Raw genomic sequence first — 55,386 nt, forward strand, 5'->3', positions numbered from 1 at the left:
GGTGCGGACGCGGCGGCAGGCAACTTGCCCGTCGCCCGCACCCATGCGGAACAGTCCGGGCTTGAGATCGACTATCGCCACACGACGGCAGAGGCGCTGGCCGAAGCCGGCGAGCAGTTCGATGTGGTGCTCAACATGGAAGTGGTCGAGCACGTGGCCGATCCGCTCGGTTATCTGACGGCGACGCAGCAGCTTTTGCGGCCGGGCGGATTGACGATCTGTTCGACCATCAACCGCAATCCGAAATCCTATGCCATGGCCATCATCGGGGCCGAGGTGGTCATGCGCTGGCTGCCACGCGGAACCCATGAATGGTCCAAGTTCATCACCCCGGACGAGCTATTCGATCTTCTGCGTCGGGCGGGCCTCGAACCGGTGGACCGCAAAGGGTTCGTGTTCAACCCCGTCACGTGGCGTTGGTCGATTTCGGATCGGGACTTGAGCGTGAACTACGTAACCGCCAGCGTGAAACGGGGCTGACCGAACGCTATTCCTCTTCCAGCCTGATCCGCAGATCGCGCAGGACGGGGAGAGTGGCGCGTACGCGGTCCGGCCCAAGCTCGCCCACCACTCGGCTGATCAGCGGCCCGATGGCCGAAATGGCCTGATCCCGGGCCTGGCGCCCGGCTGGGCTGATCGCGACCATCTTGCGCCGGGCATCGTCCCAGTCGGGGCGGATATGGATGTAGCCGGCCCATTCCAGCTTGGCCAAGGTGTTGGTCATTGCGCCTCGGGTGACGTGGAATGTGCTGGCCAGTTGGGCCGGTGTGCGTTCGTCCCCGACAAAGACCAGGTGGTTCAGCACCGAGAAATGCGAAATCTCCATGCCCTTGGGCAGCACCCGGCTGAGCCGGTTTCGCAGCAATTGATCGGCGGTCAGGATCTCGCTGAACAGCGCGACCGCCAGGGCATTGTTGTCGTCTGGCATTTGTCCGGTCTGGATCAGGGGCCGTCGAAAGGACGGACGTGAGTCAACGAGGGCACCCGACGGCGCGCCTCTGTCACAGAATTATCATCCAAATCGAAAAAGTGAATGCCGGGTTCCTTCCCTGCGTCGATCAGCACCTCGCCCCAAGGCGCGACGACAAGGCTGTGCCCGTGGCTGCGGCGCGTTTTTCCGCGCGTTTTCGGGTGTGTTCCGGTCTGTGCCGGTGCGATGACCCAACAACCGTTTTCGATGGCTCGGGCGCGCAGCAAGGATTCCCAGTGCGCCTCACCCGTAACCGGAGAAAACGCCGCCGGTACCGTAAGGATGCGCGCGCCGGCCTGTGCCAGAGCCGAGTAGAGATGCGGGAACCGAACATCGTAGCAGACGGTCATCCCCACCTTGCCGAAATCCGTCTCGGCGATCACGGCGCGCGTACCGGGCCGGTAATTGGCGGATTCGCGGAAGGTCTCGGTCTCGGTCACCTGCACGTCGAACATGTGAATCTTGTCATAGCGCGCAACGATCCCGCCCTGCGGGTCAATCATGAACGAGCGATTGGCAAACCGCCCATCCGCGTCGTGCGTCTTGAGTCCGAGCGAGCCGATCAGTAGCCACACGCCCAGCTTCGCCGCCTCGTCGCGCAGACCCGCAAGCGTCATGTCATCTTCTTCGTGCCGCAGAACTTCGCGCTGCCGGGTCGTGCTGGTCGAGACGCAATTGGTGACTTCCGGCGTCAGGACAAACCCCGCGCCCCGTGCGGCGGCATCGCGCATCATCTCGCGCACCATGTCCAGGTTTTCTGCCGGATCATCCGACGCGGTGATCTGCAGGAGTGCGGATTTCATCACGCCGCCAGCATCGGGTCGAGCTTGCCCGCGCGCTCCAGATCGTAAAGGTCGTCGCATCCGCCGACATGCGTGCCGCCGATGAAGATCTGCGGCACCGTGCGGCGCCCGTTGGCGCGCTGGATCATTTCACCTTTTCGGCCGGGATCGGCCCAAACGTCGATCTCGGTGAACGAGACGCCTTTCTGCGTCAGCAACCGCTTGGCGGCGTGACAGAAGCCGCACAGCGGCGAAGTGTAGATTTCGACCGGTTGCATTCCCATTTCCCGAATGTTTCGCGCAATCTAGGAGGATTTAGGCATCCTTGGCAACGCGCGCCAGTACCAGAACGGAAATATGGCTTGCGCCTGCGTCATTGCAGGCCCTGGCGCAGGCAGCGAGAGTTGCGCCCGAGGTCATGACATCGTCCACCAGCAAGACCCTCCGACCGGACACCCGGTGTCTGCGCCCCGGATGCAAAGAAATCGCGTCCGACAGGGTGTCCGCCCGCTCAGCGGCGGTTTTGCCGTCAAGAATCGGCGTGCGGCGAACGCGCCGCAGCAGATCGGGGCAAACCGCAAGGCCGGTTTCCTCTGCCAGATGCCGGGCCAACAGCGCCGACTGGTTGTAGCGGCGCTTCGCCAGCCGCATCCAGTGCAGCGGAACCGGTGCGATCAGCATGTCGCGCCGGAACAGATCCCGACCCGCCCGCGCCATCCAAAGGGCCGCCGGACGGGCCAGTTCGGGCCGGTCGCCATGTTTCAGGGCCAGAATCAGCCGCCGCGCTCGCCCCTGATAGAGCAAGGCGGCGCGCCCCTCGTGCCACGGTCGTGGCGTACTGAGGCAGTCGTCGCACTCGATCCGATGGCCGTCCATATCTCCGGGCAGGGGGACGCCACAGCTTTCGCAGATGGTTCCGCCAATGAATGGCGTTTCGCGCCAGCACCCGCCGCAGAGGCCGAAATCGGAAGTCACGAGGTCGCCGCAACTCAGGCATCGGGGCGGGTAGATGAGTTCGATGGCGGTTTGAATCCGGCTCCACATGCGTTAACTGCGCCTCATGAAGATGCCTGCATCCGATGCACCAACCCTGTTCGACCGTGCGGCCCTTGCCGCCCATCGCACCCGCGCCCGCGACGATGCGCTGTTTCTGCATCGCGCGGCCGTGGACGAGGTTCAGGATCGTCTGGCGATGGTTAACAGAACGTTTCAGTTTCCGGCCGTGATTTCGCCATTTCCCGCGATCTGGCGCGGCGCCATGCCAGGTTCAAAACTCCTGGCGGATGACGAGGTGCTGCAGCTCGCGCCCGAGTCCTGCGATCTCGTGATTCATGCGATGGCGCTGCACTGGGCCAACGATCCGGTCGGGCAGCTCATCCAGTGCCGGCGCGCGTTGAGGCCGGACGGTCTCTTTCTGGCGGTATGTCTGGGTGGCGAGACCCTGACCGAACTGCGCGCGGTGTTGGGACAGGCGGAAGTTGAGACGACCGGCGGTCTCAGTCCCCGGATCGCGCCGATGGGCGAGATACGCGACGTTGGGGCCTTGCTGCAACGGGCGGGGTTTGCCCTTCCGGTCGCGGACAATGTGGCGCTCACGGTCGAGTACCGCGACATCTGGCATCTGATGCGGGATCTGCGGGCGATGGGCGAGACCAATGCTTTGTGCCACCGCCTGAAACGCCTCTCCCGTCGTGCCGTGTTTGACCGGGCGGCCGAGCTCTATGCAGAAAGTTTCGCAACGCCCGACGGCCGGCTTCAGGCAACATTCGATCTGATCTGCCTGACGGGTTGGGCTCCGGACGAAAGCCAGCCCAAACCGTTGCGGCCCGGATCGGCCCAGGCCAGTCTGGCGCAGGCGCTGGGCACCACCGAGAACAAACTGTCCGATTGACGGACCGGTTTTTCCCTTTATTTCAGGGCGGAACGAACAAAGCAGGAAGCCCGAAATGTTTGACGCCACCCGCCCAGATCACGCACCGGCCGATCATCCCAAGGTCAAGATGGGCCGAGTCGGCGTTCTGCTGGCCAATCTCGGAACGCCGGATGACCATACGTATTGGCCGATGCGGCGGTATCTGAATGAGTTTCTGTCGGACAAGCGGGTCATCGACTACCCCGCCTGGAAATGGCAGCCGATCCTGCAGACGATCATCCTGACGAAACGCCCCTTCACTTCCGGTGCGGCCTACAGGTCGATCTGGAACAACGACAAGGGCGAAAGCCCGCTGATGACCATCACCAAGGATCAAACGGCAAAACTGCGCGAGGCCATGCAGGCGCAACACGGAGATCGGGTGCTGGTCGATTTCTGCATGCGCTACGGAAACCCTTCGACCCGGTCCAAGGTCCGCGAGATGGTTGCGGCCGGATGCGACCGAATTCTGTTCTTCCCGCTTTATCCGCAATATGCCGGCGCCACCACGGCCACCGCCAACGATCAGTTCTTTCGCGCGCTGATGGACGAAGTCTGGCAACCGGCGGTTCGCACCGTTCCCGCCTATTTCGGAGAATCGGCCTATATCGACGCTCTGGCCCAGTCGATCGAACGCGCCTATGCGGCGATGCCGCAGGAACCGGATATTCTGGTCTGCTCATATCACGGTATGCCGGAACGGTATCTGCAACAGGGCGACCCTTATCATTGCCAGTGCGTCAAGACCACGCGCCTGCTGCGGGAACGGCTGGGATGGTCGTCGGATCGACTGGTTTCGACATTCCAATCCCGCTTCGGACCCGAGGAATGGCTGAAGCCCTACACAGTGGATCACGTGGCCGAGCTGGCGCGGCAGGGCAAGAAGAACATTGCCGTGGTGGCCCCCGCCTTTTCGGCCGATTGCATCGAGACGCTGGAAGAAATCAACGAAGAGATTCGGGAGAGTTTTGAGGAAGCGGGCGGAGAGTCCTTCACCTACATACCCTGCCTGAACGACGACGATGCGCATATCGCCGCGCTGGGAAAGGTGATAACGGACAACCTTAAGGGCTGGTTGCCTGAGTGAGCACACGCAAAAAAGGCGGTGGAAACCACCGCCTTTTTCAATGAACTTGCGTCCGATTAGGAAGCTGCAACAGCAACGCCGACCAGAACCAGCAGGATCAGGGGCAGCAGGATGCCGCTCGAAGTGCCCTGAGTCTCTTCGACAACGACCGGTGCTTCAACAACCGGCTCTTCCAGGTTGCCGGCAGATGCGGTCGAAGCAGCAGCAGTCAGAGCAGCAGCAAGAACGAGTTTTTTCATCTTAACCTCCAGAATTCGCGCGATTCGCAAAAGCCGAACCGCGCACCCAAGACTTACCTCGTGGCTTTTTCTAAGCAGCAATACAGAGCGATTGCAAATGCTAGTTGCGCCCCGGACAGGTTAGCACCTTGGGATGTCGTCAAATTAGCAACACCTGTGTCCCGACCTTCGACATCGCGAATAATTCAGCGATATGCTCGTTGTAGAGACCGATACAGCCATTCGACGAGCGGCGTCCGATCTTGCGCGTGTCGTGGGTTCCGTGAATGCGATAATACTTCCAGCTCAGATACAGAGCATGGGATCCCAGCGGGTTGTCCGGACCGGGCGGAATGTAGTCCGGCCATTCCGGATTGCGCTTTTTCATGGACGGAGTCGGCGACCAGCTTGGACCTTCGACCTTGCGCACGACGCTGGTACGGCCACGCCGGGTCAGTTCCTCGGTCAGCGGCACCGAGGACGGATAGAGTTTGTAGACCGTCTGGTCCTCGGACCAGTAGTGCAGCGCGCGCGAGATCGTATCGACCAGGATCGCGCCGTTTCGCGTGTTGGAAAAGTATGGCTGCCAGTTGAGGGCGCGGAAGCCGGAAATATTGCGGCGCACCGGCGGTTCCGGGTCAGGTGCCGGGCGAAGCGGATCGCCCGGAATGTACTGCGCGATCGCCGGCGTGGCCAGAACGGAAGCCGCCCCGGTCAGGAATCCGCGGCGTGACGTCGAACGAATGCCTTTCTTGGTCATAAGCAGGAACCTTTTCGAGTGCTGCGCTTGGAATCCCCGGCAGTTTATTGCCAGAAAGCCTCAGTCGCAAATCAAACCGGCAGTTTCCGGCCCGGATGGCGGTTTGGGTGTTTGCCCTGTTGCGACGACCGCGCTATTTGCGGTGGGGATTGAAGGAACCCGGGATAACCATGGCGCGAATACTTTCCTTATTGCTGGTGTGTGTCGTCGCGCTGGCCGCGTGTACGACGCCCAACGACACCCAAAGGCTGGGCGCGGACGGCAGACCTTTGCCGAAGCCCTACAAGATTCGCGGGAGTTCGGACACGATCCAGTTCCGCATGTTGGATTCGGTGAATGCGCTGCGGCAGGCATCGGGGCTTCAGCCGGTTCAATTGAACGCCAAGCTGAACGCCGCCGCGGAAACGCACGCCAGGGACATGGCACGCCAGAACCGACCGTGGCATTTCGGATCCGACGGCTCTTCGCCGCTGGATCGCGTGGCCCGCGTTGGATACACGGGGGTCTTTCTGGGCGAAGCGATTTCGGAAACCTACGAAACCGAGCTGGAAACGCTTGCCGCCTGGATGGAGGCGCCGGGACCGCGCTCGGTCATCATGAACCCCGAAGCCACGCAGATGGGTTTTGCCTGGCATCAGGAAACCGGCGGCAAGTTGTGGTGGACGCTTGAAATGGGTACCGGCGGCTGACCGAAAAGGCGGCAGCAAAAGGCCGCCTGAACCCCGGACCTCGAATGGCCTCAGATGGGCTCAGGCGGCCTGTACCGGATGCGCTTCAGTGAGAATCGCATATAGCTTGACCGGGTCCGGGTTGGCGCGCAGCTTGGTGCAGACCGAGGTGTCGCGCAGTGTGCGTGACACCAGGGCAAGCGCCTTGAGGTGTTCGACCCCGGCTTCTTCGGGGGCAAACAGCGATAACGCCAGATCAACCGGCTGACGGTCCACGGCGCCGAACTCGATCGGTTTCTCCAGCATGACGAAAACGCCGGCGACCTTGTCCAGCCCGGAGAGCCGTGCATGAGGAAGGGCGACGCCGTGACCGACGCCGGTCGGACCCAGGCTTTCCCGTTCCAGAAGAGACTCGACAACGGTCTGGGCGTCCAGCCCAAGCGCCGAAGCCGCAACGTCGCCGATCTCCTGAAACAATCGCTTCTTGCTCGAGGCTGCCGACAGAACCCGGACCGCCTTGGGGTCGAGGATGCTCGAAAGCTCCATTGATTATGCTCCATGAGGCCGCTTCGGTCTTTGCCGGAGCACCTCCTCTTCTTGCCTACTACGGGTCGATCCAGCCGATATTGCCGTCGTCGCGACGGTATACGACATTCAACCCGTTCTTGTTTTCGTTCCGGAACACCAGCACCGGGGCGCCCGCGAGTTCCATCTGCATAACGGCCTCACCCACGCTCAGCGACGGGATCTTGGTTTCCATTTCGGCCACGATGATCGGTTGCAGCGTTTCAGGTTCGTCCACCGCCTCCGATTCGTCCGAGGCGAGGATATAGGACGACGCCCCAAAGAGTTCAACCGGCTCGGACCGGTCACGGTGATGGTCCTTTAGGCGGCGCTTGTATCGTCGCAGCTGTGTTTCCATCTTGTCGCAACAGGCGTCGAAAGCCGCGTAGATTTCCGTGGCATGCGCCTTGGCCTGCGCCGTCAGTCCAGTGGAAAGATGGACGGTGGCCTCGCACACATATTCATGCGCTGAACGGGAAAAGACGACATTGGCGTCGGTCGGTCTTTGGGCGTATTTGCCCACGACCTCACCCAACTCGGTCTGCACGTGGGTCTGCAGAGCTTCGCCGATGTCGATCTGTTTTCCGCTGATTTGGTAACGCATGTGATCTCCTTCACAATTCGCACCCGGTTCTGGCGCCGCGTCGCGGCGCGCCGTTGTTCTTATGGGGTGGGGGGTCGCGACACGTCTCGTAACAGTTCACCGCCGGGCTCCGTGACAATGAGCCGTCGAGATCCAGACTGGAACCGCAGAAGTGCCATGAGACAATTGAGGCAAGAGACTCGGGCGGAGTCAATGAAAACAGCCGTGTATATACGCGATTTTGCTTGCCCCCGAGGGCACCATCCGAAGCATCCTCAGGAAATCCGGAAGTTTTCGCCCAGATACACGCGACGAACATTCTCGTTCTCCACCACCTCGTCCGGCGTGCCGGACATCAGCACCTGGCCATCGTGCAGAATATACGCCCGATCCACGATTTCGAGCGTTTCACGCACGTTGTGATCGGTGATCAGCACGCCGATGCCGCGTTTCTTGAGGTCGGCGACCAGATGGCGGATGTCCCCGACGCTGATCGGGTCCACGCCCGCGAACGGTTCATCCAACAGTAAGTATTTCGGATCTGCGGCAAGGCACCTTGCGATTTCGACCCGCCGCCGTTCGCCCCCCGACAGCGCCAGCGCTGGAGCCCGTCGCAGATGCTCGATGGAGAAATCCGACAGAAGTTCTTCCAGCCGTTCCTTGCGCTTGTGGGCATGGTTCACGGTAATGTCGAGCACGGCGGCGATGTTGTCCTCGACGCTCATTCCGCGAAAGATCGACATTTCCTGCGGGAGATAGCCGATCCCCATGCGCGCCCGCCGGTACATGGGCAATGTGGTCGCGTTCTTGCCGTCGATCATGACGGACCCGGCCTCGGGAAAAACCAGTCCTGCCACGGCATAGAACGTCGTCGTCTTGCCCGAGCCGTTGGGCCCAAGCAGCGCCACCACCTCGGACCGATTCAAGGACATCGAAACATCCCGGATCACGGTCTTCTTCCGATAGGACTTGCGCAGCTTTTCGATCCTGAGACCGGAGCTGCCTTCGGCGATGGATAGTTGCGGCCGGTTCATCAGTTGTCTTCCGTGCGAAAGATTGTTTTCACGCGCCCAACCATGGTTGCCGTGCCGGTCGTCAGATTCGCGGTCATCTCGTCACCGCTGATCGTGCTTGGCCCCTGGGTCAGCAATACGTTGCCCTTCATGACCACGACGCCCGAGTCCACGGTGTACTCGGCCCAATCGCCTTCGGCCGCATCGGGGCCGCTGACCAGAACGACATTCTCGGTCGCTTCCATCCGTTGGATCGCCGATTTCTCCTCGTTGTAGATGACAAGAACCCGCTCGGCCGATAGCCGCATCTCGCCCTGAACGACGATCACGTTTCCCAGGAACTCGGCCGAGCCGTCCTCCTGATCGACATTCAGGGTTTCGGCTGTCACTTCAACCGGCAGCGACGGGTCGGTCTTGATCGCCCCGAATGCAACCTGGGTTTCCTGCGCGACTACGGGAAGCGCGCCGAGCATCAAGGTCAAGCAAATCGGGACTACACGACAATCAAACACAGTTTATCTTTCTGCTTTCTTAGGCTCATATATCAACTTCACGCCATCTGTAAAAACAATATGAACCGGGCCATCCCCGTTTTCGGCGCCAAAGGTCATGCGGCCGGCCGTAAAGCTGCCGATGGGTCCGGTTCCCCGGACAATTCCGGGCGTGTCGCCCCGGATTTCATCAAGCGCCGTATTGAGCAGATCGGTCGTAAGCCGCAGCCCGTCCGTCGTGGTCATGACGACATCGCCAACGAAGGTGGCAATGCTCTTGTCCGGGCGGATGGTGCCGGCATTGGCCACCATCGTCAGGGTCTGGCCGTTCTTGAGCCGCATCGTTCCGTGAAGCTCGGTCGCATCCGACGCCGTGTCCGGGCTGCCCGGACGTGCCCGGCTGGCCTGAACGCGGATCTCCTCTCCTTTCTGCGTGGTGCCGGAATAGACCGGCTGCGTCACCACCTGACCTTGCAGACGCTCTTCGATCTCGCGCTCGGAGAATGGCGTCGTTACGTTTTTTTCGATGCTGCGCGACAGCAGAAAGACGGTGGACAGCAACACGATGGCCGCGAGCGGAAGCAGAACCTTGAAGAACTGCACCATGCGGGAATAGCCATCCACACCGGATCCCCTATCCCAACCCGACGCGCAGGCAGTCGTGAATATGCAGCAGACCGAGCGGCGTACTCGGCCCGTCCGCGCCGACGACGAACAGCGAAGTGATCTTGCGCTGGTTCATGATCGCGACGGCTTCCTCGGCCAAGGCGTCCGGCACGATGGTCGTGGGGTTGGGTGTCATGACCTGCCGGGCGTCGTTGTCCAGCAATCCCTTCATGTGGCGGCGCAAGTCGCCATCCGTGATGATGCCGGCCAACTCTCCGCTTTCGTCGGTCACACCGGCGACACCGAACCCTTTCTGACTGATTTCGATCAAGGTTTCGCTCATCGGCGTGTCAAGCGAGACCAACGGCAATTCGTTGCCGCTGTGCATCAGGTCGCCAACCTTGCTCAGCCGCGCGCCAAGCTTGCCGCCGGGATGAAACTCACGGAAATTCTCGGGCCGGAAATCGCGGTACTTCATCAGGGCGATGGCCAGCGCGTCCCCCATGGCGAGCGTCAGCGTGGTCGAGATCGACGGCACCATGCCGAAGCCGCAGGCTTCGCCCAAGGACGGAATCAGCAAATGCACGTCCGCCTGCTTCATCAAGGTGCTCTCGGGCTTGCTGGACAGACCGATCAGCGGGATGCCGAACCGTCGGGTGAACGCCAGCAGGTTGGCCAGTTCGGGCGCTTCGCCGGAATTCGAGATTGCCAGAACCACATCGCCTTCCGACAGCATCCCAAGATCGCCGTGGCTGGCCTCGGCCGGGTGCACGAAATAGGCCGGCGTACCCGTGCTTGCCAGGGTCGCCGCGATCTTGTGTCCGATGTGCCCGGACTTGCCGATGCCGCTGACGATGATGCGTCCTTTGGCATTGAGGATCAGTTGCGCGGCTTCGACGAACTGCGCGTCGAAACTGTCCACCAGCGCGTCAAGCGCCCTGGCCTCGTCGGTGACGACCTGGCGCGCGGTTCTGAGAAAGGAGTCGGCGTCGTTCATGAGTGCGCAAAGATGTCCGTTTCGGGCCACCCGGCCAGATCCAGCCGGGCACGCATGGGAAGAAAGTCGAAACAGGCCTGCGCCATCTCGGTCCGCCCTTCCCGCGCAAGGCGCTTGTCCAGCTCCTCCCGGAGTTGGTGGAGATACAGAACGTCCGAGGCCGCATAGTCCAGCTGCGCCTCGGACAGGGTTTCCGCGCCCCAGTCACTCATTTGCTGCTGCTTCGAGATGTCTATCCCGATCAGCTCCTGACACAGGTTCTTGAGGCCGTGCTTGTCCGTGTAGGTGCGAACCAACCGGCTTGCGATCTTGGTGCAATAGACCGGCGCGGCCAGGGCGCCGAAGCTGTGAAAGAGGGCGGCAATGTCGAAGCGGCCGAAATGAAAGAGCTTCAGAACCTTAGGGTTTTCCAGCATGGCGCAAAGGTTCGGGGCAGCGGTCTGACCTTTCTCGATCTGAACGATGTGGCTGTCTCCGTCGCCGCCCGACATCTGTACCACGCAGAGGCGGTCGCGATGGGGATTGAGGCCCATCGTCTCACAGTCGATGGCCACGACCGGCCCCAGGTTCAGCCCATCGGGCAGATCGCGTCTGTACAGGTGATTTGCCACGGAAATGTCCTTTGTGCCGTATCGGTCCCGAGATAGGCGGTTTGCCGGGCAAACTCAACTCCGGCGGCAATTCCCCACCACTACGGGTGAGAAGGCCCGATTTTCAGGCCGTGTCGATGCCGCAAGGCCGATTTCGGGTTTCGCGCATCTTTCGGGGCCGTTAGGCATGGACAAAGGAAACCGGCGTCCGGATGTCAGATATGTTCGACGTTCTGAAGAACCGCGTATATCGCCATCTTTTTGCGGCACAGATCGTGGCGCTGACCGGCACAGGGTTGGCGACCGTGGCTCTGGGCCTGCTGGCGTATGAACTGGCCGGCGCCGCCGCCGGAATGGTGTTGGGCACGGCACTGACCATCAAGATGGTGGCCTATGTCATCGTCGCGCCCGTTGCCGCCGCATTCGCCCAGCGCGTGGACCGCCGACGAATGCTCGTCGCGCTGGATCTGGTCCGTGCTGCGGTGGCCGTCTGTCTGCCCTTCGTGACCGAGGTCTGGCAAGTATACCTGCTGATCTTCATGCTCCAATCCGCTTCGGCCGGGTTCACACCGGCCTTTCAAGCCACGATTCCCGATGTTTTGACGGAAGAGCGCGACTATACCCGCGCGCTGTCCCTGTCACGGTTGGCATTTGATCTGGAAAGCCTGCTCAGTCCGATGCTCGCAGCGTTGCTCTTGACGGTGATGAGCTTCGACAACCTGTTCTGGGGCACCGGGATCGGCTTTGTCGCCTCGGCCGTGCTGGTTGTTTCGGTGGTCCTGCCCTCGCCCAAACCCGCTGCGAAACGCGGCGTGTACGATCGGACGACGCGCGGACTCCGGATCTATCTGAAAACGCCACGCCTTCGCGGGTTGCTGGCCCTGAACTGGGTGGTGGCGGCGCTGGGTTCGATGGTCATCGTGAATACGGTGGTGATCGTTCGATCCGGTCTGAACCTGCCCGAACACACCGTAGCCCTGGTACTGGCGGGATTCGGTGGCGGGTCGATGCTGGCCGCCTTGGCCTTGCCGCGAGTGTTGGACCGGATCGAAGATCGAAGCGTCATGCTTGCCGGTGCGATCCTCGGAACCTTTGCGATGGGTCTGGTGGCGCTGTGGACCGCGATGGCCCCCCTGACACTTCCTGTGTTGGTCCTGTTCTGGGCGCTGGTCGGGGTCGGCTATTCGACGACGCTGACACCTTCGGGCCGGTTGTTGGCCCGATCGGCGCATCCCGAAGACCGGCCGGCCGTCTTTGCGGCGCAGTTCACTTTGTCTCACGCGTGCTGGCTTGTTTTCTATCCCCTGGCCGGATGGCTGATGACGGCCCTTGGCGTCACTGTGGCAACCGCGACGCTCACGACTCTGTCGGTTGCCGGCCTCGTGGCTGCCGGGTCGCTTTGGCCACGAAACAGCATGGCCCCGGTTCTCCATACGCATCCGGATCTGCCGCCGGATCATCCGCACCTGGCCAGCGGCGTGCCGCACAGCCATGCCATCATCATCGACGACTTGCACCCAAAGTATCCTGAACGGCCTTGAGCCCATCAGGCCATGTCCCTTAAACCGTTCTGGGGACACCCATCGGAGATCTCATGGACCAACTGGACCGCCGCATCATCGCCGCCCTGCAGCACAATGCGCGGGACTCGACCACCAAGATCGCGGCCAGGCTGGGCGTGGCCCGTACCACCGTTCACGAGCGCATCGCACGGATGGAAGAGCGCGGCGTCATTGCCGGTTACTCGGTCGTGCTGCGACAGCCGCAGGATGAAAGCAAGGTCCAGGTCGTCGTCCTTCTCGAGGTTCAGCAGAAAGAAACGACGCGGATCATCAAGCGCCTGGAGGCTTATCCCGAGGTCAAGCTTTGCCTGTCGATCAATGGTGAGTTCGACCTGCTGCTGTCGGCCGAAGCGCCCCGGATCGAAGATCTCGACATATTGGTGGACGAACTGGCCGAAATCCCCGGTGTCTTGCGCACCAATACCAGTGTCGTTTTCGGGCGGCGTATCGACCGAACCTGACTATTTGTCGGAAAATCCGTCGATTTGACGAAACAGGAACTCATTCCGTCAGTCTGCACCCTACAGTCCGAACGGCGTACAGGTCACATTTTCCGACAAAAATGGAGATGTGCCATGCGCTGGAATATTTGCGTCGTTGGGGCCGGAAAGATCGGCCAGATGGTCGCGGCCTTGCTCAAGTCCTCGCCCAGTTACAGTGTCACGGTGGCGGACCAGGACCTGGGTGCGCTGGCGGTTCTGAACCGGATGGGCGTCGCCACCAAGCAGATCGACGCGAAGGACGAAACCGGACTGAAGCAGGGGCTGAAAGGTTTCAACGCCGTGATCTCGGCGGCTCCGTTCTTTCTGACCCCTGCCATCGCCAAGGCCGCCAAGGCAGCGGGCGCGCACTATTTTGACCTGACCGAGGATGTGGCGGCGACCGATGCCGTCCGCAAACTGGCCAAGGACAGCAAGACCGCCTTCATGCCGCAATGCGGTCTGGCGCCGGGTTTCGTCGGCATCGCCGGTGCGGCCCTGGCCGCGGAATTCGACGAACTCGACAGTCTGCACATGCGCGTGGGTGCGCTGCCGCTCTATCCGACCAATGCGCTGAAATACAACCTGACCTGGTCCACCGACGGGCTGATCAACGAATACTGCAATCCATGCGACGCCATTGTGAACGGCCAGCGGGTCAAGACCGCTCCGCTGGAGGATTACGAGATCCTCGGTCATGACGGGGTGGAGTACGAGTGTTTCAACACGTCCGGCGGGCTGGGAACGCTGCCTGAAACCTTGGAAGGCAAGGCGCGGGCCGTTTCCTATCGGTCGATCCGCTATCCGGGCCATCGCGACATTCTGAAACTGTTGCTGAGCGACCTGGGGCTGGAACGCCGCCGTGATCTGCTGAAGGAGATCTTCGAGGCCGCCTTGCCGCGCACCGATCAGGACGTGGTCCTGGTCTATTGCACCGCCAAGGGCCGGATAGACGGGCAACTGCGTGAAAAGAGCCTGATCAACAAATCCTTCAGCCGGGTGATCGACGGGCAGGTCTGGAGCGCGATTCAGGTCACGACGGCCGCCGGCGTTCTGGGCGTCGTGGACCTGATGCGGGCCGGAGCTTTGCCGCAGGAGGGTTTCGTCCGGCAGGAGCAGGTGAAGCTCACCGATTTTCTCGAAACCGAATTTGGCCGCCTTTACAGGGCGGGGGACGTAACCGAACAGAACAAGGCAGCCTGAGACATGAAAGACATCGCCATGACCGCAGAAACCACCCTTTCGCAACTGGGCTTCACCGCTGCCGAACTGACCGGCGGCACGCTCAAGGTGCACTCGCCGATCGACGGCAGAGTCCTTGGCGAAGTACACGAGACTCCCTTGGGCGAAATGGACGCGATCCTTGCCAAGGCCAGGTCCGCCTTCAAACTGTGGCGCACCGTGCCCGCGCCGCGTCGCGGCGAACTGATCCGCCTGCTGGGCGAAGAACTGCGCGCCGCCAAGGACGATCTGGGGGCGTTGGTCAGTTGGGAGGCGGGCAAGATCACGTCCGAGGGGCTGGGTGAAGTGCAGGAGATGATCGACATCTGCGACTTCGCGGTGGGGTTGTCGCGCCAGCTTTACGGCCTGACCATCGCCAGTGAGCGGCCCGGCCATCGGATGATGGAAACCTGGCATCCGGCGGGGCCGGTCGGGGTCATTTCGGCCTTCAACTTTCCCGTTGCCGTCTGGTCGTGGAACGCGGCGCTGGCCATCGTGTGCGGCGACCCGGTGATCTGGAAACCATCCGAAAAGACGCCGCTGACCGCGATGGCGTGCCAGAAGATCTTTGACAGGGCCGTCGCCCGGTTCGGCGATGCGCCGGACGGGTTGTTGCAACTCCTGATCGGCGGCGCCGATCTCGGCAAGGCGCTTGTGGCAAGCGAGGATGTTCCGATCGTCTCGGCGACAGGTTCGACCCGCATGGGGCGGGCGGTCGCTCCGGTCGTGGCCCAGCGGTTCGGAAGATGCATTCTGGAACTGGGCGGCAACAACGCGATGATCGTCGGCCCCACGGCCGACCTGGAAATGGCAGTGCGCGCCATCGTTTTCTCGGCCGTCGGCACGGCCGGACAACGATGCACGACGCTGCGCCGGCTGATCGTGCACAAATCGATCAAGGACGATCTGGTCGCGCGGCTGAAAAAAGCCTATGCGGGCCTGCCGATCGGTGATCCTCTGGCCGAGGGTACGCTGGTCGGGCCGCTGATCGACGAGGCTTCGGCTTCGGCGATGGTCGCAGCCCTGGAAGCGGCCAGGTCCGATGGCGGCATCGTCTTTGGCGGCGCGCGCGTGAACAAGGGCGTTCCCGAGGGCGGTGTCTATGTCGAGCCTGCCATCGTCGAAATGCCAAGCCAGACGGAGACTGTGCGGACCGAGACCTTTGCGCCGATCCTTTACGTGCTTGGTTACGACACGTTCGATGAAGCGCTGGAGATCCAGAACGACGTACCGCAGGGCCTGAGTTCCTGCGTGTTCACGCTGAACATGCGCGAAGCGGAACAGTTCATGTCGGCGGCCGGTTCGGATTGCGGTATCGCCAACGTCAACATCGGTCCTTCGGGCGCCGAGATCGGCGGGGCGTTCGGCGGCGAAAAGGAAACCGGAGGCGGGCGCGAAAGCGGATCGGATGCCTGGAAGGGCTATATGCGCCGTCAGACCAACACGGTGAACTACTCTGCCGAACTGCCGTTGGCGCAAGGCGTCAAGTTCGACATCTGAGCGGAACGCACAACTGGACAGGCCCGCCACCGAACTTTGGGCGGGCCTTGTTTCGCTTCGGGCGGCGGGCGATAACGCATTGTAAACAGGTGTAAGGCTAGGTTCCGGGAAAACGAGGATAATCCCGGACCGGCAGAATGCCCCAAATTACTGGACACCGGTGCGCGCTTTCGGCGCGGATGGCGGCCGCCTTGCTGATCTGGCTGGCGCCCGTTGCCCATGCCTCCGGCGCTGACCGTTTCGCGCAGACCTGCGATGCCGCCGCGGCCAAGGCCGCCCGCGCCGAAGGCGTGCCGCTCAACGTCTTGCGCGCGGTCACGCGGGTCGAAACCGGGCGAAAACTCAACGGGCGATTCTCGCCTTGGCCCTGGACCGTGAATGTCGAGGGCAAAGGATACTGGTTTTCCAGCGAAGCCGAGGCGAGGGCACATGTCACCCAGGTTCTCGGGGCAGGGACGCGCAGCTTCGATGTCGGTTGCTTCCAGATCAACTATCGCTGGCACGGCCATGGCTTCCGCTCGGTCGAAGCAATGTTCGATCCGGAGGAAAACGCGGCCTATGCGGCGCGCTTTCTGCGCGATCTCCATGCCGAACTGGGATCGTGGCGCGCTGCGGCCGGCGCGTATCATTCGCGCACGCCTACCTTGGCCAAAGCGTATTCCAAGCGGTTCGAGACAGTCCTGGCCAGGCTCGAGGGCGAGCCGGAGACGCGACTGGCCGAGGCTCCCGCCGATCCGCTCCGCCGCACCCCCCAGCCCCTGTTTGGCGGTGCCGGATCACAGAGCGGCGCGGCACTGGGATCGCTGTTCCCTGCCTCGGGCAACCGCTCGGCCTTCATCGCCTTCAACTAGGGGAGAACAATGCTGCGCATCGACGCCCGCACGCTGTTTTCTCCGACGGTTCTGCTGGCCCTTGCCCTGATGGCGATCATCGTCATGATGATCCTGCCCATGCCGGCCTGGGTGCTCGATATCGGCCTGGCCGCATCCTTTGCGCTGGCGATCCTGATCTTCACCCTGACGCTCTTCATCGAGCGGCCGCTCGATTTCTCGTCCTTCCCGACGATCCTGTTGGCCTCGCTGATGCTGAGGCTTTCGCTCAACGTCTCTTCGACCAAGCTGATCATCGGGCAGGGACATACCGGGCCAAACGCGGCCGGTGACGTGATCCAGGGCTTTGCCCAGTTCATCATGAGCGGCAGCATCTTTCTGGGCCTCGTGGTCTTCGGTGTGCTGTTGATCGTGAACTTCATGGTCATCACCAAGGGCGCCGCCCGCATGGCAGAGGTGGGCGCGCGGTTCGCTCTGGACGGAATGCCCGGCAAGCAGTTGGCCATCGACAGCGACATGTCGGCGGGGGCCATCGATCACCAGCAGGCCAAGGAGCGGCGCGAGCGTGAACAGCAGGAGACAACGTTCTTCGGTTCCCTCGACGGGGCATCGAAATTCGTCAAGGGCGACGCGATCGCGGGCTTGCTGATCACCCTTCTCAACCTGGTGATGGGCCTGATCATGGGGGTTGCGGTCCACGGGATGCCGCTCGCAGCTGCGTTCGAGACCTATGCCATCCTGACCGTCGGCGACGGGCTGGTGTCGCAGATCCCTGCGGTGATCATCTCGATTGCGTCGGCCCTGCTTCTGGCCCGCGGCGGCACCCAGGGCGCCACGGACAACGCACTGTTTTCGCAACTCGGGCGTCACCCTTCGGCGCTTGCGACGGTGGCCGTTCTGATGGTGCTGTTTGCTCTGGTGCCCGGGCTGCCGTTCCTGCCTTTCATACTGGGTGCGGGGGCGCTCGGTTTTGCGGCCTATTCCATTCGCCAACGGCGAAAGGCGGAAACCCTGACGGCCGAACAGGCCGCGGAAGACCACGCGCCCGCCGCGCAGTCCATCGGCGACGTTCTCGATCTCGATGACGTTCATCTGGAATTTGCGCCGGATCTGGTTGGCATGGTTCTGGATCCGGGAACCGGTCTGGATGCACGGATCGCCAACATGCGCACGCATGTCGCCTCGGTTTACGGTCTGATCCTGCCCGAGATCCGGCTCACCGATCAGAACGAGTTGCCGACCGGCACCTATGTCATCCGCGTGCATGGCGTCGAACAGGCGCGCGGAGAGCTCAACCCCGATCTGGTGCTGGCGCTTGTGCAGGACCAGTCGATGCACTTGCCCGACGGCAAGGATGTGACCGAACCCGTATACGGTGCCCCCGCACGTTGGATTCTGCCAAAGGATCGCGAGACGGCCGCGCTGTCCGGCGCCACCATCGTGACCCCGCCGGAGATTCTGGCTACCCACCTTCTGGAGATCATCAAACAGAATTTCTCGCGGCTCCTGACCTTGAAATCCCTGCGCAGGCTGCTGTCGGAAATGACCCGGTTGAGCGATCCGGTTCGTGCCGAGGCCAACCGCAAGCTGCTGGACGAACTGATCCCCGAAAAGGTTCCGATTGACACGCTGCACGCGGTATTGCGCCTGTTGCTGGATGAGCGGGTATCGATCCGGAACATGCCCTTGATCCTTGAAAGCATCGCCGAGGCACGTCTGACGACGACCCAGCCAGAAGCGATTTGCGAACAGGTGCGCCAGCGCTTGGGATTCCAGTTGGTCGCGGACATGAAACGCGAGGACGGAACGATACCGTTGGTCCAACTTGCCCCGGAATGGGAGGACACGTTCGCCACCTACCAGACCGACGCAAACAGCGGAGGGCTCGACGTTGCTCTCCCGCCCGAGCTTTTCAAGAAGCTTGCGGAAGGCGTTGCCGAAAGAATGGCGACCTTGGCGGAACAGGGGCTGTACCCCGCGTTGGTGACATCGAGCCAGCGACGCAGGTTTCTGCGGATGATCACGCATGCGCGCGGTGTGTCCAACCCGGTATTGTCCTTCGAAGAAATAGGGCTGAACGCGCGGCCGTCACTGGTCGGGATGGTGGCGGCATGATCGCAATTCCGCCGGGGCTGTTGGGGGAAGCGGGCGGGGCGCTTTGGGCGGCTTTCCTGGTCTTCTTACGCGTCACAGCGGTAGTTTCGATGATGCCGGCCTTTGGCGAGCGCACGATCCCGGCGCGTGTCAAGTTGGCCGTCGCGATGGCCTTCACGCTGATCGTCGTTCCGGCTGTCGCCGAAACGCCCCCGCCGGCCGGCTCCATCGCGTTCGCAGCATTGATCCTCACCGAGATTCTGACCGGCCTGGCGATGGGCATCGGGTTGCGGTTGTTGGTGTTGGCGCTGCAGACCGCCGGTTCCATTGCGGCTCAGGCGACTTCCCTCTCGCAGATTCTCGGAGTGGTTGCGGCCGAGCCCGTACCTGCGATGGGGTATTTTCTGGTAATCGCGGGGTTGGCGCTGGCGACAATCCTCGGGCTGCATGTGCGTGCGGCAGAGTTCCTGATCGGTACCTACAGCTTGCTTCCGATCGGGTCGTTGCCGGCGGCCCCGGACCTGTCCGAATGGGGTGTGCGGCAGGTGTCTCGGACTTTTGCGCTGGCCTTCGCACTGGCCGCGCCCTTCGTGATCGCGTCCCTGATCTACAACCTGGCGCTGGGTGTGATCAACCGCGCGATGCCGCAACTGATGGTGGCTTTCGTCGGTGCGCCGGCGCTCACCTTCGGCGGGCTTTTTCTTCTGTTTCTCAGCGCGTCGCTAATCGTCACCGTCTGGTCCGATGCGCTTCTTGGATTTCTGTCAAACCCGCTTGGGGAAGACCGGTGAGCCAGCCTGACGACGATACCGAAAAGTCCTTTGATCCGACTCCGCAAAAGCTGCAGAAAGCGCGCGAGAAAGGCGAGGTTCCGAAATCCACGGATCTTTCGGTGGTGGCTAGCTATGTCGGTTTGCTGCTGGCGGCACTGGTGTTCGGCCAGGTGGCGCTGGAACGGCTTGGAACGCTTTTTGTCGGGCTGATCGAGCAATCCTGGCGCTTGTCGGCATCGCCCTTGCGCGCCGCCGGGTCAACCCCGCTTTCGGGTCTGGTCGGTCAGGTTGGGCTTGCGGTGATGTTGCTGTTTTTCCTTCCGGCGGCGGCCGTGTTGCTCAGCATCCTGGCTCAGCGGGCCTTCGTGGTCACGCCGTCCAAGCTGCAACCAAAGTTGTCCCGGATCTCCATTCTCTCCAATGCGCGCAACAAGTTCGGCCGCAACGGTCTTTTCGAGTTCGCCAAAAGTTTCGTCAAGCTGCTGCTGTATTCGATCTGCCTGACGGTTTTCCTGCGTGCCAACCAGGGCGACATCATCATGGCAAGCGCCGCCCCGGCGCGGCAGTCGATCGCGTTGATGATGGAGTTGCTGACGCGGTTCCTGTTCCTGGCGGTTCTCGTCGCCTTGGCAATCGGTGCGATCGACTACTTGTGGCAGCATGCCGAGCACATCCGCAAGAACCGCATGTCGCGCAAGGAAATCCAGGACGAAATGAAAGAAGCCGAGGGCGACCCGCACATGAAGCAACAGCGCCGTCAGCGCGGCCAGGACATCGCGATGAACCGGATGCTGGCGGACGTACCCACGGCGGATGTCGTCATCGTCAACCCGACGCACTTTGCCGTTGCACTAAAATGGTCGCGCGCACCCGGGTCCGCGCCGGTATGCGTCGCGAAGGGAGTCGATGAAATGGCGGCAACCATCCGTGCCGCGGCGCAGGGTGCGGGTGTTCCGATACACTCCGACCCTCCCACCGCGCGGGCCCTGCACGCTTCGGTCGAGATCGGACAAGAGATCGCCGAGGCGCATTATCGCCCGGTCGCGGCAGCGATCCGGTTTGCCGAGGCCATGCGCAAGAAAGCCAAGGGAAGAAGCTGGTGACGCTGCCCAAACTCAAGGAGATTCACGCGTTGAGCGAGGCCCTGTACCTGGCCGAGCAGAAGAAGATCCGCCCGCTTCTGGATGCCGAGGCCCGCCTTTTGCGGCAGCTTGCTCAGCTTGACGCGCACAACGCAGATGCCAGGGTGCAATCGGCGAAACTCGACGAATACCGAATCGCCGGTGCGGATATTGCTTGGTATGCTTGGGAATCGCGAACCCGCCGCTCGCTGAACACGGAGCTGGCACGTCTGCGCGCGCAGAGGTTGCATGCGACCGATCAGTTGCGCCGCGCGTTCGGGCGTCGCGAGGCGGTCGCGGAGCTGTACGGCAAACAGCGATCCGAAACGGTGAACAAGCGCCGTTCGGCCGAGCTTGAACGTCTGAACCAACTCACGGCGATAATGACCCGTATGGATTGAATTCCGATTGTCGGGATGGTTCGACCGGTGTCGCTCAGGTGTCCTGACGGGCAATGTTCATGATCAGAACGCCGGAAACGTCGTCCCCGAAGTCGCGCCGGGCAACCTCCAACAAGGCGTCCTTCAGGATCGACAGATTGGCGGACTGGGTAAACGTGCCGTCGAACCCTCCCATGTTGGCATGGTCGAATAGCACCTGCAGGAACGCGTCGCGCAGCTTGGGTTCCAGCGCATAAAACCTTTCACCGATGCCGGGTTTGGTCTCGAGCCCGAGCGACAACGTCACCAGGGCCGAAATCCTGTCGCGCTCAACCACCGGCACCACGAACTGTTTGGAGAGTTTGAGATACTCGGTACCCGCGGATCTGTCCTCAGGCAAATTGCCTGCTTTTTTTGGCGTGTCCGGCTCGGTGCCATTCTTGCTCCTGCCCGTCCCGGAGTCGACGGGTTCCGGGCCGGCTTGCTCTGCCGATACAGGGTTTTTCGGTGTCGGAGCCAGGACCAGACCGGCCCCGACCCCTGCGCCGAGGCCGATCACCAGGCCGATCAGGGGCAGAAGTTTGCGCATCATCGTTTCACCTCAGAACGGAAGCACGGCGTCCAGGATCTGCTGCCCATAGCGGGGCTGTTGCACGTCGGTGATCTGGCCGCGCCCGCCATATGAGACCCGGGCCGAAGCGATCTTGTCATACGTGATCTCGTTCTGGCGCGAGATGTCTTCAGGCCGGACAAAGCCCGAGACCAGCAATTCCCGCATCTCGAAGTTCACGCGCAGTTCCTGCGAACCCGAAATCGACAGAACGCCGTTGGGCAACACATCGACCACCGTGGCGGCGACCCTCAGGGTCAGCTTCTCCTTGCGCTTCACCGAACCCTTGCCCTTGGTCGCGCTGCTGGAGTCGATCGAAACGGCCTCGTCGAGCGATGCGCCAGTCGGCAGCCTGTCCGCCGCTCTCTGCGGCAACCCAAACAGATGCGGAACGCCGAGGCTTTCCGAACCGGTGCGCGACCGTGCCGTGTCATTCGATATCTCGGCCTTTTCGTCGAGTTCGATTACGACCGTCAGGATGTCGCCCTTTTTCATGGCGCGCTGGTCGCCCAGCAACGAGCTTTGCCCGCCGCTCCACAGAGAGGACCGATCCACCTGACGCTGCGGTTGGCTGTGGGTCGGCAATCCGGGCCACAGCATGGCGACGTGTTCATCGGAATCGGTGTTCGGCGTGAAACTTGGCGGTTTTCCCAGGTGATCCAGCCGCCCGCATCCGGCGGCCGAGAGGACAAGCATTAGGGACAGCGTCTTCAGTCGTTTCATTCATCTTACCTCGATGCTGCCGTCAGAACGGATCAGTCCGTTGACGGTGGTTCGCGACGACAGGTTCATGACCCGGACGGTCTCGCCCGCGGCTCCGCGTCCCAGCGCGCGGCCCTCGGTAGTGATAGAAAGTGGGCCCCGGTCAAACACCAGCGTGACCAGGTCGTTCCGGTTCACGATCGCCGGCGGCCCGACATCCGAAGGACGAATGGGCCGGCCGGGATAGAGCGCGACGAGGGCCTCCAGCCCGACGACATCCTCCGGATTCGCGAAGGCTCCGGTGGTGATGTCGGGCGTCGTCGTCACGTCGCCGAATGCGATGATCTCCTTGGCGCGGATCGTGCGCGCCGGTACAACCGTGTCGGCCAGCGCGGTTGCTGCAAACAAGAGCGCCGAGAGCGTGCAAAGCAGTCGCATCACCGCACCTGAGTCGTTGCGGCCATCATCTGATCGACGGCGGAAATCACCTTGGCGTTCATTTCATACCCGCGTTGTGCCTCGATCAATTCCGTGACTTCGCGCACGGCATCGACCGAACTGTCTTCGAGATAGCCTTGCCGCAGGGTTCCCAGACCATCCTCACCCGGAGTTCCGATCGTCGGCGGGCCCGAGGCTTCGGTTTCCCTGAACAGGTTGCCGCCAATGGCCTCGAGCCCCTTTGCATTCGTGAAGCTGGCCAGGGTCAATTCGCCCAACAGCTGCGCCTCGGCGGAATCGTCGAAATAGGCATAGACCTGACCTGACGCGTTGATCGAGATCGAGCGGGCGTCGTTCGGGATCGTGATCTCAGGTGAAACGGCCAACCCGTCGGATGTGACGATCAGACCTTCCGCCGACCGCTTGAGACTGCCGTCGCGTGTGTAGGCGGGTTGTCCGCTGGGCAGGGTCACTTCAAGAAAGCCCCGGCCTTCGATGGCCAGGTCCAGATCGCTTCCGGTTTCCGACAGGGTTCCCTGGGCAAGTTCGACAGTGATCGCCGATGGACGGACCCCGAGGCCCAGCTGGATGCCCGTCGGCAGAACCGTTCCGTCCGCCGCGTTCACGGTGCCGGCGCGGGCGACCTGTTGATAGTGAAGATCGGCAAACTCGGCCCGCCGGGCGTTGTAGCCGGTCGTGTTCATGTTGGCGAGGTTGTTCGAGATCGTTTCAACCCTCAATTGCTGGGCGGTCATGCCGGTCGCGGCAATTTGCAAGGCGCGCATCGGGAACTCCTTTCGGTGGTTTAGCGCATCAGAGCCTTGATCGTGCCACGGACGCGTTGGTCCTCGGCCTCGAGAAAGCTCTGGCCCAGTTCGTAGGCGCGCTGGATTTCGACAAGACGGCTCACCTGCTCGATGGCGTTGACGTTTGAACCCTCCAGGAAGCCGTGCAGGACGACGGGGTTGTCGACCGGATCGACATCGCCGGCGACACGGAACGTCACGCCTCCCTCGCGGATGAGATCCATGGGGTTCGCCGGTCGATACACGCCGATCTGTCCAAGAAGCTGACCCTGAACGCTCAGGGTGCCGTCTGCTCCGGCGTCAACCTTGGCTGCGTCCGGCGGTATGAAGATCGGTGAGCCGTTGATGTCCAGAACCCGATGGCCGTCCATGGACACCAGATCGCCATTCGCGTCCGGGGCGAAGCTGCCGGCGCGGGTCAGGCGAATGCCGGACGGGGTTTCAAGCAGGAAAAAGCCATCGCCTTCAATCGCGAAGTCAAAGGCTCCGCCGGTCTTTTCCAGCACACCTTGCCGCAGCGCGGTATCGCGAACCTGGGCCCGGGCCATCGAGACAGAAGGCCCGTCGCCGCCGGCTTGTATGAACTCGGAAAAGACCACCCCTTGCTGCCGGTATCCGGTGGTGTTGGCATTCGCGATGTTGTTTGCGACGATGCGGACCTCGTTCAGCAGGCCGGACTGGCGGGACAGGGCGATGTAGGACGATTGCATCACGGGCCTCCGACGATCAATGAAACGAGCGTGGTCTGAAAGAAAGTGACCAGCGTCTGGGTCATGAACCCCATCGAGATCCAGAACACGGCGACGATCGCCAGGAGCTTGGGCACAAAGGTCAGCGTCATCTCCTGGATGGACGTCAGCGCCTGGAACAGGCCGATCACCAGCCCGGTCGCCAGCGCAACGGTCAGGATCGGGACCGAAGTAACGACCGCGATCCAGAGGGCCTGGCGGACGACATCAAAGAACTGTCCTTGGCTCAGCATCGGTCAGACCGGCATCCGCAGGATTTCCTGATAGGCTTCGACCACCTTGTTGCGCACGGTGACGGCGGTTTCGACCGCCAGTTCGGTCTGGGCCAGGGCCTGAACCAACGTGTGCGGGTCAGCCTGACCGACCATCGCCGATCGCGAAACCCGCTCGCTTTTTTGGAGGGTTGCGGCAAAGTCGCGGACTGCGCCGCGCAATTTCTGGGTCGTTCCATCGAGGTTGGGTTCAGCCTGCGTGGCAGGGCGGGCCGAGGCATAGTTCTGCGCCGCCTGGAGGGTGCGGATATCCATTCCGTTCGTCCTTCTACTTGCGGAGGAGGTCCATCAGGCTCGCCGACATCTGGCGGGTCTGTTCGAACATCTTGAGATTTGCTTCATAGCTGCGTTGGGCTTCGCGGGCGTCGGCGATCTCGACCATGAGATCCACGTTCGAGCCGCGATAGTGGCCGGTCGCATCGGCCAGAGGATGCCCCGGATCGTAGATCCTGGCAGGCTCGCGTCGATCCAGTCGGACTCGACCGGCGCGCACCAGGTCGCCGTCGGCCGAACCGACCGTTTCAAATGGAACGGTCTTGCGGCGATAGCCGGGCGTGTCCGCATTGGAAATGTTTTCGGACACGTGACGGAGGCGCGTCGCTTGCGCACGCAGCGCGCTGGCGGATGCGGCAAGGGATTTCGAGAATTCGCTCATCCTGCGCCCCTTCAGACCTTGCCGAGGCTGGCGCGCAGCACGTTGAGCGAGGATCGGTAGATTGCCACGGCGCGATCATGCTGCCGTTTGACTTCGACCGCCCGCAGCATCTCTTCCTCGATCGAAACGCCGTTGCCGTTTGGATCCGTAGGGGTGCGCAGCGTGTATTCAGCCCAACCGTTTCGTTCGGTATGCGCTGCGTTCAAATGGGTCTCGCGCGTGGCCTTCATGCTCGCCGACGCATCGGAGACCTGCACCGCATCGGCAAAACGCTCGATGTCGCGGGGACGGTATCCGGGCGTGTCGGCATTCGCCATGTTGCGCGCGACGATTGCCTGCCGCTGTCCAGCGTGGGTTGCCATGGCGTGCGCCAGTTTGAAGACATTCAAGTCCGAGAACATCGGGGCTTCTCCCTCGATCGATTTCAATCTTGGCTTAACCCCGATTCCTTTAGAAACGGTTTCGGAACACAATGGGAACAACAGCGATGCTTGCACCGGACCCAAGGCAGCTGACCGCGGAACTCGAAACGCTTTCCTGCGCGCGCCATGTCGGCCGCGTGACCTGTGTGACGGGCGGCGTGATCGACGTGGACGGCCTGTCGCATGTCGCGCGCATCGGGGACAGGCTGACGCTTCAGCGGTCCGCCGGACCATCCTTGCCCGGCGAAGTCCTGTATGTCGGGAACGAGGCGGTCCACATGCTGGCAGACGCCGCACCTGAAGGCGTGAGTCTCGGCGATCGGGTGGCGCTGGTTCCCATGCCCCAGTTTGCGCCGGGCAGACATTGGTTGGGCCGAGTCGTCGATCCCTATGGAAGACCCTTGGATGGAAAACCCTTGTTGAGGGGCGTCGCCGCACGGGATCTGCTGAAATCCCCTCCCCGCGCGGTGGAGCGCAAGCCGTTCGGGGAACGCATGGCCACGGGGCTTGCGGTTCTCAACACCCTGCTGCCGATCGTGCGCGGGCAAAGAGTGGGCCTGTTCGCCGGATCGGGCGTGGGCAAGTCGAGCCTGCTGGCCACCCTCGCCCGCTCGATGCAGGCCGATGCCGTGGTCGTCGCGCTGATCGGAGAGCGGGGGCGCGAAGTCAATGCCTTCGTCGAGAAGGCTCTCGGGACCGAGAGCATGGCTCGTTCGGTCGTGGTCGCGGCCACGTCGGACGAGTCGGCCCTGGTTCGCAGGCGGTGTGCATGGGCGGCCATGTCGGTGGCCGAGCATCTGCGCGATGAGGGGCTCAATGTTCTGTTGCTGGCCGATTCGGTGACCCGCTTCGCCGAAGCTCATCGGGAAATCGCCACCGCGATGGGCGAATCGCCGTCGCTCCGCGGCTTTCCGCCATCGGTCGCGTCGCTGATCGCCGGTCTGTGTGAACGGGCCGGGCCGGGAACGCAGCATCAGGGCGACATAACCGCGGTGTTCAGCGTTCTGGTTGCAGGGTCCGACATGGACGAGCCCGTTGCCGACATCCTGCGCGGCATCCTCGACGGGCATATCGTGCTGAGTCGGGACATTGCCGAACGCGGCCGGTTCCCGGCCATCGACGTGGCGCGCTCGGTGTCGCGGAGCCTTCCGGATGCGGCCAGCGCCGAGGAGAACGAAATGATCCGCGAAGCGCGCAGGCTGATCGGCAGCTACCAAAGGTCCGAAGTCATGATCAAGGCCGGCCTTTATGCGGAAGGCAGCGATCCGGAGCTGGACCAGGCCATCCGCGCACATGCCGAGCTGGAGACGTTCTTTGCGCGGGCAGATCCGGACGGTGTCGAGGCAAGCTTCGAGCGCCTGGCGCTTCTGCTGCGTCGCGCACGAGTTGGGGCGAAGACCTGAAGCCCTGTGACACCATCGCGAAAACGCGACAACTTTAACTGTTAGACAACAATTAACCGCTGCCCTGATATCCCTGACATGGGTGAAAAAAGGTGGTGGAGATGGGTGCGCAAACCAATGCGGCGCCAATCATCATCAAGAAGAAGCGCGGCCGAGCGGGCGAAAGCCATCATGGCGGCGCGTGGAAAGTCGCGTATGCCGATTTCGTCACGGCCATGATGGCCTTCTTCATGTTGATGTGGCTGTTGAACGCGACGACCGAAAAACAACGCAAGGGTCTTGCGGATTACTTTTCGCCGAGCATTCCGGTCAATCCCGTTTCCGGCGGGGGCGACGGCGCGTTCGGAGGAGACAGCATGTTCTCCGAGAAAACCCTGGTCATGGACGGGTCCGGGGCGACCCGGCGAAACCCGTCGGATGCCAAACGGGCGCGGGGATCGACCGGGGTCAACAGCGAAGGGCAGGATCGTCGCACGACCGAGGATTTTTCGACGCTCGAGGCGCTGCTTCTGGGCCGGACCGGCGAAAGCCTGGTATCCAAGAAGGATCTGGAACACATCGTGACACGTGTCACCGACGAAGGGCTCGTGGTGGAGCTCTTTGCGACCGATGATACCCCATTGTTCGAATCGGGCACGGACCGGCCCACACGGCTGATGTCCGACCTTGTGCGCGCCGTGGCTCGGGCGTCAGACCTTGTGACAAACGGCATTGCCGTCGGAGGCCACATCCGCGCCTATCCGCTGGTGTTGGCCGAAAACCCGATTTGGGAGAAGTCGTCTGCCCGAGCCGTGGAAACCCGAAAGATGCTTGAGCGATTCGGAGTGGATCCCGCACGCATCCAGCGCGTCACCGGCCATGCCGACCGCGAACTTGCCCACGACAACCCCATGTCCAACCGCAACAACCGGGTCGAGATCATCTTTCTCAGGCATCAGGAGGCGGGATAGCGCGGTATTTGACCGTTAGCCCGCTGTTAAGGCGACGTGCGTTAGGTGTTGCGTCAACGATCATTTGATGCAGCAGAAAGGCGCCAGGATGACCATTTCATCTTCGCTGAATGCCGGTGTCGCGGCGCTCAAGGCAAACGCCAACAGGTTGGCGACCATTTCAGACAACATCGCAAACGCCTCGACCTTTGGGTACAAACGTGTCGAGACCGATTTCCATTCCATGGTCACGTCCAGTTCCGGCGGGGCCTACTCGGCAGGAGGCGTCCGCACCACCAGCCAGCGGCTGATCGACCAGCGCGGTTCCCTGGTGACGACGACGAATTCCACGGATCTTGCGGTGCGCGGTCGTGGGATGCTGCCGGTCATGCCGAGTTCGCAGATCGCCTCGGGCGCGAACGAGTTGCTGTTGGCGACGACCGGATCGTTCCGCACCAACGATCAGGGCTATCTGGTCACGGAATCGGGGTTGGTGCTGCTGGGATGGCCTGCATTGCCCGATGGGTCGATACCGAACATGCCGCGCGATACTCCGGTCGGGCTGGAGCCTGTCCAGCTCAGCGTCAACCAGCTCTCCGGATCGCCCACGACGCAGATGACGCTGCGCATGAATCTGCCTGCGACGGCGACAGAGGCCGGCGCGAACGGCGACACCCAGCCACTGTCCGTCGAGTACTTTGACAATCTAGGCAAGTCCGAGAACGTCCAGATCGAGCTGGTGCCCACGGTGCCGGCCACGGGTGTCAGCAACGAGTGGACGATGATCCTCCGTGACACGGCCTCGGGTGGCGCAGTGATCGGCGAATATACGATGACGTTCAACGACAGCCGAACCACGGGCGGCACATTGGCCAGCGTAACGGCGGTGTCGGGTGGGGCTTACGATCCGGCCACGGGCAGCGTCGTGGTCAATGTGGCCGGCGGCCCGATGGAGGTCAACATCGGCCGGCTGGGCGATTCCAACGGCATCACCCAGCTGTCCGACACGTTCGCACCGGTATCGATAACCCGGGACGGATCGGCGGTCGGAACGATGACCAGCGTGGAGGTCGACGAAAGAGGTTTCGTCTATGCGCTCTACGATACCGGCGTCAGCCGTCGCATGTTCCAGATCCCGCTGGTGGATGTTCCGAACCCGAATGGCCTGTCCGCGCTAGACAGTCAGACCTATGCGCCGTCACGGGAAAGCGGCACCTACTTTCTCTGGGATGCCGGAGACGGCCCGACCGGTGATCTCATTTCCTTCGCCCGAGAGGAATCGACGACCGACGTGGCCAACGAACTCACGGCAATGATCCAGACGCAGCGCGCCTACTCTTCAAGCGCAAAGGTGATCCAGACCGTGGACGAGATGTTGCAGGAAACGACCAATATCAAACGTTGATCCTACCGCCGCGGCAAGGAGTTGACCCATGAGCATTTCCACGGCCTTTCAAAACGCACTCAGCGGTTTGTCGGCGGCTGGCCGCGGCGCGGTTGTCGTATCCGACAACATCGCGAATGCGTTGACGCCCGGCTACGCCCGACGAAGCCTGGAACTCGCGTCCGGCCGGGTTTCAGGCAATGGTGTTCAGGTTGTCGGCATCGTCCGACATGCCGATCCGGCGCTGACGGCCAGTCGGCGCAACGCCGAAGCCGGTCATGCCCATGAAGCGGTCAAGGCGGCTTTCTTTGGAAAGCTCGAAACACTCGTCGGAACCGCCAATGACCCAGGCTCGATCACAAGCCATCTGTCTCGGGTCGAGAGCAGTTTGATCGCAGCGGCGAGCGCCCCGGAGTCCGTGACCCGGCTGGATCAGGTGGCGACCGACGCGCGCGCTCTGGCGTCGGCCATCCGGACCGCCGCCGAAGGGCTTCGCGACATGCGATCGGACGCAGATCGCGCCATCGGTCGGGAGGTTGCCCGGCTGAACACCGTGCTGAAGGAAATCGAAACCCTCAACGCGCGAATCCCGGCCGTCAAAAACTCGGGCGGCGACATAGCGGCACTGCTCGACCAGCGCCAATCACTGATCGATACCGCAAACGGAATCGTGCCACTGAAGGCGGTGGCGCGCGAGAACGATCAGGTTTCGCTTTATTCCGCCGGTGGGCTGATCCTGCTGGAAGGGCGCGCAGCCGAGTTTTCCTTCGATACGACCGGCGAGACGATGCCGCACATGAGCGTCCAGAACGGATTGTTGTCGGGTTTGCAGATCAACGGCTCTCCGGTCAGAACATCGGGTTCGAACTCCGCGATTCGCGGAGGCAGCCTGGCGGCGCAGTTCGAGGTTCGCGACGACCTGACCGTGGAGGCGCAAAAGGATCTCGACGCACTGGCCCGCGACCTCGTCGAACGCTTTCAAGACCCAGCTGTGGACGCAACTGCGGGCGCGACCGATCCGGGGCTTTTCACCGATGGCGGAGCCCGCTTCGATCCCGCCTTTGAAACCGGTCTGGCCGGCCGGGTGGCGCTGAATGCGATCGTCGATCCTGACGGCGGAGGAGACAGCTGGAGATTGCGCGCGGGTCTGGGTGCCGCAACCCCGGGTGATCCAGGCGATGCGCGGCAATTGCACGCCTTCGGCGCCGCATTGACCGCCCCCCGGTCGATGCCCTCGGCGCGCTTCGGTACCGGGCAGATGACCGCAGCCGACATTGGCGAGGTTCTCTTGTCCAGAACTGGCCAGAACGCCCAGAACGCCGTCGGCCGATTGACACATGCAGCGGCGTCCCGAACCGAGATGCAGCGGATCGAGAAGGCGCAAGGTGTCGATACCGATGCCGAGCTTCAGCAAATGATGCGGATCGAACAGTCCTATGCGGCCAACGCGCGCATGATGCAGGTGCTGGACGACTTGATGGAAACGCTTCTGAGGATCTAAGCGATGGCCCTGACTTCAATCGGTGATCTTGCGCGGGGAATGATGCTTCGGACCCGCAGCGCCGAGATCAAGACCCAGATCGAAACGCTTTCCTACGAATTGTCCTCCGGACAAGTGAAGGATGTCGCCACGAGACTGCGCGGCGACTATTCCCAGATTTCCGGGATCGACCGCGGGCTGGAACGCTTGAGCGGGTTTGATGTCGCGACCGCGGAAACCGGCCTTTTCGCGGATGCAATGCAGAGGAGTCTGTCCCTTCTTGGTGACAGCGTATCGGACCTGTCACAGGAACTTTTGTCCTTCGGGTCTTCAAACCAGACCGTGACCTACGAGCAGGCCAGCGTCACTGCCCGCAACGAACTCGAAACCGCGATCTCGGCGCTCAACACCCGCGTTGGCGGGCGCAGCCTGTTTGCCGGGACAGCCACCGACCGGACGCCCCTCGACTCGGCCGAAACCCTGTTGACCGCGTTGCGCGCCGAGTTGAACGGGTTGACGACCTCAGCGGACTGGCGTCAAGCCGCCACCGACTGGTTCGACGACCCGGCGGGGTTTCGATCGGTCATGTATCGCGGCGCAGATACCGAACTGGCGCCAATGCAGATTTCCGAGGCCGATCGCTTGAGCCTTACGGCCAAGGCTGATGATCCGGCGTTTCGAGATGCGATGCGCGACATGGCCTTGGCGGCGCTGGCCTCAGATCCGACACTGGGTCTGGCGGCGGATCAGAAAACGGCTCTGTTTCGGGAACTGGGAGTGCAACTGGCGAACACTCAAGATGACCTGACCAATCTGCGGGCCGGTATCGGCGCGGTGCAGGCCCGAGTGGACGCGGCGGCGACACGGAATTCCGCGGCGCAAACCAGCCTTGAATATGCCAAGGGCGAACTGATCGGTGCGGACCCTTACGATACGGCGGCGCGGCTTCAGGCGGCGCAGTTCCAACTTGAAAGCCTCTATTCGGTCACGGTGCGCAATGCGAACCTGTCGCTGGTGAAGTTCCTGAGATGAGGTTTCTGCTTGTTCTGCTTGCCCTCGCGATTGCGGGGATCGCCGAAGCCGGTCCGATCCGGATCAAGGATCTGGTCGAATTCGATGGCGTTCGGGGCAACGACCTTGTCGGGTACGGTCTGGTCGTTGGACTCAACGGTACCGGTGACGGTCTGCGAAACGCCCCGTTCACCGAAGAGATCATGTCGAACATTCTGGAACGCCTGGGCGTCAACGTCACAGGTGAGCAGTTTCGACCCAAGAACGTCGCGGCCGTCTTTGTGACCGCGAGCCTTCCTCCCTTTGCCAGGGTTGGAAGCCAGATTGACGTCACGGTCTCGGCAATCGGCGATTCCAAGAGCCTGCTGGGCGGAACCCTCATCATGACACCGCTCAATGCCGCTGATGGTCAGATCTATGCGGTCGCGCAAGGCACCGTGTTGGCCGGCGGCGCGGCGGCCGAGGGGGAGGCGGCTTCGGTCGTCCGCGGCGTCCCGACCTCCGGCGTGATTCCTTCCGGCGCGCGGGTCGAGCGCGAGATCGAATTCGTGCTGAACGACCTCGACCAGTTGCGTCTTGCCCTGAGAGACCCGGACTTCACAACGGCTGCCAGGATCGAGGCGGCCATCAACCGCACCTTCAACCGCCGGGTCGCGGTGATGCGCGATTCAGGGACGATCCAGCTGGACATACCCTCAACCCGGGCCATCTCGACGGCCCATGCGATCGAGCAGATCGAGAACATTCTGGTTGAACCTGAACGAAAGGCGCGCGTGGTCGTGGACCAACGCTCGGGCACGATCGTGATGGGGGACGATGTACGGATTTCGCGTGTCGCGGTGTCTCAGGGAAACCTGACGCTGAGGGTCGAAGAGTCACCGATCGCGGTGCAACCCAATCCCTTTGCGCAGGGACAAACCGTCGTCGTGCCCCGAACCACCGCGGGCCTCGAAGAAGAGGACGGCACCCGACTGGCCGAGGTTCCGGAAAGCACCTCTCTGTCCGACGTGGTTGCCGGCTTGAACGCACTCGGTGTTTCCCCACGGGACATGATCGACATTCTGAAAACCATCAAGGCGGCAGGAGCGTTGCACGCCGAGTTTCTGGTGCGATAGCGCGAACCTCGAGAGCCGGCGCCCGGCCGGTCGCGCACATGTCCTGCAGGGACAGGCCAGCTTCGATCCAGACCGGAGCGGCAAGCGCAGGGCCTCAGTCTGAGAGCGACACCCAAAGCACGCGGGCATCCTCCTCGCTCGTGGAAACGCACCCATGCCCCATGCCGCTGTCATAATAGACGGAATCTCCGGCTTTCATGCTCAACGGCCGGTAATGTTCCGTGTACAGCGTGACTTCGCCGCTGATCACATACATGAACTCCTCGCCGCGATGACGTACCCAATTGTCGAACTCGGACACGTCTCGTGCCTTGATGGTGCTGATGTAAGGCAGCATCCGCTTGCTGGTCAGCTCGTTGCACAGCAACTCGTGATCGTAGGTTCGCGTAACCTGGTGCTCCCCTTCACCGGATCGGGTGAAATCTCGTCTGCCCGAAATGTCGCTTTGGGCGGACTGTACGAACAGTTGCGGAGTTTCAAGGTCCAGCGTCTGCATGAGGCGGCGGATGATCTCGAAACTCGGTCGAGTCTGGTTGTTCTCAATTTTCGAAAGCGTCGAGCGCCCGATCGAGGCGGCCTTGGCCGCCTCTTCCAGCGTCAGACCTTTCTCCCGCCGGGCGTCCCGAATCATCTTCCCCAGGACTTCGCCATCCGGTGCTTCGACGGTTTCGGGCGCCAGCCCCGAGTCTTCTGTTTGGACGGGTTCCATGAGCATTGGTTCTCCACACGCTCGGGAATCTTAGAATAGCTGCCCAAACTCGTCAAAGTTTCGAAATCAAAACACGGATTGATAATAGGAGAAAAGTTTCCTATAGGAGTCGCAATGGCGCAATGAGAAAATTTTTTGTCATGCGCGACGGGTTTCGGGAGGGATTCCGGTGAGCGACTATGATCTGATCGTCATTGGCGGTGGGCCTGGCGGCTATGTCGCCGCGATCCGGGCCGCGCAATTGGGCATGAAGGTCGCGTGTGTCGAAGGCCGAAGTGCTCTGGGCGGCACATGCCTGAATGTGGGCTGCATCCCTTCCAAAGCGTTGCTGACCTCCTCGGCCAAATATGCCGAACTCCCCCAACTCTCCTCCCATGGCATTTCGGTCGAGGGGGCCAGCATTGATCTGCCCGCCATGATGCGGCGCAAGGACAAGATCGTCGAAGACCTGACAAAGGGCATCGCCTTTCTGTTCAAGAAGAACGGTATCGATCGGATCGAAGGCTGGGCCTCGATCCCCGCGCCGGGACAGGTCCAGGTTGGCGACGAGCTGTACGCAGCAAAAAGCATCGTGATTGCCACGGGATCCGAACCGACGCCGTTGCCCGGGGTCGAGATTGACGAAACCGACATTCTCAGTTCGACCGGCGCTCTGGCTCTGGAAGCGGTTCCCGATCACCTGGTCGTGGTCGGCGCGGGCGTGATCGGGCTGGAACTGGGCCAGGTTTGGGCCAGATTGGGCGCCAAGGTCACGGTCGTCGAGTATCTGGATCGCGTGCTGCCCGGATGTGACGCCGAGATTGCCAAGCTGGCGCAGCGGGCGCTCACGAAACGCGGCCTGAAGCTCCAGTTGGGGCGCGCATTGAAAGCGGTGCAAAAGACCGAATCCGGGTTGAGCTTGAAGATCGACAGGGTCGGCAAGGAATCTCAAGAGGTCATCGAGGCCGACAAGGTTCTGGTCGCCATCGGGCGCAGGCCCGTGACCCGCGGCTTGGGGCTGGAGGCACTGGGCATCGCGGTCGATGCGCGGGGTTTCATCAAGGTGGATGGCGCGTTCCAAACCTCGGTCCCCGGCATCTACGCGATCGGCGACTGCGTTCCAGGGCCGATGCTGGCACACAAGGCGGAAGAAGACGGGATGGCCTGCGTCGAAATGCTGGCCGGTCTGACGGCCCACGTGGACTACGACACCGTGCCGGGCGTCGTCTATACCGACCCCGAGGTCGCGTCAGTCGGCCGGACCGAGGACGCGCTGAAGGAAGCGGGTGTCGCGTACCGGGTCGGCAAGTTCGCCTTCATGGCGAATTCCCGCGCTCGTTCGAAGGGCGAAACCGAAGGTGCGGTCAAGATTCTGGCCGGGCCGGATGGTGCGATCCTGGGTGCGCATATCTGCGGCGCCCACGGTGGCGACTTGATTGCCGAGCTGGTCCTGGCCATGACAAAGGGCGCGACGGTGGCCGAAGTCGCCGCGACCTGCCACGCGCATCCGGCCATGGGCGAGGCGATCAAGGAGGCCTGCCTTGACGCGATGGGCCGGGCCATCCACGCGTGATCGAGGGCAGCCAGATGACGATCCAGCTCCGCCCCCGGCATCCTGAAAAGGCAAATAAAGCCGATAATGCGGTCCCGCGAAAGCCGAAATGGATTCGCCGAAAAAAGATCGAAAGCCCGGAATACTTCGAAACCCGCCGCCTGATGCGAGCGCATGATCTGGCAACGGTTTGCGAAGAGGCGGCATGCCCGAACATCGGCGAATGCTGGTCCAAACGCCACGCGACCATGATGATCATGGGCGAGGTTTGTACCCGAGGATGCGCGTTCTGCAACGTGGCGACCGGCCGGCCTGACGCATTGGATGTCTTCGAGCCTGGCCGCGTGGCTGCCGCCGTCCAAAAACTCGGCTTGCGCCATGTCGTGATCACGTCCGTGGATCGCGACGATCTGGAGGATGGCGGTGCCGGACATATCGCGCAGACCATCCGCGCCGTGCGCAACCGAAATCCCGGTACGACCATAGAGGTTCTGACGCCGGATTTCCTGGGCAAGGGCGATGCGGCCACTGTCGTGTTCGATGCCGCTCCCGATGTGTTCAACCACAATCTCGAAACCGTCCCGCATCTTTATCCCAAGGTTCGGCCCGGCGCACGTTACTACGCCTCGCTGCGGTTGCTGGATGACGCCAAACGCGCAAACCCCGGAATTTTCACGAAATCCGGCCTCATGGTTGGTATGGGCGAAACACTGGACGATGTGCGTCAGGTGATGGATGACCTGCGCGCAGCCGAAGTCGATTTTCTGACCGTGGGTCAATATCTGCAACCCACGCCAAAACACCACCCGATCGATCGATTCTGGTCGCCTGAAGAATTCGAGCGGCTTGAACGGATCGCCCGATCCAAGGGGTTCTTGCACGTTTCGGCAACTCCGATGACCCGGTCGTCGTTCCACGCAGACGAAGATTTCGCCGCCCTCAAGCAGGCCCGCGCACGGGCATTGGCCTGCAGGGCAAAAAAGTGACGCAAATGGGAGGGAAACCATGGAAGCGTTAAACTCAATCGTAGGGGCCATCAATGGCGTCGTGTGGGGGCCGCTGATGCTCGTCCTCATTCTGGGCGTCGGCTTCTTCCTGCAGGTCGGGCTGAAATTCATGCCGATCCTGCGCATCGGCACCGGCTTCAGCCTGCTGTTCAAGGGTCGCGAGGGACAGGGCGCGGGGCAGATCAGCCCCTTCAATGCACTGATGACCTCGCTGTCGGCGACCATCGGGACCGGCAACATCGCCGGCGTGGCCACCGCTGTCTTCCTGGGCGGTCCGGGCGCCTTGTTCTGGATGTGGATGACCGCCCTGGTGGGCATGGCCACCAAATACGCCGAAGCCGTCTGTGCGGTGAAATACCGCGAGCAGGACGAGCTGGGCAATTTCGTCGGCGGACCGATGTATTACATCAAGAACGGGTTGTCCAAGAACTGGCACTGGCTGGGCTGGGCGTTCGCGTTGTTCGGCGCCGTCGCGGCATTCGGAATCGGGAATGGCGTTCAGGCCAACGGCGTGGCGCAGGTTTTGGACTCGAACTTCGGCGTCAACACCTCGGTCACGGGTGTCGTTCTGATGGTCCTTACCGCTGGCGTCATTCTCGGTGGCATCACCCGCATCGGCGCCGTCGCCGGCAAGCTCGTCCCGTTCATGGCAATCGCCTATGTCGTTGCTGGTCTTTTGGTCTTGCTGATCAATATCGGCAACATCGGTTACGCGCTGTCGCTGGTCTTTACCCACGCATTCACGCCTTCAGCGGCCGAAGGCGGGTTCGCCGGTGCAGCGGTATGGGCGGCAATCCGGTTCGGGGTGGCCCGTGGCGTGTTCTCGAACGAGGCAGGTCTGGGCTCAGCGCCGATCGCGCACGCGGCGGCCGAAACCAAAGGCCCGGTCAATCAGGGTCTGATCGCGATGCTGGGCACCTTCATCGACACCATCATCGTCTGCTCGATCACCGGTCTGGCCATCATTTCCTCCGGTGCCTGGACATCCGGCGAGTCCGGAGCGGCGCTGACGCGCCTGGCGTTTGAAACCACGCTGCCGGGTATCGGTGGACACCTGATTGCGATCGCGCTCTCGATCTTTGCCTTCACCACCATCCTGGGCTGGTCGTTCTACGGCGAGAAATGCGTTGAATTCCTGCTGGGCGTCAAATCCTTGATCCCCTACCGCGTCTTGTGGATCGTGATGATCTATTTCGGCGCCACCGCGGATCTGGGCTTCATCTGGCTGCTGGCGGATACGCTCAACGCCATGATGGCGATCCCGAACCTGATCGCGCTGGCCCTGCTGAGCCCGATCGTCTTCAAGCTGACGAAGGAGTTCTTCGCCTCCGGCGGTCAGTCTGAAGAACCAGGCGGCACACCGGCCGAATAGATACTGACGGGGGGCCAGATCCGGCCCCCCGCCTCCTGAAACAGAAACCGACATCTCGAGGAGATGACTGATGGCCACCAAGATCCTGCTTCCCATCGATCACACCGATGACCGCTCGTGGAAAAAGGCGCTGCCTGTCGCGTTGGAACAGGCCAAGTTCTACGGTGCCGAACTGCATGCTGTTTCGGTCATTCCAGAGATCATCAAATTGCCCAACCTGCCCGCCAACTATGGGGACGGGGCCAAGGAACACGTTCGCAAAGCCGTCCAGGGCGTTCTCGACAAAGGCGGTGCGGTCGACGTGCCGGTTCACATTGAAGAGGGCAGCGTCTATCGTGAGATCCTGAAGCTGGCGCACAAGGAAGGTTTCGACATGATCGTCATGGCCTCGGCGCAGGGCGACTTCCCCAACTACGAAATCGGTCCCAACCTCGCGCGTGTCGTGCGCAACGCACACTGCACGGTCATGGTCATCCGCGACTGACCCGAACTCCAGACAACGAAAGGCACCCGTCATGACAGATGCGCCCAAACGCACCCCCCTGTACGACCTGCACGTGGAACTCGGTGGAAAGATGGTCGATTTCGCGGGCTGGGAAATGCCGGTCCAATATCCCATGGGCATCATGGGCGAACACAAACAGTGTCGCGAAAAGGCCGCTCTGTTCGACGTAAGCCACATGGGTCAAGTGATCCTGAAGGGCGAAAACGTGGGCGAAAAGCTGGAAACGCTGTGCCCGCAAGCCTATGCCACGCTGAAAGAGGGCAAGGCCCGCTATGGGTTTTTCACAAATGAAAGCGGCGGCATCATGGATGACCTGATCGTGTCGAACGCCGGCGATCACTATTTCGTCGTGGTCAACGCCGCGCTGCGTCATCAGGACGTTCCGCATATGAAGTCCAATCTGGACGGCGTGGAGGTGATCGAACTCTTCGACCGCGCGCTTGTGGCGGTGCAAGGCCCAAAGGCCGAGGACGTGGTGGGCGAGTTGTGTCCCGCCGCGCGGGAGCTGAAGTTCATGGAAACCACCATGGCCGAGATCGACGGCGTCGAGTGCCGGGTCTCACGCCTGGGTTACACTGGCGAAGACGGCTATGAAATCTCGATCCCCGACGACAAGGCCATCGAAATCGCCCGCGCCTTCCTCGCCCACGCGGATTGCGAGCCGGCCGGGCTCGGCGCGCGGGACAGCCTGCGGCTGGAGGCCGGCCTGTGCCTCTACGGCAACGACATAGACCAGACGACATCGCCGATCGAAGCGTCGCTGGGCTGGGCGATTCAGAAGCGCCGCAAGGAAGAAGGCGGCTTTCCGGGTGCCGAGCGTATCCAGAAGGAACTGGCCGAAGGCGCTCCGCGCAAGCTGGTCGGCATCAAGCCGGAAGGGCGCGCACCTGCGCGGCAAGGCATTGAAATTCAGTGCATCGAAGGTAACACCATCGGCCAAATCACTTCGGGCGGGTTTGGCCCGACGGTCGGCGGTCCGATCGCCATGGGCTATGTCTCGGCCGGTCATGGCGAGCCGGGGGAGAAAGTGAACCTCATCATTCGCGGCAAGGCGCAACCGGCCAACATCGTTGCGCTCCCCTTTGTCGCCCAGAACTACAAGCGTTGAAGTCAGGAGAAATCGAACATGGCAACCTATTACTCGGAAGATCACGAGTGGATCACGGTCGAGGGTGACATCGCCACCCTCGGCATCACCCAGCACGCCGCGGAACAGCTGGGCGACATCGTGTTTGTCGAGCAGCGGGAAACCGGTGAGGAATTCGAGAAGGGTGGCGAAATCGGCGTGATCGAATCCGTCAAGGCCGCTTCCGAGATCTATGCGCCGGTCGATGGCGAAATCATCGAGGTGAACGAGGTGTTCGCCGACAACCCAAGCGCCTTGAACGAAAGCCCCGAAGGCGATGCGTGGATCTACAAGATCAAGCTGGCGGATGCATCGCAGCTTGAAGATCTGATGGATCTGGACGCCTACAAGGCTTTGATCGGCTGAACGCCGGACACTTTGCAGACGGTCCCGGCGGTGCATAATGACCTCATGCCGCCGGGTGCACATTTCGAAACAGGAGCGCTGAAATGGCCTTCAAACTGACCGACTACGAAGCCTACGATTTCGCCAACCGCCGCCACATCGGGCCGTCCCCGCGGGAAATGGCCGACATGCTCAAGATCATGGGCTTCCGGACCCTTGACCAGTTGATCGACGCCACCGTTCCGCCGGCGATCCGGATGAGCGAACCCCTGGACTGGGGTCCGGCGATGACCGAGCGCGATGCGCTCTATCACATGCGCGAAGTGGCTTCGAAGAACAAGGTTCTCACCTCGCTGATCGGTCAGGGATACTATGGCACCACGACGCCGGCGCCGATCCTGCGAAACATCCTCGAAAACCCCGCCTGGTACACGTCGTATTCGCCGTATCAGGCGGAGATCAGCCAGGGGCGGCTCGAAGCCATGCTGAACTACCAGACCATGGTAAGCGATCTCACGGGCCTCGATGTCGCCAACGCCTCCTTGCTCGACGAGGCGACCGCGGCCGCCGAAGCGATGACCATGGCGCAACGCGGCGGGCGCTCCAAGGCGAACAACGCGGCGTTCTTCGTGGACAAGAACTGCCACCCGCAAACCATTGCCGTGATCAAGACACGCGCCGAGCCACTGGGCATCGACGTGCAGGTGGCCGATCCCGACGATCTGGATCCCGGCGCGGTCTTTGGAGCGATCTTCCAGTATCCGGGCACCTATGGCCATGTCCGCGATTTCACCAAGGAGATCGAGGCGCTGCACGAACACAAGGCCATCGCCATCGTCGCAGCGGACATTCTGGCGCTGGCGCTTTTGAAGAGCCCCGGTGAGATGGGTGCCGACATTGCGGTTGGCTCGACCCAGCGCTTCGGCGTTCCGATGGGTTTTGGCGGCCCGCACGCAGCCTACATGGCCACGACCGACAAGTTGAAACGCGCCATGCCGGGCCGGATCATCGGTGTTTCAGTCGATTCCCGCGGCAACAAGGCCTATCGCCTGGCCCTGCAAGCACGCGAGCAGCACATTCGCCGCGAAAAGGCCAACTCGAACGTCTGCACGGCGCAGGCCCTGCTGGCGGTCATGGCGTCGATGTATGCGGTCTATCACGGGCCGGACGGGATCAAGGCCATTGCCCAGTCGGTGCATCGCAAGACTTCGCGGCTTGCCGCCGGCTTGGAGGAGCACGGATTCAAGGTCGAACCGGAAGTCTTCTTCGACACCATCACCGTCGAAGTCGGCCCTCTGCAGCGCACCGTGATGGAGGCCGCCGTGGCGCGCGGTGTCAACCTGCGCAAGGTGGGTGAAACCCGGATCGGCATCAGTCTGGACGAACAGACCCGCCCGCAAACCATCGAGGCCGTCTGGGGCGCCTTCGGCATCGACAAGAAGGACGACAGCCAGAAGAACCGGCACTACCGCCTGCCGGATTATGCGCTGCGGGAAAGCGCCTATCTGACCCACCCGATCTTCCATCTGAACCGGGCCGAGGCCGAGATCACCCGCTACATGCGCCGCCTGGCCGATCGCGACCTGGCGCTTGACCGTGCGATGATCCCGCTGGGGTCGTGCACGATGAAGTTGAACGCGACCATCGAGATGATCCCCGTCACCTGGCCCGAATTCGCCAACATCCATCCCTTTGTCCCGGCGGATCAGGCGCAGGGATATCTCGAGATGATCGAGGATCTGAACGACAAGCTGTGCCAGATCACCGGTTACGATGCCATCTCGATGCAGCCAAACTCGGGCGCGCAGGGGGAGTATGCGGGCCTTCTGACCATCCGCAACTACCACATCGCGCGTGGTGAGGGGCATCGCGACATCTGTCTGATTCCGACCTCGGCGCACGGGACCAACCCGGCATCGGCGCATATGGTCGGCTATCAGGTCGTGCCGGTGCGGTCCGACGAGCACGGCAACATCGATGTCGCCGATTTCCGCGAAAAGGCCGAGAAATACTCGGACAAGCTTGCCGCCTGCATGATCACCTATCCCTCCACGCACGGGGTGTTCGAGGAAACCGTGCAGGAGGTGTGCCAGATCACCCACGATCACGGCGGTCAGGTCTATATCGACGGCGCCAACATGAATGCCATGGTCGGCCTGGTGCAGCCTGGCAAGATTGGCGGCGACGTCAGTCACCTGAACCTGCACAAGACCTTCTGCATTCCGCATGGCGGCGGCGGCCCGGGCATGGGGCCGATCGGCGTGAAGGCGCATCTCAAGGACTACCTGCCGGGCCATCCGGAATTGAACGGCGCCATCGGCCCGGTTTCGGCCGCCCCGTTCGGGTCGCCCTCGATCCTGCCGGTCAGTTGGGCCTATCTGTTGTTGATGGGTGGAGCCGGCCTGACGCAGGCGACCAAGGTGGCCATTCTCAACGCCAACTACATCGCGGCGCGGCTCAAGGACGCCTACCCGATCCTGTATACCTCGGAATCGGGCCGGGTGGCGCATGAGTGCATCCTGGATACCCGCCCCCTGGCCGAGGAAGGCAACGTCACCGTGGACGACATCGCCAAGCGGCTGATCGACAGCGGGTTCCACGCGCCCACGATGTCCTGGCCGGTTGCCGGAACACTCATGGTCGAACCGACCGAATCCGAACCCAAGGCCGAACTCGACCGCTTCTGCGACGCGATGCTGTCGATCCGGGCCGAGGCGCAGGACATCATCGACGGCAAGATCGACGCCGAAAACAATCCGCTGAAGAATGCGCCGCACACGGTGCGCGACCTGGTCGGCGATTGGGATCGGCCGTACACGCGCGAACAGGCCTGTTTCCCTGCCGGCAGCCTCGGCGTTGACAAGTACTGGCCGCCGGTGAACCGGGTCGACAACGCCTTCGGAGACCGCAATCTGGTGTGCACTTGCCCGCCGATGACGGAGTACGAAGACGAGGCGGCCTGACTTACGGCGTCTTGCCCCGCCGGCACCGACCGGCGGGGCCTCTCATCGAACGATGATCCTGTGATCCAACCGGAGGACTTCCGCAAAAGGAGGCAGACATGACCTATTGCGCATCGGTTTCCCAGAACTCCAGGCCGGTATCCGGTCCTGCGGCCATGAGTGTTCGCACGGGTATGGTGGACGTTGTTCTGCCCGGCAAGACACCCGAAACGGCGGCCAAGATCATCGGCGACCTTTTTGGCGCGGCAAACGATCTGGTGCATCAAACGGCCTATCGCGTGACGACCGGAGAACTGCTGGCGCAGCCGGTCCAGGATGCCCGGTATTGGTCAAACCGGACCGTCATCTTTCTTGGCGACATTCACGCCCGCTGGCACCTGACCGCCGAAGAGCGCAATCGTGCCCATCACATTCTGCGTCTGGCCAATCGTACGGTTCTGATCGGCGGCGCGGTATTCCTGCTGTCAGAAACCGGCTTGCACGAGCGCCACACGGTTGCGGTGCATCCGAACTTCTCGGCCGCCGCTGCGGAAGAAGAACTGATCCCGGACTGCCCGGGCGCGCATTGCGCGACTTCTGGACAGGTTCATTCGGCGATCAGTGAATTTGCCGCCTTGCGCCTGTTGCTTGACCTGGTGGGCGAAGACCTCGGACAGTTCATTGCCGGGGCCTTGGGCGATTATCTGGGGCTGAGCACCGAGGCGCACTGGCCACAGAGCAAGATGTCTCTGAACCTGATACAAAGGGCGCATGGAGATGGGTTGATCTCCGAGAGCCTGGAACTGATGCGCGCCCATCTGGAGGAACCGCTCAAGGTCGGTGAACTTGCCGAGCGTCTGGGCGTATCGACCCGCAAACTCCAGCGCCGGTTTCTCGAACGGACCGGGATGGGTCCACTGTGCGCCTATCGCGCCTTGCGCATCGAACGCGCACACCAGTTGCTCGAACACACGAATCTGCCCCTTTCCGAGGTGGTCGTAGCGACGGGTTTCGGCACGTGCTCCAACCTGGCGCGGTGGTTTCGTCGCGAATTCGGTGAATCGCCGCAAGCCGCCCGGCGCCGTGCGTTTCGCGGGGCACGGGTTTCGAAACACTGAAGTCGTGCGGAATTGAAACGGGCTTGCCGAGGTTCGGGACATGCAGGATCCGGTTGACCGGTCCGGACAATCGCCGCTTCCGACACCAATAAACTCCGCGACTGTCCTGCGATGAGGCGAGAATTCCGAACCGTGGGGGAACAGCCCATCAACGCCGAAGCACAACGCGCCGGGCTGCGTGTCAATTCCCGGTTTCCAGGAAGTACACCAGCCGCGCCTCGACGTGCATGAAATAGTCTTCGAGCGCCATCGCTTCGAGTATCAGAGATCCGTCCACATCCAGGTTTTCGGCAATTTCCCGGATGCGGCCGGCCAGCTCTTCCATCTTGCCGCACATCTTTAAGAGCTGCTTCAGCGCGGCAATGTTGGTCGACCCGCTTCCCAGCACGAGCGAAAGACTGTCGCTCATGTCACGCTCGGCAACGGCCAGCGTGTCCATCATTTCAAAGATGTCGCGGCGCAGCGCGGCGTCACCGTGCGTTCCACCGGGCTTTCCAATTTCGGTCTTCGGTCTCAAGTCTTCCTGCGCCTTGCGTAATGCCTCATGACCACAAAAGAACCGGCGCCTGTTCGCGCCGGGAGTTGTCAGAGAGAAACTTGGACTACTTTGCGCCAGAATCGGGGCGCGGTCTGTGAAGTGGATCACGCACGCAGCAGGAATCTGATGCCGAGGCGTCCGGACCGTTGGGCTGAAAGTGGCGCACCAGTTCGCGTTCCGCCGCACACCCTAGAGATGGCGCGGATCACAGGGCTCAATTTCGCGATGAACGGAGACAGGTTGATGATCGAGATTTGGGATGGTGCCCAGGAGAGGACTCGAACCTCCACGTCCATACGGACACTAGCACCTGAAGCTAGCGCGTCTACCAATTCCGCCACCTGGGCAGGTGTCGTGCAGGGGCGTTTAAGACGACTGAACAAGGCCGTCAATGGGAATCGGGGGGTTTTCGCAAGATTTTTTTCATGCCGGGCGAGCGGCGGTTCCAGAGGTGTCGGGACGGCGCACCGCCGCAGGCGTTTCACCGGTTGCGCGGCGTTATTGCGCCTTGTTTGCGCCGTGCCTGAGCGTTAGATCGGATCAACAGCCATCAGCAGGAGCCATTCCATGTCCAAACTGGTCACGATCTACGGCGGTTCGGGATTTGTGGGCCGCTACATCACGCGGCGCATGGCAAACGAGGGTTGGCGCGTGCGTGTGGCTGTCCGGCGCCCCAACGAGGCGCTGTTCGTCAAGACCTATGGCGCCGTGGGGCAGGTGGAGCCGATTCTGTGCAACCTCCGGGACGACGGCTCGGTGGCGCAGGCGATGCACGGGGCCGACGCCGTGGTCAATTGTGTCGGCGTTCTGAACGAATTGGGCAAGAACGGGTTCGATGCCGTTCAGGCCGAAGGTGCCGAGCGCATTGCGCGCCACGCCGCCGCACAGGGAATCGGCCGCATGGTGCACGTTTCGGCCATCGGCGCGGATTCCGCCTCGGATTGCGACTATGCCCGCACAAAGGCGCTGGGCGAGGCGGGCGTGTTGCAGCACATGCCGAACGCCGTGATCCTGCGCCCCTCGGTGATCTTCGGAACCGAGGACCAGTTCTTCAACCGGTTTGCCGCCATGACCCGGATGGGCCCCTTCCTGCCGGTCGTGGGCGCGGAAACCCGGTTTCAGCCGGTCTTCGTGGATGACGTGGCCCAGGCCGCAGTCAAGGGCGTGCTTGGCACGGCGGAACCGGGGATCTACGAATTGGGTGGTCCGGAGGTCAAGAGCTTTCGGGAACTGATGCATCAGATGCTGGACGTGACCCATCGTCGCCGGGTTGTGATCGGCCTGCCGTTCTGGGTGGCCAGGATCATGGCCGGCGTTCTGGACATCGCGAAGTTCGTCAGTTTCCAGCTGTTCCCGAACAACATCCTGACACGCGATCAGCTCAAGAACCTGCGCCGCGACAATGTCGTGTCCGAGGGCGCGCGCGGATTTGCGGAGCTCGGGATCGAGCCGACCGCCCTGCAGGCTGTTCTGCCCGAATACCTCTGGAAATACCGTCCCTCCGGTCAGTATGACGAGATCCAGAACTCGGCCAGAAACCTGAACGTGTGATCAGCCATAGGCGATGGCCAGCAGGATGACGCCCAGGATGACGCGGTAGATGACATATGGGGTGAAGCTGACGCTCCGCAGCAGCCGCATCATGAATTCAAGTGCCAGCAGGGCGGCGACAAAGGCAAAGCAAGCGGCGATCGCACCGTCGCGGGCTAGTTGGGCGTTGGCTTCAAACGCGACTTCCGCGCCCAGCAGGACACCGGACGCGATGATGGTCGGTATGGACATCAGCATGGCGATGCGTGCGCCGTCCTCGCGCGTGTAGCCAAGCTGGCGCGCGCCGGTAATGGTGATCCCCGAGCGCGACGTGCCGGGGATCAACGCCAATACCTGCCACAGGCCCATGATCAGGGCATCGCGCAGGCCCCAATCCTGCGCCGTCTTGGTTTGCGCGCCCTTCTGATCGGCGACATACAGCAGCAACCCGAACAGCAGCATCGTCCACCCGATCACTGCGGTGGAGCGCATCGCATCGCTCAACCCGGTGAAGTGCAGCGCCGCTCCCGCAAGCACGGTCGGAATCGTGGCGACGACAAGCCCCATGGCCAGTCGCGCGCCGGGCGTGTCGAGGCGCCCGGTCAAGGCGCGTGGCAGGCCGATCAGGCCGGATTTCACGTCGCGCCAGAAATACAGCACCACCGCGCCCAGGGTTCCGACGTGTACGGCAACGTCAATGGTTTGACCCTGATCCCGAAGACCCGTCAGGTTCGGGAGTAGAATCAGGTGCCCGGAGGAGGAAATCGGCAGGAACTCGGTTATCCCCTGGATGACCGCTACCAGAATCAGTTGAAAGAGACTCATCGGCCTAGCCGTTCCCCTGTCATGCGAGGTTTGTGTTTACCGGGTATAAGTGTCTTGAATGGAAAGAAAAGGCTTCTGTTGGGTCCGATTCGGACCTAAAAAACGTGTGCATTGGGCGTGTCAACGCCCGCTCAAGGAAACTTTTTCTTCATTAGGTCAGCATAGTTGACTTTTAATCCCGTTTGCCTTTTCGTATGGAGGCCAGACCAAGCCAATTCATGGAGTCCGACCCGTGGCCAAGCAACCGATGCTGAAATTTGTGCAGATCGAACGCGACATGCCGGAAAAGCGTGCAGCGCATGTGCGCAGCAAGGACTTCGATGAAATCTATGCGGAATATGCTGCCGAAAAGGCGGCCGAGCAATCCAGCCGGTGCAGCCAATGCGGCGTGCCCTATTGCCAGACGCATTGCCCTTTGCACAACAACATCCCCGACTGGCTGCGCCTGACCGCCATGGGGCGGCTGGAAGAAGCCTATCAGACCAGTCAAGCCACCAACACCTTTCCTGAAATCTGCGGACGCATCTGCCCGCAGGATCGTTTGTGCGAAGGCAACTGTGTCATCGAGCAGTCCGGGCACGGAACGGTCACGATCGGAGCGGTCGAAAAGTACATCACCGACACGGCTTGGGACAAAGGCTGGGTCAAACCACCCGCGCCGTCGGTCGAACGGCCGGAAAGCGTCGGCATCATCGGTGCAGGGCCGGGCGGGCTGGCGGCTGCGGACATGCTGCGCAGGGCCGGCATTCAGGTCACGGTATATGACCGCTATGACCGCGCCGGCGGCTTGCTGACCTACGGCATCCCCGGCTTCAAGCTCGAAAAGGACGTGGTGATGCGCCGCAATCGTCTGCTCGAGGACGGCGGCGTGACATTCGTGCTAAACTGCGATGTCGATGCCAGGAAGTTCGCCGAAATCCGTGCGGACCACGATGCGGTCATCATCGCGACCGGCGTTTACAAGTCACGGGATCTGGCCATGCCGGGAAGCGGACTGCCCGGCATCGTCAAGGCCATCGACTTTCTGACGGCTTCGAACCGCAAGAGCTTCGGTGATGCGGTCGAGGATTTCGACAATGGCCGTCTGAATGCAGCCGGCAAACGCGTCGTGGTCATCGGTGGGGGCGACACGGCGATGGATTGCGTGCGCACCTCGGTCCGTCAGGGCGCGACATCGGTCAAATGCCTCTATCGCAGGGACCGGGCGAACATGCCGGGCTCCCAACGCGAGGTGCAGAACGCCGAGGAAGAGGGCGTCGTCTTCGAGTGGCTGAGCGCGCCCAAGGGGTTCACCGGCAACGACCAGGTGGCCGGCGTGATGGTCCAGAAGATGCGGCTTGGCCAGCCGGATGCGACGGGTCGCCAGGCCCCGGAGGTCATCGAGGGTGCGGATTACGTCGAAGAGGCGGACCTGGTCATCAAGGCTTTGGGTTTTGAACCCGAGGATCTGCCGACGCTGTTCGGCCAGCCCGATCTGCCGGTAACGCGCTGGGGGACGATCAAGGCGGCGTTCCAGACCGGCGAGACCGAGATGGAAGGCGTCTATGCCATCGGAGACATCGTGCGCGGCGCATCCCTGGTCGTCTGGGCGATCCGCGACGGCCGCGACTGCGCCGAAGCGATCATCGAGCGGTTCAATGCACGAGCCGCGGTTGCAGCGGAATGATGACGGGCGGTGCATGACACGCACGGGAACGGCCGAACGGAAACACGGCCTGCCAGACAAGGAACCAGGCGATGACTGAACTGCAGGGCCAATGCATGTGCGGCGCGGTGACGATCACGGCCACTCCGGCGCGGGACTCGCTCGGGGCCTGTCACTGCGACATGTGCCGCCGCTGGAGCAGCAGCGCCTTCATGAGTTTTCATGCGGAGCCGGGATATGCCGCCCTCGGCCCGGTCCGCACCTACACCTCGTCCGACTGGGCCGAGCGCGCGTTCTGCGAGCGCTGCGGATCGGCGCTGTGGTATCGGATCACCCTGCCTGGCGAAATGCACGGGCAGACCCAGATGGCCGCCGGGCTGTTCGATAATGCCGGCGGCGGCACCCTGAAACTGGAACTCTATATCGACAAGAAGCCCGAGGGATACACGTTCGCAGGCAAACGCCGTCAGATGACCGAGGCCGAGGTCATGGCCATGTATGCCCCGCCGGAACAAGGAGACAGCCAATGACGAAATACGACGCCGATTGGGTGCGGGCCGAAGAAGCCAAGCGCAAGTGGCTGGCCGAAAACGGTCTCTATTCCGAGGAGGAGGAACACTCGTCCTGCGGTGTGGGCCTAGTGGTATCCGTCGATGGCAGGAAAAGCCGCAAGGTCGTCGAGGCCGGCATCAAGGCCTTGCGCGCGGTCTGGCACCGCGGCGCGGTGGATGCGGATGGCAAGACAGGCGACGGGGCCGGAATCCATGTGCAGATCCCAGTGCCCTTCTTCTATGACCAGATCGAGCGCACCGGGCACAAGCCGCGCATGAACGAGCTGGTGGCCGTGGGTCAGGTGTTTCTGCCACGCACGGATTTCGGTGCGCAGGAACGGTGCCGGACCATCGTCGAAACCGAAGTCCTGCGCATGGGCTACTACATCTATGGCTGGCGCCATGTGCCGGTGGACGTGACCTGTCTGGGCGAAAAGGCCAACGCGACACGGCCCGAGATCGAGCAGATTCTGATCTCGAACTCCAAGGGCGTGGACGAGGAAACCTTTGAACGCGAACTCTACGTGATCCGCCGCCGGATCGAAAAGGCGGCCGGTGCGGCGGGAATCACCGGGCTCTACATCGCTTCGCTCAGCTGCCGCTCAATCATCTACAAGGGCATGATGCTGGCCGAGCAGGTGGCGGTTTTCTATCCCGACCTGATGGATGAGCGGTTCGAATCCGCCTTTGCGATCTATCACCAGAGGTATTCGACCAACACCTTCCCGCAGTGGTGGCTGGCGCAGCCGTTCCGGATGCTGGCCCACAACGGCGAGATCAATACGCTCAAGGGCAACCTCAACTGGATGAAAAGCCATGAAATCCGCATGGCGCACACCTTCTTTGGCGATCTGGCCGAAGACATCAAGCCGATCGTGCCCGGCGGGGCGTCGGATTCTGCGGCGCTGGATTGCGTGTTCGAGGTGATGGTGCGCGCGGGCCGCAACGCCCCCATGGCCAAGACCATGCTGGTTCCGGAAAGCTGGTCCAAGCAGGCGGTGGAACTGCCGCAAGCCTGGGTGGACATGTATTCCTATTGCAACTCGGTCATGGAGCCTTGGGACGGCCCCGCGGCGCTGGCCATGACCGACGGACGTTGGGTCTGCGGCGGGCTCGACCGAAACGGGCTGCGGCCGATGCGCTATGTCGTGACGGGCGACGGGTTGCTGATCGCCGGGTCTGAGGCGGGGATGGTGCCAACGGATGAGGCCACCGTCGTGGAAAAAGGCGCGCTGGGCCCCGGTCAGATGATCGCGGTCGATATGGCCGAAGGCCGCCTCTACCACGACACGGAACTCAAGGACACGCTGGCCGCCTCGCGCCCCTTTGGCGACTGGGTCGGAAAGATCAACAACCTCGAAGAAGAGCTGCAGGGCGTGACCGAAAAGCCGCTGTTCTCGGGCGAGGAGTTGCGCAAACGCCAGATCGCGGCTGGCTATACCGTTGAAGAGCTCGAACAGATTCTGGCCCCGATGGCCGAAGAGGGCAAGGAGGCGATCGCCTCGATGGGCGATGACACGCCGCCGGCGGTTCTGTCCAAGCAGTATCGGCCGCTGAGCCATTTCTTCCGGCAGAATTTCAGCCAGGTGACGAATCCGCCAATCGATTCGCTGCGGGAATACCGGGTGATGTCGCTGAAGACCCGCTTCGGAAATCTCAAGAACGTCCTGGACGAGGACAGCAGCCAGACCGAGATCATCGTTCTGGAAAGCCCGTTCGTCGGCAATGCGCAATGGGACACGCTGGTCGAGAACTTCAACGCGCCCATGGCCGAGATCGATTGCACCTTCGAGCCTGGCCAGGGAGCCCTGAGCGCCGCTTTGGCCCGCATCAGAGCCGAAGCGGAGGAAGCCGTCCGTTCGGGGGCCGGCCATCTGGCATTGACCGACCAGTATTCTGGACCGGGCAAGGTGGCCATCCCGATGATCCTGGCGACCAGCGCCGTGCACTCGCACCTGATCCGTCAAGGCTTGCGCACCTTCTGCTCGCTCAATGTGCGCTCGGCCGAATGTATCGACCCGCATTATTTTGCGGTGCTGATCGGATGTGGCGCCACCGTGGTCAATGCCTATCTGGCCGAGGACTCCATCGCCGAACGGATCGAGCGGGGGTTGCTTGACGGCAGCCTGACCGAGAACATCGCACGCTATCGCGAAGCCATCGACCAGGGTCTGCTCAAGATCATGGCCAAGATGGGCATCTCGGTCGTGTCCTCCTATCGCGGCGGTCTGAACTTCGAAGCCGTGGGACTGAGCCGCGCGATGTGTGCCGAGTACTTCCCCGGCATGACCTCGCGCATTTCCGGCATCGGCGTGAAGGGCATCCAGGCCAAGGCCGAAGAGGTCCATGCCAAGGGCTGGGACAGCGGCCTTGATGTGTTGCCCATCGGCGGTTTCTACAAGGCGCGCAAGTCGGGCGAGACCCATGCGTGGGAAGCCACCTCGATGCACATGATGCAGATGGCCTGCAACAGAGCCTCATACGAGCTGTGGAAGCAGTATTCGGCCAAGATGCAGGCGAACCCGCCGATCCATCTGCGCGACCTGATGGATTTCAAGCCGCTGGGCCAAGCGGTGCCGATCGAAGAGGTCGAGTCGATCACCTCGATTCGCAAGCGTTTCGTCACGCCGGGCATGTCGTTGGGCGCGCTGAGCCCCGAGGCGCACAAGACGCTGAACGTGGCGATGAACCGGATCGGCGCCAAGTCCGACAGCGGCGAGGGTGGCGAGGATCCGGCGCATTTCGTGCCCGAACCCAACGGCGACAACCCGTCGGCCAAGATCAAGCAGGTGGCCTCGGGCCGCTTCGGCGTGACCGCCGAGTACCTCAACCACTGCGAAGAGCTGGAGATCAAGGTAGCCCAGGGCGCCAAGCCCGGCGAGGGCGGGCAGCTGCCCGGCATGAAGGTCACCGACCTGATCGCGCGTCTGCGGCACTCGACCAAGGGCGTGACGCTGATCTCGCCGCCGCCGCATCACGACATCTACTCGATCGAGGATCTGGCGCAGCTGATCTATGACCTGAAACAGATCAACCCGCGCGCCAAGGTGACGGTGAAACTGGTCGCGTCCTCGGGCGTGGGCACGATCGCCGCCGGCGTGGCCAAGGCCAAGGCGGACGTGATCCTGATCTCGGGCCACAATGGCGGCACCGGGGCATCGCCCGCGACCAGCATCAAATATGCCGGTCTGCCGTGGGAGATGGGCCTGACCGAGGCGCATCAGGTTCTGGCGATGAACAACCTGCGCGACCGCGTGACCCTGAGGACCGACGGCGGTCTGCGCACCGGGCGCGACATCGTCATGGCGGCGATGATGGGGGCCGAGGAATACGGCATCGGCACCGCCGCCCTGATTGCGATGGGCTGCATCATGGTGCGCCAGTGCCAGTCGAACACCTGCCCTGTCGGCGTCTGCACGCAGGATGAATCCCTGCGCGCGAAATTCACCGGCACTGCGGACAAGGTGGTGAACCTGATCACCTTCTACGCGCAGGAGGTGCGCGAAATCCTGGCTTCGATCGGCGCGCGCTCGCTGGACGAGATCATCGGCCGGGCCGATCTCTTGATGCAGGTGAGCCGGGGTTCGGCGCATCTGGACGATCTCGATCTCAACCCGTTGCTGATCACGGTGGATGGGTCTCAGAACATCGTCTACAACCGCGACAAGGAGCGGAACGCCGTGCCCGATACTCTGGATGCGGAAATCGTCCGCGACGCGGCGCGGTTCCTGAAGGATGGCGAGAAAATGCAGCTGTCCTATGCAATCCAGAACACACACCGGACGGTCGGCACCCGGGTATCCAGCCACATCGTGCAGAATTTCGGCATGCGCAACACGTTCCAGCCGGATCATCTGCATGTGAAACTAAAGGGGTCTGCGGGCCAGTCCCTGGGGGCGTTTGCCGCGCCGGGCCTCAAGCTGGAAGTCGCCGGCGACGCCAACGACTATGTGGGCAAAGGGCTCTCGGGGGGCACGATTGTTGTGCGCCCGCCACAGGTCAGCCCGCTCAAGGCGGACGAAAACACGATCATCGGCAATACGGTTCTGTACGGAGCGACCGACGGTTTTCTGTTCGCGGCCGGACGCGCCGGCGAGCGGTTTGCCGTGCGCAACTCGGGCGCGACCGTGGTGGTAGAGGGCTGCGGATCGAACGGTTGCGAATACATGACAGGCGGCGTTGCCGTCATTCTGGGTTCGATCGGCGCGAATTTCGGCGCCGGCATGACCGGCGGCATGGCCTATCTGTACGACCCGGACGGCAAGTCCAAACCGTTGATGAACATGGAAACTCTGGTGACATGCCCTGTGTCGGTGGCGCATTGGCAAGATCAGCTCAAAAGCCTGATTGAACGCCATCTGGCGGAAACCGGCAGCCGAAAGGCGGCCGACCTCCTGCAGCACTGGGATGTCGAAAGGGACAATTTCCTTCAGGTCTGCCCGAAAGAGATGCTCGACAAGCTGAGCCATCCGCTGAGCCTGGAACCCGAGGCGATGCCCGCGGAATAAGGCTGGATACCGTCCGATCACCCGCGCCCCACGCGCCACGTCCGCGCGTGGGGTCGCTACCAAACTTTTTTCGTCCACCTTGCCATGCAGCGAGAAATGGACGAACTTCCACCGCAATTTGGCCGATTTGATCAGTATCTCTGTATCGGTGGTATTGGTGCGAACGGGAGTGATCTATGCCCACGACGTATAACGATCAGTTTTTTGCGATGGACCCCGCGGCGCCCCCGGCCCCCGGCACTCTTCTGACATTCCAAAGACTGGACTTCGTGGATCAGAACGACGACGGAGATATCGAGGCTCCGGGTGGCGACACCGTGAACGGGGCCGATGTCACGGCATCGTGGCCCGGAGACACGGTCACGATAAACGTGCCTGGCGTCGGCGAAGTGACCTATGTGGGGACGACCTTTTATCTGAGCGGCGGCGGACGTTACTTCACCCCGACCGACGGGCAGGTTCTTCAGAACGGAACTTTCGTGAGCTCCACTTTCGTGAACACACAGGGTCCGTTGGACGTGCCGGGTGACCTCGGACCGCCGTGTTTCACACCGGGAACGATGATCGAGACGCCAGATGGCGCGCGCGCGATCGAGGATTTGAAACCGGGCGATCTGGTCATGACCGCAGATCACGGCCCGCAGCCGGTTCTGTGGATCGGACGCACGCGGGTGGAGGCACGGGGAAAGCTGGCGCCGGTGCGGTTCGAAGCGGGCATTCTGGGCCTGACGCTTCCGCTGACAGTATCGCCGCAGCACCGGATGCTGATCGATGATTGGCGGTCCGCGTATTTCTTTGGCCACAAGGAAGTGCTGGCGGCGGCGCACACGCTGGTCAACGGCACCACCGTGACGCGAGTGGAAGGCGGAACCGTGGAATACATCCACCTCCTGTTCGCGCAGCACGAGGTGATTTTCGCCAACGGTGCCGCCAGTGAAAGCTACTTCCCGGGCAACGCGCTCACGCAGTCGGACCGAAAGACGCAGGCGGAACTCTGCGCCTTGTTCCCCGAACTGGATCGCGACAGCAGACACGCGTTTCTGGCGGCTCGGCCGGTTCTGAAATCCTACGAGGCGGCCCTGGTCGCGATTTAGGGCATTCCCCCGGCGCGCCGGGCCTCGTATAGCTGAGGCATGGCGAAGAAAGCAGCACGCAAGGCAGGCGGCAGAAAGAAAACCGGTTCCAAATCGAAACGAAACCCGGCGTTGTTGCGCCGGGTCATGCGGTTCGTTTCGCGCGGCGTTGCGATTCTGGCCGTGTTGGTCCTGGCGCTGGTATTTCTGTTCGCTGTCGTCAACCCTCCGGTCACGCATACGATGTGGGCCGAATGGCGGCGTTTGGGGCGGATCGAACGCGACTGGGTGCCGATGGAGCAGATCGCCCCGGTCATGGCGCGGTCGGCCGTCGCGGCCGAGGATGCGAACTTCTGCCTGCACTGGGGATTCGACGTGGTCGCGATCCGCGCCGCGCTGGAGGATGGCGGCGCGCGTGGCGCCTCGACGATTTCCCAACAGGTGGTCAAGAACGTTTTTCTCTGGCAGGGGCGCAGCTGGGTCCGCAAGGCGTTGGAGACGTCCATCACGCCCGTGGTCGAGCTGGTCTGGACCAAGCGCCGAATTCTCGAGGTCTATCTGAACGTCGCCGAAATGGGCGAGGGGGTTTTCGGGGTCGAGGCCGCCTCGCGACGGTATTTCGGCGTGGGCGCCGATGCGCTTTCGCCGGTTCAGGCGGCCCGTCTGGCGGCCATCCTGCCGTCACCGCGGCACCGGTCGGTCTCCGACCCTTCGGTGCGAACCCGCCGGCGCGCTGCCGCCATCCGTGACGGAGCGGCCACCATTCGCGCAGATGGCCGCGCGGATTGTTTCGAGGATTGAAACCGCAAGCCCCGCAAGGCTATTGCTGGGGAGTACTTTTGGCTGAATCGGAATTCCATGGCGAGACTGTTCCACGTTCCCCT

General features: G+C 62.3%; 59 protein-coding genes and 1 tRNA gene (1 of these 60 only partly in view). 34 read left to right on the plus strand and 26 right to left on the minus strand.

Annotated features, from left to right (window positions below; translation table 11 throughout):
* A partial coding sequence (gene ubiG, locus AC2FNJ_RS12425; RefSeq protein WP_496764578.1) for a bifunctional 2-polyprenyl-6-hydroxyphenol methylase/3-demethylubiquinol 3-O-methyltransferase UbiG occupies positions 1-480 on the plus strand: 480 nt, incomplete at its 5' end.
* 7 nt (positions 481-487) lie between these two features.
* Here the strand turns inward: ubiG and AC2FNJ_RS12430 are convergent.
* The 4 genes from AC2FNJ_RS12430 to AC2FNJ_RS12445 are packed head-to-tail and all read right to left on the minus strand — an operon-like array spanning position 488 to position 2,796.
* Positions 488-928 (minus strand): MarR family winged helix-turn-helix transcriptional regulator, encoded by a 441-nt coding sequence (locus tag AC2FNJ_RS12430; RefSeq protein WP_496764580.1) that lies wholly within the window; start codon positions 926-928, stop codon positions 488-490.
* Between the two features lie 14 nt (positions 929-942).
* A complete protein-coding gene (locus tag AC2FNJ_RS12435; protein WP_496764582.1) occupies positions 943-1,773 on the minus strand; it encodes a carbon-nitrogen hydrolase family protein in 831 nt (276 codons plus the stop codon).
* Positions 1,773-2,030 (minus strand): glutaredoxin 3, encoded by a 258-nt coding sequence (gene grxC / locus AC2FNJ_RS12440; RefSeq protein WP_496764584.1) that lies wholly within the window; start codon positions 2,028-2,030, stop codon positions 1,773-1,775. The genes AC2FNJ_RS12435 and grxC overlap by 1 nt, the downstream gene beginning before the upstream one ends.
* Before the next feature lie 37 nt (positions 2,031-2,067).
* Positions 2,068-2,796 (minus strand): double zinc ribbon domain-containing protein, encoded by a 729-nt coding sequence (locus tag AC2FNJ_RS12445; RefSeq protein ID WP_496764586.1) that lies wholly within the window; start codon positions 2,794-2,796, stop codon positions 2,068-2,070.
* Between the two features lie 16 nt (positions 2,797-2,812).
* Between AC2FNJ_RS12445 and AC2FNJ_RS12450 the strand changes: the two genes are divergently transcribed.
* Positions 2,813-3,643, plus strand: a complete 831-nt coding sequence (locus AC2FNJ_RS12450; protein ID WP_496764588.1) for a methyltransferase domain-containing protein — start codon at positions 2,813-2,815, stop codon at positions 3,641-3,643.
* Between the two features lie 55 nt (positions 3,644-3,698).
* Positions 3,699-4,751 carry a ferrochelatase gene (gene hemH, locus AC2FNJ_RS12455; RefSeq protein WP_496764589.1) on the plus strand — a complete coding sequence of 351 codons (1,053 nt, stop codon included), beginning with the start codon at positions 3,699-3,701 and terminating at the stop codon, positions 4,749-4,751.
* Positions 4,752-4,807: 56 nt separating this feature from the next.
* On the opposite strand, the gene AC2FNJ_RS12460 is transcribed toward hemH, so the two are convergent.
* Positions 4,808-4,990 (minus strand): hypothetical protein, encoded by a 183-nt coding sequence (locus AC2FNJ_RS12460; protein WP_496764590.1) that lies wholly within the window; start codon positions 4,988-4,990, stop codon positions 4,808-4,810.
* Positions 4,991-5,129: 139 nt separating this feature from the next.
* Entirely contained in the window at positions 5,130-5,729 is a 600-nt protein-coding gene (locus AC2FNJ_RS12465; RefSeq protein ID WP_496764592.1) for a L,D-transpeptidase, read from the minus strand.
* Between the two features lie 170 nt (positions 5,730-5,899).
* Between AC2FNJ_RS12465 and dalA the strand changes: the two genes are divergently transcribed.
* Positions 5,900-6,418, plus strand: coding sequence for a divisome-associated lipoprotein DalA (dalA, locus tag AC2FNJ_RS12470; protein WP_496764593.1), 519 nt, complete (start codon positions 5,900-5,902; stop codon positions 6,416-6,418).
* A 60-nt stretch (positions 6,419-6,478) separates the two neighbouring features.
* Here the strand turns inward: dalA and AC2FNJ_RS12475 are convergent, their stop codons facing one another.
* From AC2FNJ_RS12475 to AC2FNJ_RS12505, 7 genes are all read right to left on the minus strand, one after another.
* A complete protein-coding gene (locus AC2FNJ_RS12475; RefSeq protein ID WP_496764594.1) occupies positions 6,479-6,943 on the minus strand; it encodes a PTS sugar transporter subunit IIA in 465 nt (154 codons plus the stop codon).
* A 58-nt stretch (positions 6,944-7,001) separates the two neighbouring features.
* Positions 7,002-7,565 carry a ribosome hibernation-promoting factor, HPF/YfiA family gene (gene hpf / locus AC2FNJ_RS12480; protein ID WP_496764596.1) on the minus strand — a complete coding sequence of 188 codons (564 nt, stop codon included), beginning with the start codon at positions 7,563-7,565 and terminating at the stop codon, positions 7,002-7,004.
* A 254-nt stretch (positions 7,566-7,819) separates the two neighbouring features.
* Positions 7,820-8,578: an LPS export ABC transporter ATP-binding protein gene (gene lptB / locus AC2FNJ_RS12485; protein ID WP_496764597.1), complete on the minus strand. Its 759-nt coding sequence runs from the start codon at positions 8,576-8,578 to the stop codon at positions 7,820-7,822.
* The gene (locus AC2FNJ_RS12490; RefSeq protein WP_496764598.1) at positions 8,578-9,030 is read right to left on the minus strand and encodes an LptA/OstA family protein; all 453 of its coding nucleotides are present in this window, start codon (positions 9,028-9,030) and stop codon (positions 8,578-8,580) included. Before AC2FNJ_RS12490 ends, lptB begins: the two co-directional genes overlap by 1 nt.
* 42 nt (positions 9,031-9,072) lie before the next feature.
* Positions 9,073-9,672: an LPS export ABC transporter periplasmic protein LptC gene (locus tag AC2FNJ_RS12495; protein WP_496764600.1), complete on the minus strand. Its 600-nt coding sequence runs from the start codon at positions 9,670-9,672 to the stop codon at positions 9,073-9,075.
* A 10-nt stretch (positions 9,673-9,682) separates the two neighbouring features.
* Complete coding sequence (locus tag AC2FNJ_RS12500; RefSeq protein ID WP_496764602.1) at positions 9,683-10,651, minus strand: KpsF/GutQ family sugar-phosphate isomerase; 969 nt, start codon at positions 10,649-10,651, stop codon at positions 9,683-9,685.
* Positions 10,648-11,262 (minus strand): ribonuclease D, encoded by a 615-nt coding sequence (locus AC2FNJ_RS12505; protein WP_496764603.1) that lies wholly within the window; start codon positions 11,260-11,262, stop codon positions 10,648-10,650. The genes AC2FNJ_RS12500 and AC2FNJ_RS12505 overlap by 4 nt, the downstream gene beginning before the upstream one ends.
* 200 nt (positions 11,263-11,462) lie before the next feature.
* Between AC2FNJ_RS12505 and AC2FNJ_RS12510 the strand changes: the two genes are divergently transcribed.
* The 9 genes from AC2FNJ_RS12510 to AC2FNJ_RS12550 all read left to right on the plus strand — a co-directional run bounded on the left by AC2FNJ_RS12510 (position 11,463) and on the right by AC2FNJ_RS12550 (position 21,222).
* Positions 11,463-12,782: an MFS transporter gene (locus tag AC2FNJ_RS12510; protein ID WP_496764605.1), complete on the plus strand. Its 1,320-nt coding sequence runs from the start codon at positions 11,463-11,465 to the stop codon at positions 12,780-12,782.
* A gap of 53 nt (positions 12,783-12,835) precedes the next feature.
* Positions 12,836-13,264, plus strand: a complete 429-nt coding sequence (locus AC2FNJ_RS12515) for an Lrp/AsnC family transcriptional regulator (RefSeq protein WP_496764607.1) — start codon at positions 12,836-12,838, stop codon at positions 13,262-13,264.
* A 114-nt stretch (positions 13,265-13,378) separates the two neighbouring features.
* Positions 13,379-14,485, plus strand: coding sequence for a saccharopine dehydrogenase family protein (locus AC2FNJ_RS12520; protein WP_496764608.1), 1,107 nt, complete (start codon positions 13,379-13,381; stop codon positions 14,483-14,485).
* Between the two features lie 18 nt (positions 14,486-14,503).
* Positions 14,504-16,003: an L-piperidine-6-carboxylate dehydrogenase gene (gene amaB, locus AC2FNJ_RS12525; RefSeq protein ID WP_496764701.1), complete on the plus strand. Its 1,500-nt coding sequence runs from the start codon at positions 14,504-14,506 to the stop codon at positions 16,001-16,003.
* Positions 16,004-16,140: 137 nt separating this feature from the next.
* Positions 16,141-16,854 (plus strand): transglycosylase SLT domain-containing protein, encoded by a 714-nt coding sequence (locus AC2FNJ_RS12530; RefSeq protein WP_496764610.1) that lies wholly within the window; start codon positions 16,141-16,143, stop codon positions 16,852-16,854.
* A 9-nt stretch (positions 16,855-16,863) separates the two neighbouring features.
* Positions 16,864-18,948, plus strand: a complete 2,085-nt coding sequence (flhA, locus tag AC2FNJ_RS12535; protein ID WP_496764611.1) for a flagellar biosynthesis protein FlhA — start codon at positions 16,864-16,866, stop codon at positions 18,946-18,948.
* Positions 18,945-19,718, plus strand: a complete 774-nt coding sequence (locus AC2FNJ_RS12540) for a flagellar biosynthetic protein FliR (protein ID WP_496764612.1) — start codon at positions 18,945-18,947, stop codon at positions 19,716-19,718. The genes flhA and AC2FNJ_RS12540 overlap by 4 nt, the downstream gene beginning before the upstream one ends.
* Positions 19,715-20,803 carry a flagellar type III secretion system protein FlhB gene (gene flhB, locus AC2FNJ_RS12545; RefSeq protein ID WP_496764614.1) on the plus strand — a complete coding sequence of 363 codons (1,089 nt, stop codon included), beginning with the start codon at positions 19,715-19,717 and terminating at the stop codon, positions 20,801-20,803. The genes AC2FNJ_RS12540 and flhB overlap by 4 nt, the downstream gene beginning before the upstream one ends.
* Entirely contained in the window at positions 20,800-21,222 is a 423-nt protein-coding gene (locus AC2FNJ_RS12550; protein ID WP_496764616.1) for a hypothetical protein, read from the plus strand. The genes flhB and AC2FNJ_RS12550 overlap by 4 nt, the downstream gene beginning before the upstream one ends.
* A gap of 34 nt (positions 21,223-21,256) precedes the next feature.
* Here the strand turns inward: AC2FNJ_RS12550 and AC2FNJ_RS12555 are convergent, their stop codons facing one another.
* Genes AC2FNJ_RS12555 through AC2FNJ_RS12595 form a run of 9 tightly spaced genes read right to left on the minus strand, consistent with a single transcriptional unit; the run spans position 21,257 to position 25,834 of the window.
* On the minus strand, positions 21,257-21,793 hold the full coding sequence (locus tag AC2FNJ_RS12555) for a flagellar basal body-associated protein FliL (RefSeq protein WP_496764618.1): 537 nt from the start codon (positions 21,791-21,793) through the stop codon (positions 21,257-21,259).
* A 9-nt stretch (positions 21,794-21,802) separates the two neighbouring features.
* Positions 21,803-22,534, minus strand: a complete 732-nt coding sequence (gene flgH / locus AC2FNJ_RS12560; protein WP_496764620.1) for a flagellar basal body L-ring protein FlgH — start codon at positions 22,532-22,534, stop codon at positions 21,803-21,805.
* The gene (gene flgA, locus AC2FNJ_RS12565) at positions 22,535-22,951 is read right to left on the minus strand and encodes a flagellar basal body P-ring formation chaperone FlgA (protein ID WP_496764621.1); all 417 of its coding nucleotides are present in this window, start codon (positions 22,949-22,951) and stop codon (positions 22,535-22,537) included. It abuts the gene before it with no gap.
* On the minus strand, positions 22,951-23,736 hold the full coding sequence (flgG, locus tag AC2FNJ_RS12570) for a flagellar basal-body rod protein FlgG (protein ID WP_496764623.1): 786 nt from the start codon (positions 23,734-23,736) through the stop codon (positions 22,951-22,953). The genes flgA and flgG overlap by 1 nt, the downstream gene beginning before the upstream one ends.
* A gap of 20 nt (positions 23,737-23,756) precedes the next feature.
* On the minus strand, positions 23,757-24,467 hold the full coding sequence (locus AC2FNJ_RS12575) for a flagellar hook-basal body complex protein (RefSeq protein WP_496764625.1): 711 nt from the start codon (positions 24,465-24,467) through the stop codon (positions 23,757-23,759).
* Positions 24,467-24,739 (minus strand): flagellar biosynthetic protein FliQ, encoded by a 273-nt coding sequence (locus AC2FNJ_RS12580; protein ID WP_496764627.1) that lies wholly within the window; start codon positions 24,737-24,739, stop codon positions 24,467-24,469. The genes AC2FNJ_RS12575 and AC2FNJ_RS12580 overlap by 1 nt, the downstream gene beginning before the upstream one ends.
* 3 nt (positions 24,740-24,742) lie before the next feature.
* Entirely contained in the window at positions 24,743-25,033 is a 291-nt protein-coding gene (fliE, locus tag AC2FNJ_RS12585) for a flagellar hook-basal body complex protein FliE (RefSeq protein WP_496764629.1), read from the minus strand.
* Between the two features lie 13 nt (positions 25,034-25,046).
* On the minus strand, positions 25,047-25,433 hold the full coding sequence (gene flgC / locus AC2FNJ_RS12590) for a flagellar basal body rod protein FlgC (RefSeq protein WP_496764630.1): 387 nt from the start codon (positions 25,431-25,433) through the stop codon (positions 25,047-25,049).
* A gap of 11 nt (positions 25,434-25,444) precedes the next feature.
* Positions 25,445-25,834 carry a FlgB family protein gene (locus tag AC2FNJ_RS12595; protein ID WP_496764632.1) on the minus strand — a complete coding sequence of 130 codons (390 nt, stop codon included), beginning with the start codon at positions 25,832-25,834 and terminating at the stop codon, positions 25,445-25,447.
* Between the two features lie 86 nt (positions 25,835-25,920).
* Between AC2FNJ_RS12595 and AC2FNJ_RS12600 the strand changes: the two genes are divergently transcribed.
* The 6 genes from AC2FNJ_RS12600 (at position 25,921) to AC2FNJ_RS12625 (ending at position 33,177) form a co-directional block, all read left to right on the plus strand.
* Positions 25,921-27,258, plus strand: a complete 1,338-nt coding sequence (locus tag AC2FNJ_RS12600; RefSeq protein WP_496764634.1) for a FliI/YscN family ATPase — start codon at positions 25,921-25,923, stop codon at positions 27,256-27,258.
* Between the two features lie 101 nt (positions 27,259-27,359).
* Positions 27,360-28,208 (plus strand): flagellar motor protein MotB, encoded by an 849-nt coding sequence (locus AC2FNJ_RS12605; RefSeq protein ID WP_496764636.1) that lies wholly within the window; start codon positions 27,360-27,362, stop codon positions 28,206-28,208.
* Positions 28,209-28,296: 88 nt separating this feature from the next.
* Positions 28,297-29,592 carry a flagellar hook protein FlgE gene (locus AC2FNJ_RS12610; protein WP_496764638.1) on the plus strand — a complete coding sequence of 432 codons (1,296 nt, stop codon included), beginning with the start codon at positions 28,297-28,299 and terminating at the stop codon, positions 29,590-29,592.
* 28 nt (positions 29,593-29,620) lie between these two features.
* Positions 29,621-31,072, plus strand: coding sequence for a flagellar hook-associated protein FlgK (gene flgK / locus AC2FNJ_RS12615; protein WP_496764640.1), 1,452 nt, complete (start codon positions 29,621-29,623; stop codon positions 31,070-31,072).
* A 3-nt stretch (positions 31,073-31,075) separates the two neighbouring features.
* On the plus strand, positions 31,076-32,083 hold the full coding sequence (locus AC2FNJ_RS12620) for a flagellin (RefSeq protein WP_496764642.1): 1,008 nt from the start codon (positions 31,076-31,078) through the stop codon (positions 32,081-32,083).
* Positions 32,080-33,177 (plus strand): flagellar basal body P-ring protein FlgI, encoded by a 1,098-nt coding sequence (locus AC2FNJ_RS12625; RefSeq protein WP_496764644.1) that lies wholly within the window; start codon positions 32,080-32,082, stop codon positions 33,175-33,177. The genes AC2FNJ_RS12620 and AC2FNJ_RS12625 overlap by 4 nt, the downstream gene beginning before the upstream one ends.
* Before the next feature lie 94 nt (positions 33,178-33,271).
* Here AC2FNJ_RS12625 and AC2FNJ_RS12630 read toward each other — a convergent pair whose 3' ends face one another.
* Positions 33,272-33,886, minus strand: coding sequence for a helix-turn-helix domain-containing protein (locus AC2FNJ_RS12630; protein ID WP_496764703.1), 615 nt, complete (start codon positions 33,884-33,886; stop codon positions 33,272-33,274).
* Positions 33,887-34,055: 169 nt separating this feature from the next.
* On the opposite strand from AC2FNJ_RS12630, the gene lpdA reads away from it, so the two are divergent.
* From lpdA to AC2FNJ_RS12670, 8 genes are all read left to right on the plus strand, one after another.
* A complete protein-coding gene (lpdA, locus tag AC2FNJ_RS12635) occupies positions 34,056-35,438 on the plus strand; it encodes a dihydrolipoyl dehydrogenase (RefSeq protein ID WP_496764645.1) in 1,383 nt (460 codons plus the stop codon).
* A gap of 14 nt (positions 35,439-35,452) precedes the next feature.
* Positions 35,453-36,403: a lipoyl synthase gene (gene lipA, locus AC2FNJ_RS12640; RefSeq protein WP_496764646.1), complete on the plus strand. Its 951-nt coding sequence runs from the start codon at positions 35,453-35,455 to the stop codon at positions 36,401-36,403.
* A 19-nt stretch (positions 36,404-36,422) separates the two neighbouring features.
* Entirely contained in the window at positions 36,423-37,796 is a 1,374-nt protein-coding gene (locus tag AC2FNJ_RS12645) for an alanine/glycine:cation symporter family protein (protein WP_496764648.1), read from the plus strand.
* Positions 37,797-37,866: 70 nt separating this feature from the next.
* Positions 37,867-38,280, plus strand: a complete 414-nt coding sequence (locus AC2FNJ_RS12650; RefSeq protein WP_496764650.1) for a universal stress protein — start codon at positions 37,867-37,869, stop codon at positions 38,278-38,280.
* Between the two features lie 31 nt (positions 38,281-38,311).
* Complete coding sequence (gene gcvT, locus AC2FNJ_RS12655) at positions 38,312-39,409, plus strand: glycine cleavage system aminomethyltransferase GcvT (protein ID WP_496764651.1); 1,098 nt, start codon at positions 38,312-38,314, stop codon at positions 39,407-39,409.
* Positions 39,410-39,427: 18 nt separating this feature from the next.
* A complete protein-coding gene (gcvH, locus tag AC2FNJ_RS12660) occupies positions 39,428-39,793 on the plus strand; it encodes a glycine cleavage system protein GcvH (RefSeq protein WP_496764653.1) in 366 nt (121 codons plus the stop codon).
* A gap of 83 nt (positions 39,794-39,876) precedes the next feature.
* Complete coding sequence (gcvP, locus tag AC2FNJ_RS12665; protein WP_496764654.1) at positions 39,877-42,735, plus strand: aminomethyl-transferring glycine dehydrogenase; 2,859 nt, start codon at positions 39,877-39,879, stop codon at positions 42,733-42,735.
* 98 nt (positions 42,736-42,833) lie between these two features.
* A complete protein-coding gene (locus AC2FNJ_RS12670; RefSeq protein ID WP_496764656.1) occupies positions 42,834-43,832 on the plus strand; it encodes a helix-turn-helix domain-containing protein in 999 nt (332 codons plus the stop codon).
* Positions 43,833-44,013: 181 nt separating this feature from the next.
* On the opposite strand, the gene AC2FNJ_RS12675 is transcribed toward AC2FNJ_RS12670, so the two are convergent.
* A complete protein-coding gene (locus tag AC2FNJ_RS12675; protein WP_496764658.1) occupies positions 44,014-44,478 on the minus strand; it encodes a hypothetical protein in 465 nt (154 codons plus the stop codon).
* Between the two features lie 152 nt (positions 44,479-44,630).
* Positions 44,631-44,717 (minus strand) — tRNA-Leu (locus tag AC2FNJ_RS12680).
* A gap of 220 nt (positions 44,718-44,937) precedes the next feature.
* Here AC2FNJ_RS12680 and AC2FNJ_RS12685 point away from each other — a divergent pair.
* Complete coding sequence (locus AC2FNJ_RS12685; RefSeq protein WP_496764659.1) at positions 44,938-45,921, plus strand: complex I NDUFA9 subunit family protein; 984 nt, start codon at positions 44,938-44,940, stop codon at positions 45,919-45,921.
* Here the strand turns inward: AC2FNJ_RS12685 and AC2FNJ_RS12690 are convergent, their stop codons facing one another.
* Positions 45,922-46,725, minus strand: a complete 804-nt coding sequence (locus AC2FNJ_RS12690; protein ID WP_496764661.1) for an undecaprenyl-diphosphate phosphatase — start codon at positions 46,723-46,725, stop codon at positions 45,922-45,924.
* 232 nt (positions 46,726-46,957) lie between these two features.
* On the opposite strand from AC2FNJ_RS12690, the gene AC2FNJ_RS12695 reads away from it, so the two are divergent.
* From AC2FNJ_RS12695 to fzlA, 6 genes are all read left to right on the plus strand, one after another.
* Positions 46,958-48,391 (plus strand): NAD(P)-dependent oxidoreductase, encoded by a 1,434-nt coding sequence (locus AC2FNJ_RS12695; RefSeq protein WP_496764663.1) that lies wholly within the window; start codon positions 46,958-46,960, stop codon positions 48,389-48,391.
* Positions 48,392-48,462: 71 nt separating this feature from the next.
* Entirely contained in the window at positions 48,463-48,900 is a 438-nt protein-coding gene (locus tag AC2FNJ_RS12700) for a GFA family protein (RefSeq protein ID WP_496764665.1), read from the plus strand.
* Positions 48,897-53,429: a glutamate synthase large subunit gene (gltB, locus tag AC2FNJ_RS12705; protein ID WP_496764667.1), complete on the plus strand. Its 4,533-nt coding sequence runs from the start codon at positions 48,897-48,899 to the stop codon at positions 53,427-53,429. The genes AC2FNJ_RS12700 and gltB overlap by 4 nt, the downstream gene beginning before the upstream one ends.
* Before the next feature lie 176 nt (positions 53,430-53,605).
* Positions 53,606-54,523 (plus strand): Hint domain-containing protein, encoded by a 918-nt coding sequence (locus AC2FNJ_RS12710; protein WP_496764669.1) that lies wholly within the window; start codon positions 53,606-53,608, stop codon positions 54,521-54,523.
* Positions 54,524-54,562: 39 nt separating this feature from the next.
* Positions 54,563-55,303 carry a monofunctional biosynthetic peptidoglycan transglycosylase gene (mtgA, locus tag AC2FNJ_RS12715; RefSeq protein WP_496764671.1) on the plus strand — a complete coding sequence of 247 codons (741 nt, stop codon included), beginning with the start codon at positions 54,563-54,565 and terminating at the stop codon, positions 55,301-55,303.
* A gap of 57 nt (positions 55,304-55,360) precedes the next feature.
* Positions 55,361-55,386 carry the beginning of an FtsZ-binding protein FzlA gene (fzlA, locus tag AC2FNJ_RS12720; RefSeq protein WP_496764673.1) on the plus strand. Its footprint extends 640 nt past the window's final position, so the window shows 26 of its 666 coding nt (coding positions 1-26); it begins with the start codon at positions 55,361-55,363; the stop codon falls past the right edge of the window.

It is taken from the genome of Ruegeria sp. BHSB196 (assembly GCF_059613135.1).

What these genes read in the sequence shown, in the direction of transcription:
- AC2FNJ_RS12465 (WP_496764592.1), bottom strand. Translation starts at nt 5,729, where the DNA reads ATGACCAAGAAAGGCATTCGTTCGACGTCACGCCGCGGATTCCTGACC.
- AC2FNJ_RS12625 (WP_496764644.1), top strand. Translation starts at nt 32,080, where the DNA reads ATGAGGTTTCTGCTTGTTCTGCTTGCCCTCGCGATTGCGGGGATCGCC.
- AC2FNJ_RS12595 (WP_496764632.1), bottom strand. Translation starts at nt 25,834, where the DNA reads ATGTTCTCGGACTTGAATGTCTTCAAACTGGCGCACGCCATGGCAACC.
- flgA (WP_496764621.1), bottom strand. Translation starts at nt 22,951, where the DNA reads ATGCGACTGCTTTGCACGCTCTCGGCGCTCTTGTTTGCAGCAACCGCG.
- AC2FNJ_RS12600 (WP_496764634.1), top strand. Translation starts at nt 25,921, where the DNA reads ATGCTTGCACCGGACCCAAGGCAGCTGACCGCGGAACTCGAAACGCTT.
- AC2FNJ_RS12520 (WP_496764608.1), top strand. Translation starts at nt 13,379, where the DNA reads ATGCGCTGGAATATTTGCGTCGTTGGGGCCGGAAAGATCGGCCAGATG.
- AC2FNJ_RS12430 (WP_496764580.1), bottom strand. Translation starts at nt 928, where the DNA reads ATGCCAGACGACAACAATGCCCTGGCGGTCGCGCTGTTCAGCGAGATC.
- AC2FNJ_RS12605 (WP_496764636.1), top strand. Translation starts at nt 27,360, where the DNA reads ATGGGTGCGCAAACCAATGCGGCGCCAATCATCATCAAGAAGAAGCGC.
- AC2FNJ_RS12435 (WP_496764582.1), bottom strand. Translation starts at nt 1,773, where the DNA reads ATGAAATCCGCACTCCTGCAGATCACCGCGTCGGATGATCCGGCAGAA.
- AC2FNJ_RS12490 (WP_496764598.1), bottom strand. Translation starts at nt 9,030, where the DNA reads ATGCTCGGCGCGCTTCCCGTAGTCGCGCAGGAAACCCAGGTTGCATTC.
- AC2FNJ_RS12670 (WP_496764656.1), top strand. Translation starts at nt 42,834, where the DNA reads ATGACCTATTGCGCATCGGTTTCCCAGAACTCCAGGCCGGTATCCGGT.
- AC2FNJ_RS12450 (WP_496764588.1), top strand. Translation starts at nt 2,813, where the DNA reads ATGAAGATGCCTGCATCCGATGCACCAACCCTGTTCGACCGTGCGGCC.
- AC2FNJ_RS12690 (WP_496764661.1), bottom strand. Translation starts at nt 46,725, where the DNA reads ATGAGTCTCTTTCAACTGATTCTGGTAGCGGTCATCCAGGGGATAACC.
- AC2FNJ_RS12500 (WP_496764602.1), bottom strand. Translation starts at nt 10,651, where the DNA reads ATGAACGACGCCGACTCCTTTCTCAGAACCGCGCGCCAGGTCGTCACC.
- AC2FNJ_RS12620 (WP_496764642.1), top strand. Translation starts at nt 31,076, where the DNA reads ATGGCCCTGACTTCAATCGGTGATCTTGCGCGGGGAATGATGCTTCGG.
- flgC (WP_496764630.1), bottom strand. Translation starts at nt 25,433, where the DNA reads ATGAGCGAATTCTCGAAATCCCTTGCCGCATCCGCCAGCGCGCTGCGT.
- AC2FNJ_RS12645 (WP_496764648.1), top strand. Translation starts at nt 36,423, where the DNA reads ATGGAAGCGTTAAACTCAATCGTAGGGGCCATCAATGGCGTCGTGTGG.
- hpf (WP_496764596.1), bottom strand. Translation starts at nt 7,565, where the DNA reads ATGCGTTACCAAATCAGCGGAAAACAGATCGACATCGGCGAAGCTCTG.
- AC2FNJ_RS12460 (WP_496764590.1), bottom strand. Translation starts at nt 4,990, where the DNA reads ATGAAAAAACTCGTTCTTGCTGCTGCTCTGACTGCTGCTGCTTCGACC.
- gltB (WP_496764667.1), top strand. Translation starts at nt 48,897, where the DNA reads ATGACGAAATACGACGCCGATTGGGTGCGGGCCGAAGAAGCCAAGCGC.
- dalA (WP_496764593.1), top strand. Translation starts at nt 5,900, where the DNA reads ATGGCGCGAATACTTTCCTTATTGCTGGTGTGTGTCGTCGCGCTGGCC.
- hemH (WP_496764589.1), top strand. Translation starts at nt 3,699, where the DNA reads ATGTTTGACGCCACCCGCCCAGATCACGCACCGGCCGATCATCCCAAG.
- gcvT (WP_496764651.1), top strand. Translation starts at nt 38,312, where the DNA reads ATGACAGATGCGCCCAAACGCACCCCCCTGTACGACCTGCACGTGGAA.
- AC2FNJ_RS12650 (WP_496764650.1), top strand. Translation starts at nt 37,867, where the DNA reads ATGGCCACCAAGATCCTGCTTCCCATCGATCACACCGATGACCGCTCG.
- AC2FNJ_RS12555 (WP_496764618.1), bottom strand. Translation starts at nt 21,793, where the DNA reads ATGATGCGCAAACTTCTGCCCCTGATCGGCCTGGTGATCGGCCTCGGC.
- AC2FNJ_RS12515 (WP_496764607.1), top strand. Translation starts at nt 12,836, where the DNA reads ATGGACCAACTGGACCGCCGCATCATCGCCGCCCTGCAGCACAATGCG.
- gcvP (WP_496764654.1), top strand. Translation starts at nt 39,877, where the DNA reads ATGGCCTTCAAACTGACCGACTACGAAGCCTACGATTTCGCCAACCGC.
- AC2FNJ_RS12510 (WP_496764605.1), top strand. Translation starts at nt 11,463, where the DNA reads ATGTTCGACGTTCTGAAGAACCGCGTATATCGCCATCTTTTTGCGGCA.
- flgH (WP_496764620.1), bottom strand. Translation starts at nt 22,534, where the DNA reads ATGAAACGACTGAAGACGCTGTCCCTAATGCTTGTCCTCTCGGCCGCC.
- flgG (WP_496764623.1), bottom strand. Translation starts at nt 23,736, where the DNA reads ATGCGCGCCTTGCAAATTGCCGCGACCGGCATGACCGCCCAGCAATTG.
- lipA (WP_496764646.1), top strand. Translation starts at nt 35,453, where the DNA reads ATGACGATCCAGCTCCGCCCCCGGCATCCTGAAAAGGCAAATAAAGCC.
- AC2FNJ_RS12580 (WP_496764627.1), bottom strand. Translation starts at nt 24,739, where the DNA reads ATGCTGAGCCAAGGACAGTTCTTTGATGTCGTCCGCCAGGCCCTCTGG.
- lptB (WP_496764597.1), bottom strand. Translation starts at nt 8,578, where the DNA reads ATGAACCGGCCGCAACTATCCATCGCCGAAGGCAGCTCCGGTCTCAGG.
- flhA (WP_496764611.1), top strand. Translation starts at nt 16,864, where the DNA reads ATGCTGCGCATCGACGCCCGCACGCTGTTTTCTCCGACGGTTCTGCTG.
- AC2FNJ_RS12710 (WP_496764669.1), top strand. Translation starts at nt 53,606, where the DNA reads ATGCCCACGACGTATAACGATCAGTTTTTTGCGATGGACCCCGCGGCG.
- AC2FNJ_RS12610 (WP_496764638.1), top strand. Translation starts at nt 28,297, where the DNA reads ATGACCATTTCATCTTCGCTGAATGCCGGTGTCGCGGCGCTCAAGGCA.
- grxC (WP_496764584.1), bottom strand. Translation starts at nt 2,030, where the DNA reads ATGCAACCGGTCGAAATCTACACTTCGCCGCTGTGCGGCTTCTGTCAC.
- amaB (WP_496764701.1), top strand. Translation starts at nt 14,504, where the DNA reads ATGACCGCAGAAACCACCCTTTCGCAACTGGGCTTCACCGCTGCCGAA.
- gcvH (WP_496764653.1), top strand. Translation starts at nt 39,428, where the DNA reads ATGGCAACCTATTACTCGGAAGATCACGAGTGGATCACGGTCGAGGGT.
- AC2FNJ_RS12530 (WP_496764610.1), top strand. Translation starts at nt 16,141, where the DNA reads ATGCCCCAAATTACTGGACACCGGTGCGCGCTTTCGGCGCGGATGGCG.
- fliE (WP_496764629.1), bottom strand. Translation starts at nt 25,033, where the DNA reads ATGGATATCCGCACCCTCCAGGCGGCGCAGAACTATGCCTCGGCCCGC.
- AC2FNJ_RS12685 (WP_496764659.1), top strand. Translation starts at nt 44,938, where the DNA reads ATGTCCAAACTGGTCACGATCTACGGCGGTTCGGGATTTGTGGGCCGC.
- AC2FNJ_RS12630 (WP_496764703.1), bottom strand. Translation starts at nt 33,886, where the DNA reads ATGGAACCCGTCCAAACAGAAGACTCGGGGCTGGCGCCCGAAACCGTC.
- AC2FNJ_RS12575 (WP_496764625.1), bottom strand. Translation starts at nt 24,467, where the DNA reads ATGCAATCGTCCTACATCGCCCTGTCCCGCCAGTCCGGCCTGCTGAAC.
- flgK (WP_496764640.1), top strand. Translation starts at nt 29,621, where the DNA reads ATGAGCATTTCCACGGCCTTTCAAAACGCACTCAGCGGTTTGTCGGCG.
- AC2FNJ_RS12700 (WP_496764665.1), top strand. Translation starts at nt 48,463, where the DNA reads ATGACTGAACTGCAGGGCCAATGCATGTGCGGCGCGGTGACGATCACG.
- AC2FNJ_RS12475 (WP_496764594.1), bottom strand. Translation starts at nt 6,943, where the DNA reads ATGGAGCTTTCGAGCATCCTCGACCCCAAGGCGGTCCGGGTTCTGTCG.
- AC2FNJ_RS12445 (WP_496764586.1), bottom strand. Translation starts at nt 2,796, where the DNA reads ATGTGGAGCCGGATTCAAACCGCCATCGAACTCATCTACCCGCCCCGA.
- AC2FNJ_RS12540 (WP_496764612.1), top strand. Translation starts at nt 18,945, where the DNA reads ATGATCGCAATTCCGCCGGGGCTGTTGGGGGAAGCGGGCGGGGCGCTT.
- mtgA (WP_496764671.1), top strand. Translation starts at nt 54,563, where the DNA reads ATGGCGAAGAAAGCAGCACGCAAGGCAGGCGGCAGAAAGAAAACCGGT.